38 protein-coding genes and 2 pseudogenes (1 of these 40 running past the window's edge) are annotated in these 40,390 nt (G+C 68.9%); 12 read left to right on the forward strand and 28 right to left on the reverse strand.

Features of this window, described 5'->3' with window-relative positions:
- From FEI13_RS13335 to FEI13_RS13375, 9 genes are all read right to left on the reverse strand, one after another.
- A protein-coding gene (locus FEI13_RS13335; RefSeq protein WP_138182008.1) for a TRAP transporter large permease crosses the window boundary here: on the reverse strand, positions 1–1,250 show its 5' portion. Its footprint begins 52 nt before the window's first position; 1,250 of the gene's 1,302 nt are visible here — the first part of the coding sequence; its start codon is at positions 1,248–1,250; the stop codon falls past the left edge of the window.
- Entirely contained in the window at positions 1,250–1,882 is a 633-nt protein-coding gene (locus FEI13_RS13340; protein WP_138182009.1) for a TRAP transporter small permease subunit, read from the reverse strand. Before FEI13_RS13340 ends, FEI13_RS13335 begins: the two co-directional genes overlap by 1 nt.
- Positions 1,883–1,985: 103 nt before the next feature.
- Complete coding sequence (locus tag FEI13_RS13345) at positions 1,986–3,020, reverse strand: TRAP transporter substrate-binding protein (RefSeq protein WP_138182010.1); 1,035 nt, start codon at positions 3,018–3,020, stop codon at positions 1,986–1,988.
- Positions 3,021–3,101: 81 nt separating this feature from the next.
- Positions 3,102–3,890, reverse strand: coding sequence for a FadR/GntR family transcriptional regulator (locus tag FEI13_RS13350; protein WP_138182011.1), 789 nt, complete (start codon positions 3,888–3,890; stop codon positions 3,102–3,104).
- 266 nt (positions 3,891–4,156) lie between these two features.
- A complete protein-coding gene (gene glyA, locus FEI13_RS13355; protein WP_138182012.1) occupies positions 4,157–5,425 on the reverse strand; it encodes a serine hydroxymethyltransferase in 1,269 nt (422 codons plus the stop codon).
- A 321-nt stretch (positions 5,426–5,746) separates the two neighbouring features.
- Positions 5,747–7,159: a hypothetical protein gene (locus tag FEI13_RS13360; RefSeq protein ID WP_138182013.1), complete on the reverse strand. Its 1,413-nt coding sequence runs from the start codon at positions 7,157–7,159 to the stop codon at positions 5,747–5,749.
- Positions 7,160–7,276: 117 nt separating this feature from the next.
- Positions 7,277–8,704: a polyphosphate:AMP phosphotransferase gene (locus FEI13_RS13365; protein ID WP_138182014.1), complete on the reverse strand. Its 1,428-nt coding sequence runs from the start codon at positions 8,702–8,704 to the stop codon at positions 7,277–7,279.
- Between the two features lie 9 nt (positions 8,705–8,713).
- Positions 8,714–11,329: an ABC transporter permease gene (locus FEI13_RS13370; protein ID WP_138182015.1), complete on the reverse strand. Its 2,616-nt coding sequence runs from the start codon at positions 11,327–11,329 to the stop codon at positions 8,714–8,716.
- Positions 11,326–12,042: an ABC transporter ATP-binding protein gene (locus FEI13_RS13375; RefSeq protein ID WP_138182016.1), complete on the reverse strand. Its 717-nt coding sequence runs from the start codon at positions 12,040–12,042 to the stop codon at positions 11,326–11,328. The genes FEI13_RS13370 and FEI13_RS13375 overlap by 4 nt, the downstream gene beginning before the upstream one ends.
- Here FEI13_RS13375 and FEI13_RS13380 point away from each other — a divergent pair.
- On the forward strand, positions 12,041–12,730 hold the full coding sequence (locus FEI13_RS13380) for an arylesterase (protein WP_240036526.1): 690 nt from the start codon (positions 12,041–12,043) through the stop codon (positions 12,728–12,730). The two genes, FEI13_RS13375 and FEI13_RS13380, sit on opposite strands and share 2 nt — an antisense overlap.
- Here the strand turns inward: FEI13_RS13380 and FEI13_RS13385 are convergent.
- On the reverse strand, positions 12,721–13,626 hold the full coding sequence (locus FEI13_RS13385) for a DMT family transporter (protein WP_240036527.1): 906 nt from the start codon (positions 13,624–13,626) through the stop codon (positions 12,721–12,723). The two genes, FEI13_RS13380 and FEI13_RS13385, sit on opposite strands and share 10 nt — an antisense overlap.
- Positions 13,623–13,892, reverse strand: coding sequence for an Rdx family protein (locus FEI13_RS13390; protein WP_138182017.1), 270 nt, complete (start codon positions 13,890–13,892; stop codon positions 13,623–13,625). Before FEI13_RS13390 ends, FEI13_RS13385 begins: the two co-directional genes overlap by 4 nt.
- 56 nt (positions 13,893–13,948) lie before the next feature.
- Between FEI13_RS13390 and FEI13_RS13395 the strand changes: the two are divergent.
- From FEI13_RS13395 to FEI13_RS13415, 5 genes and pseudogenes are all read left to right on the forward strand, one after another.
- Positions 13,949–14,356, forward strand: a pseudogene (locus FEI13_RS13395) (MFS transporter); the annotation flags it as partial.
- Between the two features lie 327 nt (positions 14,357–14,683).
- A complete protein-coding gene (locus FEI13_RS13400; RefSeq protein ID WP_138182018.1) occupies positions 14,684–15,118 on the forward strand; it encodes a PAS domain-containing protein in 435 nt (144 codons plus the stop codon).
- Positions 15,119–15,324: 206 nt separating this feature from the next.
- Positions 15,325–15,543: a PA3496 family putative envelope integrity protein gene (locus FEI13_RS13405; protein ID WP_138182019.1), complete on the forward strand. Its 219-nt coding sequence runs from the start codon at positions 15,325–15,327 to the stop codon at positions 15,541–15,543.
- Between the two features lie 90 nt (positions 15,544–15,633).
- On the forward strand, positions 15,634–17,295 hold the full coding sequence (gene ettA / locus FEI13_RS13410) for an energy-dependent translational throttle protein EttA (RefSeq protein ID WP_138182020.1): 1,662 nt from the start codon (positions 15,634–15,636) through the stop codon (positions 17,293–17,295).
- A gap of 179 nt (positions 17,296–17,474) precedes the next feature.
- Positions 17,475–18,812 (forward strand): DUF2254 domain-containing protein, encoded by a 1,338-nt coding sequence (locus FEI13_RS13415; protein WP_138182021.1) that lies wholly within the window; start codon positions 17,475–17,477, stop codon positions 18,810–18,812.
- Between the two features lie 44 nt (positions 18,813–18,856).
- Here the strand turns inward: FEI13_RS13415 and lpxL are convergent, their stop codons facing one another.
- The 12 genes from lpxL to FEI13_RS13475 all read right to left on the reverse strand — a co-directional run bounded on the left by lpxL (position 18,857) and on the right by FEI13_RS13475 (position 29,797).
- On the reverse strand, positions 18,857–19,759 hold the full coding sequence (gene lpxL / locus FEI13_RS13420) for an LpxL/LpxP family Kdo(2)-lipid IV(A) lauroyl/palmitoleoyl acyltransferase (protein ID WP_138182022.1): 903 nt from the start codon (positions 19,757–19,759) through the stop codon (positions 18,857–18,859).
- Positions 19,760–19,822: 63 nt separating this feature from the next.
- A complete protein-coding gene (gene alr / locus FEI13_RS13425; RefSeq protein WP_138182023.1) occupies positions 19,823–20,941 on the reverse strand; it encodes an alanine racemase in 1,119 nt (372 codons plus the stop codon).
- Between the two features lie 214 nt (positions 20,942–21,155).
- Complete coding sequence (rpoS, locus tag FEI13_RS13430; protein ID WP_138182024.1) at positions 21,156–22,166, reverse strand: RNA polymerase sigma factor RpoS; 1,011 nt, start codon at positions 22,164–22,166, stop codon at positions 21,156–21,158.
- A gap of 124 nt (positions 22,167–22,290) precedes the next feature.
- Positions 22,291–23,454, reverse strand: coding sequence for a peptidoglycan DD-metalloendopeptidase family protein (locus FEI13_RS13435; RefSeq protein ID WP_138182025.1), 1,164 nt, complete (start codon positions 23,452–23,454; stop codon positions 22,291–22,293).
- Positions 23,447–24,418, reverse strand: coding sequence for a DUF368 domain-containing protein (locus FEI13_RS13440; protein WP_193555743.1), 972 nt, complete (start codon positions 24,416–24,418; stop codon positions 23,447–23,449). The genes FEI13_RS13435 and FEI13_RS13440 overlap by 8 nt, the downstream gene beginning before the upstream one ends.
- Positions 24,419–24,488: 70 nt before the next feature.
- Positions 24,489–25,157 (reverse strand): protein-L-isoaspartate(D-aspartate) O-methyltransferase, encoded by a 669-nt coding sequence (locus tag FEI13_RS13445; protein ID WP_138182027.1) that lies wholly within the window; start codon positions 25,155–25,157, stop codon positions 24,489–24,491.
- The gene (gene surE / locus FEI13_RS13450) at positions 25,144–25,890 is read right to left on the reverse strand and encodes a 5'/3'-nucleotidase SurE (RefSeq protein WP_138182028.1); all 747 of its coding nucleotides are present in this window, start codon (positions 25,888–25,890) and stop codon (positions 25,144–25,146) included. The genes FEI13_RS13445 and surE overlap by 14 nt, the downstream gene beginning before the upstream one ends.
- Entirely contained in the window at positions 25,890–27,005 is a 1,116-nt protein-coding gene (truD, locus tag FEI13_RS13455; protein ID WP_138182029.1) for a tRNA pseudouridine(13) synthase TruD, read from the reverse strand. Before truD ends, surE begins: the two co-directional genes overlap by 1 nt.
- The gene (gene ispF, locus FEI13_RS13460) at positions 26,998–27,489 is read right to left on the reverse strand and encodes a 2-C-methyl-D-erythritol 2,4-cyclodiphosphate synthase (RefSeq protein ID WP_138182048.1); all 492 of its coding nucleotides are present in this window, start codon (positions 27,487–27,489) and stop codon (positions 26,998–27,000) included. Before ispF ends, truD begins: the two co-directional genes overlap by 8 nt.
- On the reverse strand, positions 27,489–28,241 hold the full coding sequence (ispD, locus tag FEI13_RS13465; protein WP_138182030.1) for a 2-C-methyl-D-erythritol 4-phosphate cytidylyltransferase: 753 nt from the start codon (positions 28,239–28,241) through the stop codon (positions 27,489–27,491). The genes ispF and ispD overlap by 1 nt, the downstream gene beginning before the upstream one ends.
- On the reverse strand, positions 28,238–28,588 hold the full coding sequence (locus tag FEI13_RS13470; RefSeq protein WP_138182031.1) for an FtsB family cell division protein: 351 nt from the start codon (positions 28,586–28,588) through the stop codon (positions 28,238–28,240). Before FEI13_RS13470 ends, ispD begins: the two co-directional genes overlap by 4 nt.
- Before the next feature lie 87 nt (positions 28,589–28,675).
- Positions 28,676–29,797 carry a GNAT family N-acetyltransferase gene (locus FEI13_RS13475; protein WP_420841599.1) on the reverse strand — a complete coding sequence of 374 codons (1,122 nt, stop codon included), beginning with the start codon at positions 29,795–29,797 and terminating at the stop codon, positions 28,676–28,678.
- A gap of 123 nt (positions 29,798–29,920) precedes the next feature.
- On the opposite strand from FEI13_RS13475, the gene FEI13_RS13480 reads away from it, so the two are divergent.
- The 5 genes from FEI13_RS13480 to FEI13_RS13500 all read left to right on the forward strand — a co-directional run bounded on the left by FEI13_RS13480 (position 29,921) and on the right by FEI13_RS13500 (position 36,275).
- Entirely contained in the window at positions 29,921–31,318 is a 1,398-nt protein-coding gene (locus tag FEI13_RS13480) for a coniferyl aldehyde dehydrogenase (protein WP_138182033.1), read from the forward strand.
- 101 nt (positions 31,319–31,419) lie between these two features.
- Positions 31,420–33,306 (forward strand): phosphogluconate dehydratase, encoded by a 1,887-nt coding sequence (gene edd, locus FEI13_RS13485; RefSeq protein WP_138182034.1) that lies wholly within the window; start codon positions 31,420–31,422, stop codon positions 33,304–33,306.
- Positions 33,307–33,415: 109 nt separating this feature from the next.
- A complete protein-coding gene (gene glk, locus FEI13_RS13490) occupies positions 33,416–34,384 on the forward strand; it encodes a glucokinase (protein WP_138182035.1) in 969 nt (322 codons plus the stop codon).
- A gap of 16 nt (positions 34,385–34,400) precedes the next feature.
- Positions 34,401–35,285 carry a D-hexose-6-phosphate mutarotase gene (locus FEI13_RS13495; protein WP_138182036.1) on the forward strand — a complete coding sequence of 295 codons (885 nt, stop codon included), beginning with the start codon at positions 34,401–34,403 and terminating at the stop codon, positions 35,283–35,285.
- Positions 35,286–35,318: 33 nt separating this feature from the next.
- Complete coding sequence (locus tag FEI13_RS13500) at positions 35,319–36,275, forward strand: carbohydrate kinase family protein (protein WP_138182037.1); 957 nt, start codon at positions 35,319–35,321, stop codon at positions 36,273–36,275.
- 98 nt (positions 36,276–36,373) lie between these two features.
- Here the strand turns inward: FEI13_RS13500 and FEI13_RS19095 are convergent, their stop codons facing one another.
- From FEI13_RS19095 to gap, 5 genes and pseudogenes are all read right to left on the reverse strand, one after another.
- Positions 36,374–36,541, reverse strand: a complete 168-nt coding sequence (locus FEI13_RS19095) for a hypothetical protein (protein ID WP_158294548.1) — start codon at positions 36,539–36,541, stop codon at positions 36,374–36,376.
- A gap of 47 nt (positions 36,542–36,588) precedes the next feature.
- Positions 36,589–37,548, reverse strand: a complete 960-nt coding sequence (tal, locus tag FEI13_RS13505; RefSeq protein ID WP_138182038.1) for a transaldolase — start codon at positions 37,546–37,548, stop codon at positions 36,589–36,591.
- Positions 37,549–37,577: 29 nt separating this feature from the next.
- A complete protein-coding gene (locus FEI13_RS13510; RefSeq protein ID WP_338035087.1) occupies positions 37,578–37,832 on the reverse strand; it encodes a hypothetical protein in 255 nt (84 codons plus the stop codon).
- A gap of 116 nt (positions 37,833–37,948) precedes the next feature.
- A pseudogene (locus tag FEI13_RS13515) lies at positions 37,949–38,822 on the reverse strand (mannitol dehydrogenase family protein); the annotation flags it as partial.
- A 44-nt stretch (positions 38,823–38,866) separates the two neighbouring features.
- Positions 38,867–39,889: a type I glyceraldehyde-3-phosphate dehydrogenase gene (gene gap / locus FEI13_RS13520; RefSeq protein ID WP_138182039.1), complete on the reverse strand. Its 1,023-nt coding sequence runs from the start codon at positions 39,887–39,889 to the stop codon at positions 38,867–38,869.
- A gap of 394 nt (positions 39,890–40,283) precedes the next feature.
- On the opposite strand from gap, the gene FEI13_RS19515 reads away from it, so the two are divergent.
- The coding region (locus FEI13_RS19515) for a pyruvate kinase (protein WP_240036529.1) at positions 40,284–40,390 on the forward strand (107 nt) is incomplete at its 3' end.

Raw genomic sequence — 40,390 nt, forward strand, 5'->3', positions numbered from 1 at the left:
CAGAGCTGAATGGCGATGAACGGCAGCAGCGAGACGAAGATATCCTTGAGACTGATGCCGGCGGGCGCCACGCTCTTGAGGTAGAAGGCCGCCGGGCCGAACGGGGGCGACAGGAAGGAGACCTGCATGTTGACCGCGAACAGGATGCCGAACCAGATCGGGCTGTAGCCCAGTTCGACGACGATCGGCACGAAGATCGGCAGGGCCAGCATCGCCACCCCGATCCAGTCGAGGAACATGCCCAGCACCAGCAGGATCGCCATCATCACCAGCAGGATCACGATCGGCTCGACCTCCATGCCGAGGATCAGCTGCGAGATGAAGCGGTTGCCCCCCATCAGGTTATAGACCCCGACCAGCGCCGCGGCACCGATCCCGATCCAGATGATCATGCCGCAGGTGGTCATGGTCTGGCCGAGACTGCCGTGCAGCGTCTTCAGGGAAAACTCACCGCGCAGCAGGATCGCCAGCAGTACCCCGAACACGCCCATCGCCGCGGCTTCGGTCACCGAGGCCACGCCCCCATAGATCGAGCCCAGCACCATGAAAGCGATCAGCCCCGGCACCATGATGGCCTTGAGCGCCTGCCAGCGGTTGGAGAAGCCCTCGTCGCGGTCGGCATCGGTCATCGGCGGACCCATGCTCGGGTTGCGCAGGCAGCGCACCAGCACATAGGCGATGTAGGAGCCCATCAGGATCACCGCCGGGGTGATGGCGGCGGTAAACAGGTCGGCAATCGACACGCTGGCGATCAGGCCGTAGATGATCAGCACGATCGAGGGCGGCATCATGGTGCCCAAGGCCCCGCCCGCGCAGACCACGCCGATCGACAGGTACTTGTCATAGCCCAGGCGCAGCATCTGTGGCAGCGCCAGGATACCCAGCAGTACGATCTCGCCGCCGATGATGCCCGACAGCGCCGCCAGGAAGAAGGCCACCACGATGGTCTGCACCGCGACCCCGCCCGGCAGGCGGCCGGCGAAGACCCGCATGGCGTTGAACAGATCCTTGGCGATGCCGGATCGATCCAGTAACGAGGCCATCAATACGAACATCGGCACCGCCACCAGCGAATACTCGGTGACGAAGCCGAACACCCGGCTGGTGACCAGCGGCAAGGCGTTGCCACCGAACCAGCCGAAGGTAAAGATCAGTGCCACCAGGCCGGTGATAAAGGCCAGCGGCAGCCCGGTGACCAGCAGGGCGAAGATCGCCCCGACCATCAATAGCGTTGCGTCGGCGATATCCATTATTCGGCCCCCTTGTCATGGGGCGCGACCGTGACGGATTTGCCGCGCAATGATTGAACGACATGGATAAAGGCCTGCACGCACATGATGAACAGTGCGATCATGATCACGCCCTTGACCATGGCCGGAAATGGCGGGTTCCAGGAGGTGCCCGAGCGCTCCAGCGACCACTCGCCGAACGGATTATGGGAGGCATCCCAGAACATCACGAAGGCGGCATAGCTCATCGTCAGGCAGAACCCAAGCGTCACTATGTCGTTGAAGCGATCCAGCCAGATCTTGAACTGAGGCCCGACCTGGTCGTAGAGCACCCGCACGCGAATGTGCTGGTTGCTGGCCAGGGCCGCGGGCCCCCCGAGAGCAAAGCTGACGGCCACCAGCATGACCACGCTTTCATGCACCCACGAGGTGGGCGAGTTGAAGCCATAGCGCATGATGACCTCGAAGACGCTGATGCCCATGGCGATGAACACCAGCCAGGCGGCGCCGCGAGCACATTGCATCACGGCACGATCGAAGACACCGCGGACCGGATCGCCATTGCTGGACTCTGGCTCACTCGCGGTGGCGGCGATGCGCTCGTCATCGTGCGTCACGCCGGCCGCCTCGTGGCGACGGGTGGGTCGAGACATGACGTTTCCTCTCACTTGAACAGGAACGGCAGTACCGCCACCGGGCGCTCGGTGGCGATGCTGCCGATGCAGGGCCGGGAACTCAGTCACGGCCCCGGGCGGGTTACATGAGATTGTGATCCTGCAGGTAGGTCACCACGGAGTCGTAGTACTTCTGGGTGATCTCGTTCTTCTCGGCCCAGACCGCCCACTCTTCCTTGGCGATATTGCGGAACTTGGCACGCTCGTCGGCCGGCATATCGATGATCTCGATGTCCGGATTCTCGCTCACTTTCTTCACCGCCGCCATGTCACGTGCCTTGAGCATGGCCACCATCTCGTAGGACATGCTGTCGACGGAGGTTTCGAGAATGGCCTTCAGGTCAGCCGGCAGCCCATCCCAGATATCCTTGTTGAGCGACACCGAGACCATCGGCAGTGAGTGGAAGCCCGGATAGTTCGGATAGGGCGCGAACTCGTAGAGCCCCTGGTCATAGTTGGTGGCGAAGACCGTATAGTCGGCGGCATCGATCACGCCCTTCTCGAGGGCGGTATAGACCTCGGAGCCCGGCAGGTTGACCGGGGTAGCGCCGGCCTTCTCGAAGATGTTGTAGACCATGCCCTGAGGCGCACGCAGCTTGAGGCCCTGAAGGTCCTCGACGGAGCGGATCGGGCGCTTGGAGGGCAGCGCCTCGAGGCCGGTGGCCGCCGCCCCGATCAGGTGCACGCCATAGGGCTCAGCCAGCTCGTTGTAGATCTCCTCGCCGCCGGCGTAATTCATGTAGTCGAGGAATTCCACCGGGTCTCCCCAGGCACCGACCAGGTTGCCCATCATGCCGAAGGCCGGGTTCTGACCGGAGAAATAGCTCGGATCGGTCAGGTGGCCCTGGAGGATGTTGGCGCTGACCGCCTGCAGGGTTTCGGTCGCCCCCACCACCGCATTGACCGGCAGGATCTCGATCTCGATGCGCCCCCCCGACATGGTGTTGACGTTCTCGGCCCAGGCCTTCTTGAGCTCGAACTGCGGCTCGCCGGAGGTCTCCGATGTCTGGAAGGTCCATTCGTATTCCGCCGCCTGGGCGCCGAAGGCCAGGGTGCCGAGCACGGCCGCGGTCAGGGCCTTGAGGGCGAAGGGTTTGAGAGGCGTGACATTTTGCATGGTGCGATTCCTCGTCATCGATGAAAAGTGAGGTTGTTATTTTCGGTACGCGAAGGCACCGCGGTCGGCCCGATCACGTCGTCATGACACGGGCGGCAATGCACCCGGCAGGCGCAAGTGGGAAAGCGGCGTGGTGAAGATGCTATCGATGCCCAGGTCCAGCCCGGTGCGCTCGAGCACACGCAGGGCGGCCTGTTCGGCCTCGTCGGGACGACGCAGGCGAATGGCCTCCATCAACCGGCGATGGCGCTCCATGCTGTCCTGCAGCTCGTCGGCACTGTGGTTCGAGGTCTCGACCAGCAGCGCGATCGCCGGCTTGAGCACATGGCTGATCTGCGCCCACAGCAAGTTGTGCGTGGCCGAGAAGATCGCCTCATGAAAGGCCACGTCATAGTCGTCGTGACTGATGCCCTGATGACAGTGATCGGGCGCCTCGAGCGCCTGGATCATGCCGAGGTAGGCGGCCTCGATATCATGCAGGTCGGCCCCGGTGGCATGCTCGGCCGCCTGACGGGCCACGAAGGGTTCCACCGCCACTCGAAAGGCGAAGATTTCGCGACGGATACGCGGATTAGGCTGGGCGAAACGCGCCATCCAGTCGCTGACCCTTGGGTCGAGCAGATGCCACTGCGCCAGCTCCTGGACACGACTGCCCTGCCCCGAGATCCGCTTGATCATGCCGGCCGCCACCAGCGACTGCAGGGCGCTGCGCACGGTGCTGCGACTCACGCCATAGGTCTCGCAGAGGTCGAGCTCCTTGGGCACGAAATCGCCCGGCGCGTAGACACCGCCGAAGATGGCCTCGGCCAGCTGTTCGGCGATATCCGGCCGTGAGGCACGACCGCTTGAGGTGGAAGGTGCTTGGCCCATGATGAAGCTGCCCGACGTGTATGTTTGTTGAAATGCTATGTCTGACATAGCATCAACCAACAACGGACATAGTGCCTTTAGACAATGGTCGCGTTCTTACCATTGCCGCCCGTCGGTGCGTCTTGGCGAGGCGGAATATCGGCCAGGGCGAACGACAGACCAAACAAGAGCCACCGAGCCAGGTCACCAGCACCCACAAAAAACGCCCCGGCCGGTGGCCGGGGCGCTTCATGTACTGCGTAGAGGTCGGGCAGGCGCCCTGAGGCTCAGTCGCGATAGACCGGCAGGCGTGCGCAGACCGCCTCGACCTTGGCCTTCACCTCGGCCTCGATGGCGGCGGTGTCATCCCCGGCGGCCATGACGTCGAGGATGTCGCAGATCCAGCCGGCCAGCTCGCGGCACTCGGTCTCACCGAAGCCGCGGGTGGTCACCGCCGGGGTGCCGATGCGCAGGCCCGAGGTGACGAAGGGGCTCTGCGGATCGCCCGGCACGGCGTTCTTGTTGACGGTGATGTGGGCGCGGCCCAGGGCGGCGTCCGCATCCTTGCCGGTCAGGCCCTGCTTGATCAGCGAGAGCAGGAAGAGGTGATCCTCGGTGCCGCCGGAGACGATGTCGAAGCCGCGCTCGATGAACACCCCGGCCATGACCTGGGCGTTGGTGACCACCTGCTGCTGGTAGGCCTTGAACTCGGGCGCCATGGCCTCCTTGAAGCAGATCGCCTTGGCGGCGATGACGTGCTCCAGCGGGCCGCCCTGGCCACCCGGGAAGACTGCGGACTGCAGTTTCTTCTCGATCGCCTCGTCACCCTCGGCGGAGAGGATCAGGCCGCCGCGCGGGCCGCGCAGGGTCTTGTGGGTGGTGGTGGTGACCACGTGGGCATGGGGCAGCGGCGTCGGGTAGACCCCGGCGGCCACCAGGCCGGCCACATGAGCCATGTCGACCAGCAGGTAGGCGCCCACCTCGTCGGCAATCTCGCGGAACCTGGCCCAGTCGATGATCTGGGAGTAGGCGGAGAAGCCGGCGATGATCATCTTCGGCTGGTGCTCGCGGGCCAGGCGCGCCACCTCCTCGTAATCGATCAGGCCGCTGTCGTCGAGACCGTACTGGATCGCCTCGTAGTGCTTGCCGGAGAAGTTGGGCCGGGCGCCGTGAGTCAGGTGACCGCCGGCGTCGAGGCTCATGCCGAGGATGGTGTCGCCCGGCTTGACCAGCGCCTGGAAGACGGCGCCGTTGGCCTGGGAGCCGGAGTGCGGCTGGACGTTGGCGTAGCTCGCCCCGAACAGCTCCTTGGCGTAATCGATGGCCAGCTGCTCGACGATGTCCACGTACTCGCAGCCGCCGTAGTAGCGCTTGCCGGGATAGCCTTCTGCGTACTTGTTGGTCAGCTGGCTGCCCTGGGCTTCCATCACCCGCGGGCTCGCGTAGTTCTCGGAGGCGATCAGTTCGATGTGCGCCTCCTGTCGAGCGACTTCCTTCTGCATCGCATCGAACAGGGCGTCATCGAAACCGGCAATCTGCATGTCACGGCTGAACATCGGCGGGAAACCTCGCATCACGGGAGAATCTGGGGGGACACATGATACCCCAGGCCCCGGCGGCTTTCACATGAAAGGCGATCATGGGCAGGGCTATCGCCGTTGGCAACATCGCTCAAGGCTTTCCCGGCGACAGGCCTTCGAGGGGGCGCTGTGAATACCTCCCTGTACGCTACCTCCGCCTTCCCTGGCCTCCGGCCCCCCTCTTCGACCTGTCCCCGGCGCCTTCCGCTTTCGAGGCCGAGCTAACGGCGATAGCCCTGCGATCATGGGCCACCGCCGGGTCGTTCAAGCGCCCGGCACCCGGGCAGTGGCTTCGGCTCAGCGGCTCTCCACGCGCATCTCCAGACGCTCCGGCAGCGCCAGAGGATCGGCGGAGAGCGCCTCGAGCTCGCTCTCAGCGGGCAGGGTCAGCGCGATGGCAAGCTCGCTGGCCTCGCCCGCCATCATCGCCACCAGGCCGGTGAAGAACGCCTCGATCTCCGGGCCAAGCATCATGCCAAAACCCTGGGCTTGGGTGCGCGCCTGCTCCAGGAAAGCCGCCTCGCTGAGGCCTTGGCTTGCCGCCATGATCGTCGGCAAGCGCCCGAAGAGTCCCAGATCGGTGAGCGTGGCGTCGATCCGACCGCCGAGCAGGGTCACCCCCTCCAGGCTCTCCATGCGGGCCAGGTAGTCGGCCGGCACCACGCCCTCGGGCAGGCGTACCGGCAGGTCGGCGTCCAGCGCCCAGCCGAAGGCCTCCTCGGCGGTGAGCGTCAGCTCGCCCAGCAGCCGGCTGGCGGCGTCGCCCGACTCCCAGCGCCCGGAGGAGTCGGCGTCGAGGCGCAGCCGTCCGCTGCCATCGGTCAGCACGTTGCTGAGCATGCGCAGCCGAGTGCGCTCCGCCTCCGGGGCCAGGGCGATCATTCGCGCCAGGTCGAGCTCCAGCGCCTCGAGCCGGAAGCCCCCCTCGCCGTCGGTCATGTCGCCATCGGCCTCGAGGGACGACAGGGACGCCACGAGCCGATCGAAATCGAGGCTCAGGTCGCGCACCTCGAGGCGATCCAGCTCACGCTCCTCTGCCGCGCCCTCGAGGCCGCGCAGTCCCTCCACCCGGGCGAAGGCCAGGGCGAAGGTGCCGCTGCCGAACTCGTCATCGCCCGCGGCCTTGCCCTTCACCCCACTGATCTCCAGGACGTCGAGGGCGTCGCGGCTCACCCCCGCGGCCTGCAGGCGCTCGACGGTGATCCGCCCGCGGTCTGTTCTGGCGCCCTGTTCCGACGCCTGAGCGTCGAACTCGGCGGAAAGCGCCTCGACGGTGAGCCCGTCAACGGTGACATCCGCCGGCCAGGTCTCCTCGTGCAGAGGCAGGACCGCTCGGGACGGGGTGTCGAGCAGTAGCGTCTCGGCGACGAGCCGCGACTGCTCGCGACCGGGCGTCTCTAGGCGAATCCCCTCGATGCGCACCTCGTCGGGGCGGTCGTAGTCGCCGCTGACCATATAGCGATCGAGCCACAGCTGCTGGCCATCGGGGCCGGCGAAATGCAGATCGTGGGCGGTGACTCGGTCGCGAATCAGCGCCTCCTCGACCTCGCCGATCTCGAGCGTGCCCTCATCGGCGAACAGCGCGCGCAGGTCGGCCTCCAGCCGCTCGGTCGGGCCGCGCTCGGTCGGTCCGCGCTCATCGGCCAGCGCCGGCAGGGAGATCGACAGTATCAGCGCGGCCAGCAGGGCCTGGCGGGACATCGAACGCATGGCAACACCTCTCGAACCTGGGGGAATGGAAGTTGGGGGAAGTAGGGAGTGTGGAACGCAGGGAGGGGAATGCAGTGAACTGGCAGTCTAGTCGCTTCGCGCGGGCCCGGGCCAGGCTCAGCACGGCGCGGCCAGGCGTGCTTCCAGCCGACGATTGATCTGCTCGAACAGGGCGAGGCGCGCGACGCGCTTGTCGTCGCAGGCGACCAGCGCCCACTCGGCGCCCGGCACCTGGGTGCGGGCGAACATCTCGTCGATGGCCACCCGATAGTCCTCCCAGCGCCGGCGGTTGCGCCAGTCCTCGTCGGTGAGCTTGTGGCGCTTGTGGGGCGTGGCGGCCCGCGCCTCGAAGCGGCGCAGCTGCTCCTCCTGGCTGATGGAGAGGAACAGCTTGCCGAGCACGGCGCCGTGGGCCAGCAGCTGGCGCTCGAACTCACGGATCTCGGTATAGGCCCGCCGCCACGCCGCCTCGGGGGCCAGCCCCTCGATCCGCTCCACCAGCACCCGGCCGTACCAGCTGCGATCGAAGATGGCGATGCGCCCATCGGCCGGCAGGCGACGCCAGAAGCGCCAGGCCCAGGGCAGTGCCCGCTCCTCGTCGCTGGGGGCAGCGATGCGATGAACCCGGTACTGGCGGGCGTCCAGCGCCGCGGTGACACGGTGGATGCCGCCGCCCTTCCCCGCCGCGTCGAGGCCCTCGAAGGCGAGCACCACCGGGATGCGCCGGCGGGCCACCTCTCGGGCGTTGCGGGCCAGCCGGCCCTGGGCCTCGGCCAGCGCGGCGGCGTAGCTCGCCTTCTTCATGGGCGCCGCCACCCGAGGCTCGGCGCGGCGGATCGAGGGGGGATCCGGGGCCTCGTCGAGCGTCGTCTCCGGCACGGTACGGGGCGGGGTCGATGGTGCGATCAGGGTCTCGTGGACCAGGCCCGCCAGCTGCTCGAGCTGCGCCGCCGGGTCGCGGAAGGCGAGCCGGCGCCAGGGCGCATGCTCACCGGCGGTGGCCTCGCGCATCTCGCGCCCCAGGGCGTCGATGACGCCATGCTGCTGATGGCGCTGCCAGTCGCTGACCCCGAGCTGCCAGGCGCGGACCGGATCGGCCTGCAGGGCCTGGAGCTGGCGGCGCTGGACGGGACGCTCGATATCCATCCACAACTTGAGCAGGACCACGCCCTCGGCGGCGAGCCCCGCCTCGAAGGCGCGGATCTCCGCCAGCCGATCCCGGAAGCCCCCCGGCGAGAGGCGCCGCTCCGCCCGGGCAAAGAGAGCATCGCCGTACCAGCCGTGGATGAAGATGCCGATCCGCCCGCGGTCGGGCAGGCGGCGCCAGTAGCGCCACCAGTAGGGGCGCTCCTGCTCCTCGCTGCTGGGCGCGAGGGCGTGCACCTCGGTGTGGCGGTTATCCAGCCAGTGATCGAGCTCGTTGACGAGCCACCCCTTGTGGGTGACGGCGTGGCCGGTCAGCAGCACAACCACCGCCCGTTCGCGGTGACGGGCGAGGTCGAGCTGCGCCTCGAGCAGGCGGGCGCGCAGGGTGTGGGTCGTCATGGACACGCCTCAGGCCTCGCCGAGCAGGCCGAGGCTCGCCGCCGGCGCCTGGCGACGCAGGCCCCGGGAGAGCAGGTGGCCGATGACGCCGATCAGCACGGCGCCCACCACCGGCAGGGTCAGCCACAGCCCCCAGTGGAAGCGCGGCGCCAGGTCGAACCAGGCGAGATAGATCCCGGCGGCGGCGAGCTCCGCCAGCAGGGCGCCCATCAGGCCGCTGGCGAAGCCGAGCACGGCGAACTCGGCCGCCTGCATCCGCGAGAGCAGCCGATTACCGGCGCCGAATACCCGCAGCAGGCCGCTCTCGTGGGCACGCACCGGCAGACTCGCGGTCAACGCTGCATAGAGCACGCTGATGCCGGCCAGCAGCACGAAGCCGAGCACCAGCTCCACCGCCCGGGTGACCTGGGTCAGCACCTCGCGCACCTGGCCAAGTATCGCCTCCACGTCGAGCAGGGTGACGCCCGGGAACTCGCGCACCAGCTCGCGCAGCAGGTCGCGATCGTCATCGCCGAGATGGAAGGCGGTGATGAAGCTGTGACCGAAACGCTCCAGCACCCCGGGCGGGAAGATCACGAAGAAATTGGGCCGGAAGCTCTCCCAGTCGAGGCTGCGCAGGCTCGTCACCTCGCCGACCACCTCGTCGCTGCCGATGGTGAAGGTCAGGCGATCCCCGAGGTCGAGGCCGAGACGCGCGGCCAGGCCGTCCTCCACGGAGATCGGCACCGCCGAGTCGCCGGCAATCGACGCGTGGGCCGCCGGGCGCGGCTCGGCGGCGACCTCGTCGAGCCAGCCGGCCGACGCGCGAGACGCATCGGCCTCGAACCACTCTCCGGCCACCACCCGGTTGCCCTCGGGCAGGGTCTCGCGCCAGGTCAGGTTGAGCTCGCGGCGCAGGGCGTTGTCGCCGCGCGACTCCGCCGGCACCGCCTCCTGGGGGACCTCGCCGTCGATGGCGCTGATGCGCCCGCGGACCATGGGGTAGAGCGCGCTGCGCGCATCCGCGGCGCCGGCCAGGGCCGCCTCGAAGGCATCCCGCTCCTGGGGCTGGATATTGATGGCGAAGTGGTTAGGCGTGTCCTCCGGCAGCTGGGCCTGCCAGGTGGTGAGCAGGTCACCGCGCACCAGGACGATCATGGCCACGGCGAAGAAGGTCACCGAGAAGGCCAGCAACTGGCCGAGACTCGCCCGACGACGCCGCGCCAGCTGCTGGCCGCCCAGGCGCACGGCCGTGATCAGCCCCTCCGCCTTGCCACTCTCCCGAGGCAGGCGCGCGGTGGCACGCAGCACCAAGGCCAGCAGCCCCCCGCCGAGCCCCCAGAGCACCACCAGCATCACCAGGCCGCCGAGCAGCAGGCCGGCCGCGAGCCCCAAGTCGCCGGAGTAGAGCCACAGCAGGCCGCCGAAGACCAGCGCCGCCACGCCCACCACCAGCCAGGCGGAGGGCGGCAACGGGTCGAGCTCGCGGCGCAGCACCTTGAGGGCGCTGACCCGCTTAAGGCGCAGCAGGGTGGGCCCGGCGAAGCCGGCCAGCACCGCCAGGGCGGTGAACACCCCGAGCCACAGTGGCAGCATCCCCGGGGCGGGCAGGCTGAACGGCAGGAAAGTCGACAGCAGCCGCACCAGCAGCGCCTGCCCGACCAGGCCCAGCAGGGCACCCAGCGCGGAGGCCGCCAGCGCCAGCCACGCCAGCTGCAGCACGAACAGCCGCAGCAGCTCCCGCTGGGTGGCGCCGAAGCAGCGCAGCAGCGCCGCGGTATCGAGGTGGCGATCGACGTAGCGGCGAGTCGACATGGCCACGGCCACCCCGGCCAGCAGCACGGCGGCGAGCCCCGCCAGGCCCAGATACTTCTCGGCCCGCGCCAGGGCGTTGCCGAGGGAGGGGCGGTCGCGACGCACGTCGCGCACCTCGACGCCCTCGCGACGCAACCGCTCCAGCAGCGGCTCGACCCGCGCCACCGCCTCGGCGCTGCCGGCGGCCAGCAGCTCGAACTCCACCCGGGAGCCCTCCTGGACGAGGCCGGTGGCGTCCAGGTCGTCGACATGCATCATCAGCCGCGGATTGAAGCTGCCGAAGCCGGCCGACTGGTCGGGCTCGCGCTCGATGATCCCACCGACCGCAAGCTCGGTCTGCCCCAGGCGGATCCGGTCGCCCACCTCGAGTTCCATCAGCAGCGCCAGGCGCGGCGCCACCCAGGCCTCGCCCGGCGCCGGGCCGCGGGGCAGCGCCTCGACGCCGTCGCCGCGATCGACCCGAGCCGTGCCGTAGTGGGGATAGACGCTATCGACGACCTTCAGGCTGGCCGGCTGGAAGGCGTCGCCGCGGCTGACCATGGAGACCATGTCGACCTGGTCGGAGAGCGTCAGGCCCGCGTCCTCGAGGGTCTGGCGGATCTCGTCATCGAAGGGCCGCCCCTGCTCCAGCACCACGTCACCGCCTGAGAGCTGGCCGGCCTGACGGGTCAGGCCGCGGTCGAGACGGTCGAGGAAGAAGCCGATCATGGTAGAGGCCGCCACGGCCAGCGCCAGGGCCAGCGCCAGGGCCCTCACGTCGCTGGCGCGCAGGTCGCGAATCAGGCCGCGGGCCGAGAGGCGCAGCAGGGTCGGCCAGGCGGTACGCCTCATGCCATCACCTCCTCGGGGGCCATCTCGGCCAGCCGGCCGCCCTCCAGGCGCAGGCAGCGATCGCAGCGCCGCGCCAGGGCGTGATCATGGGTCACCAGCACCAGGGTGGTGCCGGCCTCGCGGTTGAGGGAGAAGAGCGCCTCGATGATGCGCTCGCCGGTGACCGGATCCAGGTTGCCGGTGGGCTCGTCGGCGAACACCAGCTCGGCCCCGGTGACGAAGGCCCGGGCCAGGGCCACGCGCTGCTGCTCGCCCCCGGAGAGCTGCTTCGGCAGGTGATCCAGGCGCTCGCCGAGGCCGACACGGTCGAGCCAGCCCCGGGCCCGCGCCTCGGCGCCCGGGCTCGGCGAGAGCTCCAGCGGCAGCAGCACGTTCTCCAGCGCCGTCAGGGTGGGCAGCAGCTGGAAGTTCTGGAACACGAAGCCCACCCGCCCGGCACGCAGCGAGGCGCGGCCATCCTCGTCGAGGGCGCCAAGCGACTGGCCGAACAGTGACAGCTCTCCGCCGCTGGGCGTGTCCAGCCCCGCCAGCAGCCCCAGCAGGGTCGACTTGCCGGCGCCGCTCTGGCCGAGGATCGCCACGCTTTCGCCGGGGAACACCGAGAGGGAGAGACCACTCAGAATGGTCAGTCGCCGCTCGCCGCTCTCGACCTGCTTGGAGAGCGCGTCGGCGTGTAGAATCGGATCGATACCCGGGCGAGAGGAGATGGACATGGCGAAGGGCTTCCCTGTGAATGCGTTGGGCCGGCAGGCGGCGCTGACACTCTCCGCACTATGGCTGGCGCTACTGCTGATGCTGGCAGATGCCACGGCGCTGGCGGCGTCGCGCCCGGTGGTGCTGGTCATGGGCGACAGCCTCAGTGCGGCCTACGGCATCGAGCAGCGAGCCGGCTGGGTCAGTCTGCTGCAGGCCCGCCTGGACGGGAAGGCGCGCGTCGTCAACGCCAGCATCAGCGGCGAGACCTCGAGCGGCGCCGCCGCCCGGCTTCCCGACCTTCTCCGACAGCACCGCCCGGAGATCGTTGTCCTCGAGCTCGGCGGCAACGACGGCCTGCGCGGCCTGCCGCCGGGGCAGATGCGCGCCAACCTCGCGGCGATGATCGAGGCCAGCCAGGCGGCGGAGGCCGAGGTGCTGCTGCTCGGCATCGACATCCCGCCCAACTACGGGCAGGCCTACCGCGACGCCTTCACCGGCGTCTTCACGCGGCTCGCCCACGCGCATGACCTGTCGTTGGTGCCCTTCCTGCTCGAGGGCGTGGCCCTGGAGGCCGACCTGATGCAGGACGACGGCATTCACCCCACCGCCGCCGCCCAGCCGCGGATCCTGGAGAACATCTGGCCGGCGCTCGCGCCGCTGCTCGAGGAGAACGGCGTGGCGCCGACCGCGATCGCTCAGGATTGAGGCGCCGACACGGGGCTCTTCTGCCACTGCTGTAGCCCCAGACCACCCAGGATCAATACCAGGCCCACCAGGGTGGAGGGCAGGATCGGTTCGCCGACGATGAAGAACAGCATCAGCAACGAGACCGGCGGCGACAGGAAGATCAGGTTCGAGACCTTCGCCGTGCGCGACACCTTGTGCACGGCCAGCTGCCAGAGCACGAAGGCGATGCCCATCTCGAACAGCCCCACGTAGACCCCGGCGCCGAGCCCCGCCCAGCCGTGCCACTCGAGGCCGGGGCCGAGCAGCAGCAACAGCGTCAGCACCGGCACTCCGACGCTGAAGTTCTGCCACTGGCCGACCAGCGCCGGGCGGTGATCGCGTACATTGAGCAGCCAGTAGAGCGCCCAGAGCAGCGTCGAGGCGAGCGCCAGGCCGACGCCCAGGGGATCGGCGAAGGCCACGTCGAAGACCGCGCCGCGGGTGGCGATGACCCACACCCCCGCGTAAGCGATCAGCCCGGCGATCACGTCCATCCGGGTGAGGCGCTGGCCCAGCAGCGGCACGGCCAGGAAGGCCATCGCCAGCGCCCAGGTGTAGTTGAGCGCCATCGCCTCCTGGCCCGGCAGGCGATCATAGGCGGCGAAGAGCACCAGGTAGTAGGCCACCGGATTCATCAGCCCCGCCCAGGCCGCGGTGCGCCAACCGTGCTTGAGCGCCTGGCCCAGCAGGCCCTGTCGCGCCACCAGCACGCCCATCAGTGCCCAGGAGACCAGCGAGGCGAGCCACATCAGCTCCAGCGGCGACATGTAGGTGAGTGCGACCTTGAAGGCGGTGGCCACGGTGGACCAGAGCGCCACCGCGCCCAGGCCGAAGAGCATCGCCTGGCGATCCGAGTGCGCGATCGCCGACCTCATCGGTCGATGTGTCCGAGATCGCGGTCGGGGTCGAGGCGATCGCGTACCGCCTGCTTGAGCGCCTTGATGTCGGGGAAGCCGCCGTCGCGCTTGCGCTCCCAGAGAGAGACCTCGTCGAGGAAGATCTCGAAATAGCCGCCGTGCGAGGGCACCAACTCGACGCCGTCGAGGTCCTCTCCGAAGGTCGACAGCAGCTCCTGGGCGTACCAGGCGCTGCGCAAGAGCCACTGGCACTGAGTACAGTAGTGAATTCTGATGCGTGACATGGGACCTCGGGTGTCGCGACAATGAAGACGTCGATGATAACAGTCAGGGAGTCGTGATGGCCGCCCGCGAGATCAGCCAGACCCGCCTCTCTGAGTGGCTCACCGGCGATGATGATAGCCGGATGTGTCGGGACATCCCCGACGAGGCCTGCCGGGAGCAGCCGCGCAACTTCTTCCTGCACCTCGCCGCCGCGCTGGGCAACAAGCTGGCCGACGAGCTCTCCAGCGCCCGGCTGGTGCTGCCCTGGCTCCTGGGGATGATCGGCGCACCGCTGTGGATGGTCGGCCTGCTGGTACCGATCCGCGAGGCCGGCGCGCTGCTGCCTCAGGTGTTCATCGCGGGCTTCATCCGCCTGAAGCCCGAGCGCAAGTGGGTCTGGGTGCTCGGCGGCACCCTCCAGGCGATCGCCGCGGGCCTGCTCGCCCTGCTGGCCCTGTTCGGCCACGGCGGCCTCGGTGGGGCGCAAGACCTATGTCGTCGATATGGCCGGGGCCGACAACCGGGCCCTCTATGTGGCACTCTCCAATACGCTCACCGGCGTGCTGTTGCTGGCCGTGGGTGGCCTGGTGGGCCTGCTGGCCCAGTGGCTCGGCAGCGCCGGACTGCTGGCCGTGCTGGCCCTGATGGGCTGGCCGCCGCTGCCAGTGCGCAACGCCTGCCCGAGATGGAGTGATCGTCGCGCCGCGAGGCGCGTTGAAATCCCGCCGCCGGCTGGCCATGATACTGCTAATATCCCCGCCCCCGCCGACGCCTGGATGCGCGCCGGGGCACCGCGACAGGAAGCCCCTGCATGAAACGATCCCCGCTGATCAGCCCGGAACTGCTGGAACGCATCGTCGATGCCTCTGAGGACGGCATCGTGGTCGCCGAGCAGGAGGGCGACGAGAACATCCTGATCTACGTCAACCAGGGCTTCGAGCGCCTCACCGGCTACAGCGCCGACGAGATCCTCTACCAGGACTGCCGCTTCCTGCAGAACGAGGACCGCGACCAGCCCGGGCTCGATGCCATCCGCCGCGCCCTCAAGGAGGGATACCCCTGCCGCGAGGTGCTGCGCAACTACAAGAAGGACGGCACCCTGTTCTACAACGAGCTCTCCATCACGCCGGTGCACGACGAGGACGACAACCTCAACTACTACATCGGCGTGCAGAAGGACGTCACCGAGCGGGTCGAGGCACAGCTTGAGCTCGAGCGGATCAAGGCCGAACACGGCCTCTCCTGAGCCGCCCGTCGGTCCACTTCTGGGGACCACGGCGCGCCGGCGAAAAAATCCCGCCCGGGGCTTGTTCTCCTCCCGCCATGACGATATATAGCCAGCAGGCAACACGCATTGCCGCTGGCGCTTCAGGCTCCCTGCCGGGGACGCGAAGCGATCTATCGCTGTGCCGACGGCTCTGGCCCTCGGCCCGGGCCATGAGAGGACTTCGCATGAGCCATGAACCCCTTCTCGACACCCCCTTCGACGACGATCAGGACTACCTGAGCGCGGTCAACGACGAACCCGCCGATGCGCGCCCGGCGAGTCGCGCCAATACCCTGAGGGCGCGCCGCCGCGTGGAGGCGCTGATCGAGGAGCGCCGCCTGCGCCGCGCCATCACCGACGACTGGTCCCTCGACGACGCGTTCGAGGAAGAAGAGGAAGAGTAGCCCCTCTCCCGGGCCCGGCAGAGGCTGGCCTTTGCCGTCCCCTGGCTCTATCATCGTGGCCACCGAAACTCCCCAACCAAGTGGCTCTACATGGCGCAATACGTCTACACCATGAACCGGGTGGGCAAGGTCGTGCCCCCCAAGAAGCAGATCCTCAAGGATATCTCGCTGTCGTTCTTCCCGGGCGCCAAGATCGGCGTGCTGGGCCTCAACGGCGCCGGCAAGTCAACGCTGCTGCGCATCATGGCCGGCGTCGACACCGAGTTCGAGGGTGAGGCGCGCCCCATGCCGGGCATCAACGTCGGCTATCTGCCCCAGGAACCCCAGCTCGACGACGACAAGAACGTCCGCGAGACCGTGGAGGAGGCGCTGGGCGAGATCAAGGCCGCCCAGGAGCAGCTCGACGCCGTCTATGCCGCCTATGCCGAGCCGGACGCCGACTTCGACGCCCTGGCCGCCGAGCAGGCGCGCCTGGAGAACATCATCGAGGCCTCCGATGCCCACAACCTCGACCGCAAGCTAGAGGTCGCCGCCGAGGCCCTGCGCCTGCCCGCCTGGGACGCCCGCGTCGGCCACCTCTCCGGGGGCGAGCGCCGCCGCGTCGCGCTGTGCCGGCTGCTGCTCTCCGGCCCCGACATGCTGCTGCTCGACGAGCCCACCAACCACCTGGACGCCGAGTCCGTGGCCTGGCTGGAGCGCTTCCTGCACGACTACAGCGGCACCGTGGTGGCGATCACCCACGACCGCTACTTCCTCGACAACGTGGCGGGCTGGATCCTCGAGCTCGACCGCGGCCAGGGCATCCCCTTCGAGGGCAACTACTCCGGCTGGCTGGAGGCCAAGGAAAAGCGCCTCGAGCAGGAAGCCAAGCAGGAGGCCTCCAAGAACAAGGCCATCAAGCACGAGCTCGAGTGGGTACGCAGCAACGCCAAGGGCCGCCAGGCCAAGAGCAAGGCGCGCCTCAACCGCTTCGAGGAGATGCAGTCCGGCGACTTCCAGAAGCGCAACGAGACCAACGAGATCTACATTCCGCCCGGCCCGCGCCTGGGTGACAAGGTCATCGAGTTTCACGACGTGGCCAAGGCCTTCGACGGCAAGCTGCTCTACGAGGACCTCGCGTTCAGCATTCCCAAGGGGGGGATCGTCGGCATCGTCGGCGGCAACGGCGCCGGCAAGTCGACGCTGTTCAAGCTGATCACCGGCCAGGAGCAGCCCGATCGCGGCGAGGTGGTGATCGGCGACACCGTCGACATCGCCTACGTCGAGCAGCTGCGCGACGCTCTCGACGACAAGCAGACGGTGTGGGAGTCGGTCTCCGACGGCCAGGACATCCTCAACATCAACGGTTACGAGGTCTCCTCGCGGGCCTACGTGGGACGCTTCAACTTCAAGGGCAACGACCAGCAGAAGCGCCTGAACGAGCTCTCCGGCGGTGAGCGCGGTCGCCTGCAGCTGGCCCAGACCCTCAAGCAGGGCGCCAACGTGCTGCTGCTCGACGAGCCGTCCAACGACCTGGACATCGAGACCCTGCGCGCCCTCGAGGAGGCACTGCTGGCCTTCCCCGGCTGCGCCCTGGTGATCTCCCACGATCGCTGGTTCCTCGACCGCATCGCCACCCACATCCTCGCCTTCGAGGGCGACTCCCACGTGGAGTTCTTCGCCGGCAACTACACCGAGTACGAGGCGGACCACAAGAAGCGCGTCGGCAACGACACGCCGCACCGCATGAAGTACAAGCGCATCGACGCCTGACCGGCTTCGCCGGAGCCATAAGCTATAAGCTATAAGCTGAAAGCGAACCCCACAGCCTCAGGGTGTGTGGGGTTTTCTTATGGCTGATGGCTTGGCGCCTGCCGCTTCCGGAGATAGCGCGGGGTTGCCCTCGACGGCGAGTCACGCCATAAGGGGACTCGTCCCGCGAGGAGCCGCCCATGAAGCGCTTGCTGTCCTGGCCCATCCGCCTGCTCAAGGCCTTCCGGCAGAGCATCGCCTACCTGCCCACCCTGCTGGCCGGGGCCTACGCCCTCGCGAGCCTCGCCGCCATGCTGCTGCCGGTCTCCGACGACCGGCTGCCGGCCCTGCTCACGCTGCTCGGCCTCGAGGCGCCGGAGAACACCCAGCCGCTGCTCGCCGCCCTGCTCGGCGGCATGATCTCGCTGATGGTCTTCAGCTTCTCCATGGTGATGTCGGTGCTCTCCCAGGCCGGCGGGCAGTTTTCCCACAAGCTGGTGTTCGGGCTGATCTCGGAGCGCCCGCATCAGTGGGTGCTGGGCCACTATCTGGGCACCATCCTCTTCATCCTGATGTTGCTGATGGTCCCGGATGTCGCCGAGGGCGAGGCGACCTGGCGCTCGCTGGCGATCTACCTGGCCTGCGCCATGGTCATCCACTGCCTGGGGCTGTTCGTGTACTTCATCCACAACGCCTCGCAGTCGATCCAGATCGACGCCGTGGCCACCGACCTGCACCGCACCACCCTCGCCTCCATGCATGCCCTGCAGCGCCGCCAGCAGGGTCAGGAGTGGCGCCTCCTCGCCGTCGCCCCGTCCACCGGACATGATCGCCATCCCGTGGCCGCCCGCCGCGCCGGCTACCTGCAGAATGCCGATCTCCCCGCGCTGGCCGAGCTGGCGCGCCGCGCCGACGGCGTGCTGCACCTGCACTTCCGCTTCGGGGACTACGTGGTCGAAGGGCTGCCGATCCTCTCGCTGGAGGCCGCGACGGCCCCGCAGGCGGCCTGGTGCGACGAGGTCCGCGCCGCCCTGGTCTACATGGAGGGCGAGGCGATCACCGAGCACCATGTGTTCGGCATGACGCAGCTGATGGAGGTCGCCCTGAAGGCGCTCTCGCCGGGCATCAACGACCCCGGCACCGCCCGGCTGTGCCTGCACCGCCTGACCGACCTGCTGCACCGGCGCCTGGCATGGCAACCCTGCGATGCGCTCTTCGATCGCGACGGCCACTGCCGGGTGACCTGGCGAGTGGAGGACTTCGAGAGCCTGCTCTATCGGCTCTTCCAGCCCATCCTGCAGCACGGCAGGCAGGAGCTGAGCATCGGCCTGGGCGTGCTCAAGGCCTTGAAGGCCCTGTCGCTGTTCGCCGAGCCCGAGGATCTGGCGATCCTCCAGGCCCATGCCGATCGGGTGGTGGAAACCCTCTCCCAGGCGGCGCGCCATCCGCTGGACCGCCGCTTCGTCTCAGCGCGCCTGGACGACGGCCTGCATCGGCTCAGGCTTCCGGCCGCCCTGCCGGGCCGGCAGGGCGGCTGAGCCCCGCCCGTCTCCGTAGCATGTCGCCTCGGTAGAGGCCTGCCTCAATACAGCTTCGCCTCCCCGCGCGGGCGGGTCTTGAAGCGTCGATGCAGCCACAGGTACTGCTCGGGGTGGCGGCGGATCGCCGCCTCGATCACCGCGTTGACCCGGGCGGCATCGGCCACCTCATCGCCGCTGGGGAAGTCCTCGAGCGGGGGCAGGTACTCCAGGGTGTAGGTGCGATCGTCCGGATTGCGATGGAAGATCAGCGGCACCACCGGCGCCCCGGTCATGCGCGCGATGCGCGCGGTCATGCGCACCGTGGCCGCCTCGATGCCGAAGAAGGGGGCGAAGACGCTGGCATCGCGGCCGAAGTCCTGGTCCGGCGAATACCAGACCGCATGGCCGGCCTTGATCCGGCGCACCACGCCGCGCAGGTCGTGGCGATCGAGGATCGCATCGAAATAGGGGGCCCGGGCGCGTGCCATGAAGCGGTCGAAGAGCGGGTTGTCGTGGGGGCGCTGCACGGCATCGGCGCGAAAGTAGAGCGCATGCAGGGCGGCCCCCAGGTCGAGGGTCGAGAAGTGCACCCCCAGGATCAAGGCTCCCCGACCCTGTGCCTGCAGCCGCGCCATGTGCTCCTGCCCGCGGAAGACCACCCGGTGGCGCAGGTGCTCGTGATCCCGGCACCAGCCGGTGGCCGTCTCGACCAGGCCGATGCCGTTGGCGATGAAGCTCTCGCGGACGAGCGCGGCCTGCTGCTCGGCATCGCGCTCCGGAAAGCAGAGCCGGATATTGGTCTCGGTGATGTGCCGACGGCGACTGGCCAGGCGCCAGGCGGCCAGACCGATGGCCTTGCCCACCCACAGCTTCAGTCGCCAGGGCAGCCAGGCGACCGCGTACATGGCCCCGATACTGAGCCAGGTGGGCCAGTAGCGCGGATGGGCGAAGGAGGTCTGGCTCATTGGGGGACAGACCCCCATTGACGTTGAGGACTTCTCTCCATGACAAGGTTCCTGGTCGGGATATCAATGGGGGTCTGTCCCCGATGCCCCATGATAGCGCCTGGGCACCCTCGGCAGCACCCCGGTGAGCAGGGTGTAGCTGATGGTATCGCAGTGGCGGGCCACCTCGTCCACCGACAGCACCTCGCCGTTCGCCGCCCGCCCCCAGAGCACTACCTCGCTGCCGATATCGGCCTCGGGCATATCGGTGAGATCCACCGTCAACATATCCATGGAGACCTTGCCGGCGATCGCGGTGCGCCTGCCCGCCACCAGCACCGGGGTGCCGTCGAGCGCGTGGCGGTCGTAGCCGTCGCCATAGCCACAGGCCACCACGCCGATCCGCGAGGGGCGTGGCGCCCGCCAGCGCCCGCCGTAGCCCACCGGCTCTCCCTCGGCGAGCTCACGCACGGCGATGATCGCCGAGCGCAGCGTCATCACCGGGGCGAGTCTCCGACTCGCCGCGTTGGCGGCCTCCAACGGGTCGCTGCCATAGAGCATCACGCCGGGGCGATTCCAGGCGCCGTGGGAGGCGGGCCAGGCCAGGGTCGCGGGCGAATTCGCCAGGCAGGAGGGAGCGCCGAGCCGCTCCGCCAGGGCCTCCAACAGCCCGAGCTGCCGCTCGAAGTAGCCGGACCCCCGGGCATCGGCGGTGGCGAAATGGCTCATCAGGTGCAGGTCGCAGGCGTACGCCGGGGCCGCGGCGAGCCGTTCCCAGACCGCCTCGGCCCGCTCCGGCGGAAAGCCCAGGCGATGCATGCCCGAGTCGACCTTGACCCACACCGGAATGGGCCGGGCGGGCCGGTAGGCGAGCAGCGCCTCGAGCTGCCAGTCGGCGTGCACCGCCATCCACAGCCCAAGCGCCTCGACCCGCTCGAGCTCGGCGGCCTCGAAGATGCCCTCGAGCAGCACGATGGGCGCGGTGATGCCTCCCTCGCGCAGCGTCTCGGCCTCCTCGAGGCAGGCCACGGCGAAGGCCGGCGCCAGATCCTCGAGGGCGCGGGCACAGCGGAGCGCGCCGTGACCGTAGGCATCGGCCTTGATCACGGCCACGGAACGACTGTGGGGGGCCTGGTCACGCGCCAGGCGGTAGTTATGACGTAGGGCGTCGAGGTCGATATCGGCAGTCAGCGGCCGGGCCATGATCGGAATCCTGTCGCGTCGAGGGGGAAGCGATGATTATCCCTCAATCGCCCGGGGAGTTCATGGCAGAAGACGCCGCATCAGGCCGAAGAGCCAGATATTCATCACGCCATATGGCTAAATAGCAGTCGAATCGACTACCCGAGAGCGACTCATCCGGCGTAAAGGCCGCCCCAGGCGCAAGGCGACCCGCATCGCGCGGGCCGCCTGGGGATCACTCGAAGATGACATCCAGCGAGAGCCCCTGCTTGTCGAGCATGCGGCGCAGCTTCTTGAGGGCCTCCACCTGGATCTGGCGCACCCGCTCGCGGGTCAGGCCGATCTCCTCGCCGACCTGCTCGAGGGTCGCGGCCTCGTGGCCACGCAGGCCGAAGCGGCGCACCACCACTTCCATCTGCTTCTCGGTGAGTTCGGCCAGCCACTCGTCGACATGCTGGCGAACATCGCCGTCGACCAGGGTCGACTCGGGGCCCTGGTCGTTGTCGTCGGCCAGGGTCTCGATCAGTGGCTTGTCGCTCTCGCTGCCCATCGGGTAGTCGACGGAGGAGACGCGCTCGTTGAGACCCATCATCTTCTTGACGGTCTCCACCGGCTTGTCGAGGTAGTCGGCGACCTCCTCGGCGGTGGCCTCGTGGTCGAGCTTCTGGGTCAGCTCGCGGGCCGCCCGCAGGTAGATGTTGAGCTCCTTGACCACGTGAATCGGCAACCGGATGGTGCGGGTCTGGTTCATCAGCGCCCGCTCGATGGTCTGGCGGATCCACCAGGTCGCGTAGGTCGAGAAGCGAAAGCCGCGCTCGGGGTCGAACTTCTCGACGGCGCGGATCAGGCCGAGGTTACCCTCCTCGATGAGATCGAGCAGGGTGAGGCCGCGGTTGAGGTAGCGGCGGGCGATCTTCACCACCAGGCGCAGGTTGGATTCGATCATCCGCGAGCGACCCAGCGGATCGCCCTTGCGGGCCAATCGCCCGAAGAAGACCTCCTCCTCGGGCGTCAGCAGCGGCGAGAAGCCGATCTCGTTGAGATAGATCTGGGTGGCATCGAGACTGTGCCGGTGGTGACGATCCTCGCGACTCAGGGCCTTCTCGAAGGCATCCTCATCGCCACTCAGTGTCTCCTCTTCCTCGCCGACCTCCTCGCGTTCATCCTCTGCCTCGACCGTACCGTCGTCCGCCTCTTCGGCGGACGCCAGATTCACATCCTGAAGGTCCCGTTCAAGCATGCTCATCGATTCCTACCCCATGGTTGCGACCGAGCGTCGTAGGTCCATGGCCGGACAATCGACGCACGAGATTATTATTGTTGAGTGCCCCGGAGCTACTGCCTCGGGTGGCCGCCGCCGACCATCGAGATCAGCGCGTCGGCAGATACTCCAGAGGATCCTGAGGCTGGCCGTCCTTGCGCACCTCGAAGTGCAGCCTGACATCCTCGGCATCGCTGTCACCCATGGTGGCGATGACGTCGCCGGCCTCGACCACATCGTTCTCCTCGACGTTGAGCGATTGATTGTGGGCGTAGGCGCTGAGGAACTGGTCGTTGTGCTTGAGCAGGATCAGGTTGCCATAGCCCCTGACGCCGCTGCCCGCGTAGACCACGATCCCCGGCCCGGCTGCCTTGACAGACTGCCCCTTTTGACCAGCGATATCAATGCCGGCGGTGATGCTGCTGCCCTCGCCGAAACGACCGACCACTTCGCCGGGCGCGGGCCACTGCCAGGGCACCTCCTCCACCGGTGTGTAGCGACGTTCGTCGCTCACCTGAGCGTCGGGCTCACCGGCGACCGAGGCCCCCTCGTCGGCGGCCGTCGGGGCCTCACCGCCCTGGTCGGATGACGCCTGGGCGGTCTGCTCGTCGACCGGCTGAGCGGTCTCGGACGACTCGGCTTCTGAGGCGGAGGTCCCCTCCTGCGCGGCGGCGTCTCGCTCACGCCGTTCGGCCAGGTCGCGCTCGCTCAGCTCACCATCCGCCCCGGGGCTGTCGTAGCTGTAGACCGGGCCCGGGCCCTGATCGGCACCCGATACGGCATCGGCGCTCTCCATGGCCGCCTGGCTGGGCCCCTGGGACGAATCGTCCTGTTGTTGGCGTTCGGCCGAGAGGCGACGATTGCGCTCGATGGCGCTCTCGTCGGGCATCAGCCAATCGAGGTCCTCGCCGCTGCCCGATGCCTCGTCGAGGCCGGTCGCCACCACGCCACCGCCGTCAGCGGTGCCCTGCACGGCTGCCTGGTCGGACGCCGCCGCGCCCGCTCCGTCGCCGCCGAGCGCCAGCGTCTGGCCGGGCTCGATGCGGTAGGGCGGGCCGATGCGATTGAGCCGCGCCAGGTCGCGATAGTCCATGTCGTGTCGCCAGGCGATGCCGTAGAGCGTGTCCCCCGCCTCGACGGTGTACTGCGCGGGGCGCGAGTCCGCCCGGGCCGCGGAGAGGTCGCGGACCTGGACCGGCCCGCTCTCGCCCTGCTGGGCGGCACAGCCGGCCAGCGCCAGCGCCAGTCCGGAAATCAGAAATACCTTATGCATCGGAGCCTTCCTCCTTGTCAGCACCTTGTCGGGGTCCGGCGGCCGCCGCACGGCGGTCTGCCGGGCGCGCACCCTCGGCGCCGGCGGAGCGGTTGGCCCAGCCGAGCAGCAGCACCAGGGCAGCACCGGCCAGCATCAGCGCGGCCACCGCCAGCAGTCGGGCGGGGTCGCCGGTCAGCTCGGCAAAGTCGGCCGGGGTCAGATAGCGATAGTCGAGGGGAATCATCTGGCCCTCGGCGCCCAGCTGGTAGCGTACCAGTTCACGCCATGGCCAGAGTACCGGCAGCGAGCCGATGATGAAGCCGACCAGCAGCTGCAGGGTGGCGGTATGGTGATGGCGCAGCAGCCAGGAGAGCAGCCGCGAGAAACCGAACAGGCCGACCAGGCAGCCCACGCCGAACAGCGCCATCAGCCCCACATCGAAGCTGCGGATGCCCTCCATCACCGTGCCGTAGAGCCCCATGGTCAACAGCAGGAAGCTGCCCGATACGCCGGGCAGCAGCAGCGCACTGATGGCGATGGCGCCGCCCACCACCAGCACCAGGTCGGGGTGGCCGAGCTGGGTGACCAGCGGCATCAGCGACGGCAGGCCGTGGGCCAGCAGCAGGCCGACGGCCAGCGGTACCAGGTGCCACCAGCGCCAGTCATCCAGATGGCGGCTGACCACCACGGCGGAAGCGGCCACCAGGCCGAAGAAGAAGCCGTTGAGCAGCAGGGGATAGTCGTCGATCAGCCAGACGACCAGGTGCGCGACGCTGAACAGGCTCAGGAAGATGCCGGCCAGCAGCGGCAGCATGAAGGCCAGGTTGAGGTGCAGCGCCAGACGCCCAAGCCCACCCTGCCGCCACGCCACGAAGGCCCCGGGCCCGAACTGCTTGATGCTGTGGATCAGCTCCTCGTAGATGCCGGTGACGAAGGCGATGGTGCCGCCGGAGACGCCGGGCACGGCATCGGCGGCCCCCATACCGGCGCCCCTGAAAAAAATACCGAGATGACGCTTCACAGCCGACTCCTTTCAACGAATGACGCCTTGTTCACCGGATGACACCTTCCAGCAGCGGCACGAAGCGTACCGGCTCCAGCCGCTCGCTGGCGAAGCCATCGCCGCGCCGGCGCACGCGAGTCAGCCATTGCCGGCCGTCCGGCTGGGCCAGCGGCGTGATCAGCACCCCCTCCTCGCCGAGCTGGTCGAGCAGCGGTCCGGGCAGCTCGCTGGCGCAGGCGGTCAGCAGGATGACATCAAAGGGCGCCTCCTCCGACCAGCCGTGCCCGCCATCGGCCAGGCGCAGCCGGACGTTGGCCACCCTGAGCCCGCGCAGCCGCTCGGCGGCACGTCGGTGCAGAGCATTGATCCGTTCCACCGACCAGAGTTCCTCGACCAGCCGTGATAGCACCAGGGTCTGATAGCCGGAGCCGGTGCCGACCTCCAGCACCCGGGAGGGCGCCTCCTGGATCACGAGCTCCGTCATCCGTGCCACCATCCAGGGCTGGGAGAGGGTCTGGCCGTGGCCGATGGGCAGCGAGGTGTCTTCGTAGGCGCGATGCGACAGGGCCTCGTCAAGGAAGAGATGGCGTGGCTCGCGGGCCATGACCTCCAGCACCCGGCGGTCGCGTACGCCCTGCTCGGCCAGGCGGCGCACCATGCGATCCCGGGTTCGCTGCGATGTCATGCCGACACCGCGCAGCAGTTCAGATGAGGGCATCCAGCCAGTCCTGCACGTCGTCGCGCGCTGCATGCCGGGTCAGATCGGTCTGCAGCGGCGTGATGGAAACATAGCCCGCCTCGACGGCGGCGAAGTCGGTGTCCGGGCCGTCATCGGCGTTCTCGCCCGCGGCGGCGATCCAGTAGCGCAGCCGGCCGCGCGGATCCCGCACCTCCAGGGGGCGGGCCGCCGGGCCGCGATAGCCCATGCGGGTGACCCGAAAGCCGCGCAGCTCGTCCCAGGGCAGGTCCGGCACATTGACGTTGAGCAGGCTGCGCGGCGGCAGCGAGAGCCGATCCGCCGCGCCCACCAGGCTCGCTGCCACCCGCCCGGCGGTCTCGAAATAGCGCCTGCCGACCAGCGACATGGCGATGGCCGCCATGCCCAGGTTGCGCCCCTCCATGGCGGCCGCCACGGTGCCGGAGTAGAGCACGTCATCACCCAGGTTGCCACCGTGATTGATACCCGAGATCACGAGGTCCGGCCGCTCGTCCCAGACGCCGTTGACGCCCAGATAGACACAGTCCGCCGGGGTGCCGTCGACGCTGTAGAAGCCGTTGTCGAGAGACGACAGCGCCAGCGGCCGGCTCAGAGTGAGCGAGTTGCTCGCCCCGCTCTTGTCGCGGTCGGGGGCCACCACCCGCAACTTGGCGTGGGCCAACAGGGCGTCGTAGAGGGCCCGCAGCCCCGGCGCGTGGACGCCGTCATCATTGGAAAGCAGTAGTCGGCGCATCAGGGGCTCCTGTCGAGGGACGCGGGGTCGAGGGTGGGATGGGCGATCAGCTCGCGCAGCACGGCCGTGGCGAAGGCGCCGCGGGGCAGGCTGAACGAGAGCCACAGGGCGTCGTCATCGCGGGTCAGCATCGGCTCGCCGAGGCGCAGCCGCAGCGCGCGGCGGGCCAGGCGAACGCCGGCCTGCGCGAGCCCGTCGCAGAGGCCCGGGTAGCGCGCCACCACGGCGGCCTCGCGCGCCCCCGCCTCGCCGGCGGCGCGCGAGTCGCCGACGCCCCACAGCGCGCCAGCCGGGTGCAGATCGAGGCGCGCGGCCCGCTCACGCAGCTCGGTGAGCACCGGGGGATCGTCCGGCGCGACGCCGAACTGGCTAGCGCTGCCGTCGAGCATCACCACCTCGCCGGGCAGCGGCGTCGCCCAGCTGCCGTCGCGGATGCGTGCGGCGAGCAGCTCGTTGAACAGGAAACTCCGGGCCGCCGAGAGCAGCATGCCGTCACGGTCGTCGCGCTTGCGCCAGCCGCGCGCCAGCACGGCGCGGGCGCGCTGCAGGTTCCGCCCGTGCGGGCCGAAGCGCTGGGGACCGAAGTAGTTGGCGACCCCCTCGCGGCACAGCCGCTGCCAGCGCGAGGCGAACCCGGCATCCGTCACCACCGCGCCGGTGAGGCGCAGCGCAAAGCGGTTGGCGCGATGCACGCCGCGCTTGAGCTTGCGGGGATGGCGGGCCTGGTCGAGCACGCGGATGCCACGCTCGGCGAGCCGCGCGATGAGCCCCTCGGGGGCCTCGCGGCCCGGCAGCTGCACCGAGAGCCACTGGCGGGTCACGGCCACGCGATCCTTCATTCCGGCATACCCGACCACCCTTGGTGCGACCTCGCAGAGCCTCGCCAGCTCGCGCACCGCCATGGCGGTGGTCAGGTCGCGCTTCTCGATGAAGAGCCACAGGTGCTCGCCCTGCCCCTCGGGGGCGAAGTCGAGAAGCTCCTCGACCCGGAAGTCCTCGGGCGCGGCACGGTAGTCGCCGGCCGGCGGGGGGCCGAAGGCGTCGTCCAGCACCCGCGGCCAGGCCGGCGGCCAGTCGATGACATCCTGGGCGTTCGTCGCGGCGGCCTCACGCATCCTGCGCCGCCCCCTCGCGCATCAGAAGCACCACCGCTTCGGCGGCGATCCCCTCGCCGCGGCCGGTGAAGCCGAGCCGCTCGGTGGTGGTGGCCTTGACGTTGATCGTCTCCACGGCGACGCCCAGGTCCTCGGCGATACGCCCGGCCATGGTGGCGACGTGGGGCGCGAGCTTAGGTGCCTGGGCGAGCACCGTGGCATCCAGGTTGCCGACCCGGTAGCCGGCCTTGCGGGCGAGGTCCGCGACATGGCGCAGCAGCGCCCGGCTGTCGGCACCGGCCCAGGCCGGGTCGGTGTCGGGGAAGTGGCGGCCGATGTCGCCGAGCCCGCAGGCCCCCAGCAGGGCGTCGCACACCGCGTGCAGCAGCACGTCGCCATCGGAGTGGGCCACGAAACCGTGGTCGAAGGGCACGGCGACGCCGCCGATCATCAGGTGATCGCCCTCGCCGAAGCGATGGACGTCGAAGCCATGGCCAATTCGCATCATGCGCTGTTCGCCCCCGCCGGGGGCGCCTCGGGTGTCGATGAGGCAGCCTGGGCGGCCTGTCGCTGGGCTGACAGCACCAACTCGGCCAGGGCCAGGTCCTCGGGATGAGTGATCTTGAGATTGTCGCGCCGCCCGACGATCAGCCGCGGCGCCTGCCCGGCGGCTTCCACCGCCGAGGCCTCGTCCGTCACGCTCACGCCTCGCGAGAGGGCCTCGCGAAGGGCCCGGCGCAGCAGGCCGAAACGAAAGCCCTGGGGGGTGAGGGCGTGCCAGAGCCCCTCGCGGGACTCGGTGGCGGCCACCCGCCCGGCGCCGTCGTCGCGCTTCATGGTATCGGCGACCGGTGCGGCCAAGAGCCCGCCCACGGGCTCATCGGCCAGGGTCGCTACCAGCCGCGCCAGGTCGTCCACGGTGACGCAGGGCCGGGCCACATCGTGAACCAGCACCAGGTCGTCGTCCGCCGCGTCCGGGGCGATGGCCGTCAGGGCCGCGATCACCGAATCGACCCGCTCGGCGCCGCCGAGGGCTCGCCGCCAATCGGCGAAGGGCACCCAGGCGGGATCGAAGTGGGCGTCGTCCGGATCCAGGCAGAGGCAGAGCCGCGCCTCGGGCAGCGCCGCGTAGAGCCGTTCCAGGGTACAGGCCAGCACGGTGCGCCCGGCCAGCGGCAGATACTGCTTGGGGCGATCGGCGCCCATGCGGCGCCCCTGCCCTGCCGCGGGTACCACCAGCCAGAGCCGATCGCTCACGGGCGCGCCTCCACGGCAGGGGCCGGCATGCCGACGAGACCGGCGTTGACCGACAGGCCACTGGCATCCGCCGCCACGCCGGGCACCCAGAAGAACTGTTCGTCGCTTCTCACCATGCCGATATCGCTGCGCGCCCGCTCCTCGATGGCATCCAGCCCAGTCTTGAGGTCAACGACCTCGGCGGCGAGGCGAGCATTGCGGTCGCGCAGCGGCTTGTTCTCGGCCTCCAGGACCTCGGCGCGCTGGCGCACCTCGGCGAGCTCGCGGAGGCCGCCCTCGCCGAGCCACAGACGAAACTGCAACAGGGCGATGAGTAGGGTGAGCACGATGGCCAGCCACTTCAACATGCAGGAGAGTCCGTCACGAGGCATTCGATGGCGGCATTATGCCAGTTTCGCACTCGATCGGCAGGGCCCGGGAGACGATGTCCGGGATCAGTTGCGTCGAAACGGCAGCGCCGCCTCGGCCGCGGCGACGTAGGCCTCGACGTGGCGGCGCTCCTCGGCGCAGAAGCGCGCCACGCCGTCGCGCAGCCGTGCGTCGGCGATATGGTGCAGCGAGGTGAGCCGCTGCGGGGCGAAGCCCCGGGCGAGCTTGTGCTCCCCCTGGGTGCCGGGATCGAAGCGGGTCAGGCCCCGCGCCAGGCAGTGCTCGATGCCCTGGTAGTAGCAGGCCTCGAAGTGCAGGCAGTCGGCGGCCACCTCGCTGCCCCAGTAGCGCCCGTAGAGGGTATTCGAGCCCTGCAGGCAGAGCGCGGCGGCCACCGGCCGGCCTTCGAGGCGTGCCTGGATCAGCAGCAGCGACTCGGGCAGGGTGCGGCGCAGGCGCTCGAAGAAGTCGAGGCCGAGATAGCCGTGGCGGCCGCGTTCCAGGTAGGTGATCTCGTAGCAGCGGAAGAAGTGCGCCATGGCCGCCGCGTCGATGGCCGCCCCCTCCAGGCGGTGTAGGGTCAGCCCCTGCTCGGCCACCAGGCGCCGCTCGCGCCGGATCGCCTTGCGCCGCTTGGCGGTCAGGGCAGCGAGAAAACCCGCGAAATCACCATAGCCGCGATCCTGCCACTGGAACTGCACGCCCTGGCGCGCCAGCAGGTTGGGCCGCGCCTCGCGCCAGGCCGCCACCTCGTCCACCTCGGCGAACAGCAGGTGCCAGCTCGACAGCTCGCCCGCCTCCCAGGCCCGCGCCAACCGCCGACGCGCGGCCAGCGGATCGACATGCGGCGCCAGGGCCAGGCGCGGCCCCGGCGCCGGGGTGAAGGGAATCGCCGAGAGCCCCTTGGGGTAATAGTCGCCGCCGGCACGCTCCCAGGCGTCGGCCCAGCCCCAGTCGAAGACGTACTCCCCGTAGGAATGGTGCTTGTGATAGTGGGGCAGGATCCCGACCAGCGCCTCGCCCTGCCAGAGGGTCAGGTGGCACGGCACCCAGCCGGTGGCGGGGCTCGCCGCCCCGCTCGCCTCCAGCGCATGCAGGAACTCGTGGCGCAGGAAGGGGTGGTCGTCGCCGACCAGGGCATTCCAGGCCGCTGCCGGTACCGCCTCGATGGCGGACACTTCGCTCATGACCAGTTCCGACATGGGGACTCCGGGGGGAATAGAGGGGCAGCGGCTGACAAGCCACCGGCATTGCGCCTACATTGTGCGCAGACCCTTCCGCCGATGCCACCACTGACCAGGGAGACGCGCATGGCCGACGCCCGCGCACTACTGCAGGCGCGTCTGGAGCAGCAGCGCCACGCCTTCACCGCCGAGCCCTACCCCTCGGCGGCGCTTCGACGTGACCGCCTCGCGCGGCTTTCGACCATGACCCGCCACCATCGTGACGAGATCGTTCGCGCGATCCGCCAAGACTTCGGTCACCGCGCCGAGGCCGAGACACGCCTGACGGAGATCGCCACGCTGCTGCAGGCCGTGGGCCATGCCCGGCGCCGCCTCAAGCGCTGGATGAAGCCGCGCAGGACGGCCGTGCCCTGGCGGCTGGTGCCCGCCCGGGCGCGCGTGCATCACCAGCCGCTGGGCGTGGTGGGCATCATCGCGCCGGCCAACTACCCCTGGCAACTGGCGCTGCTGCCGGCGGTGGACGCCCTGGCCGCCGGCAACCGGGTGATGCTCAAGCCCAGCGAGCATGCCCCCACCACCGCCGCGCTGATGGCGCGACTGGCGGGGCGCTACTTCGACCCCGCTGAGCTCGACGTGGTCGAGGGCGACGCCGAGGTCGGTCGCGCCTTCGCCGCCCTGCCCTTCGACCACCTGCTCTTCACCGGCCCCGCGTCGATCGGGCGTCAGGTGGCCGGCGTCGCCGCCGAGCGGCTGACGCCGGTCACCCTGGAGCTCGGTGGCAAGACCCCCGCCATCGTCGCCGATGACGCCGACCTGACCCATGCCGCCCGGCGCATCGCCTTCGGCAAGTGGCTCAACGCCGGCCAGACCTGCATCGCCCCGGATCACGTGCTGATCGATGCCGCGCGACTGCCTGCCTTCGTCGAGGCGCTGCGCGAGGCGGTCGCGGCGTTCTACCCTCACGGCACGGCGAGCGATGACTATTCGGCAGTTCCCGGCGAGGCGGGGCGCGCCCGGCTCGAGGCGATGCTCACCGAGGCCCGCGATCACGGCTGCCGGGTGATCGAGCTCGGCGAGCGCATCGAACTCAACCGGGGCGCCAAGCTGCCGCCGACCCTGGTGATCGACCCCACCGTGCGCCTGGCGATCATGCAGGAGGAAATCTTCGGTCCCTGGCTGCCGGTGATCGGCCTGCGCGACTTCGACGCCGCCCTGGAGCGAGTCGCCGAGGGCCCGTGTCCGCTGGCGCTCTACGCCTTCACTGACGACCCGGCGCGGCGCCGACGGCTGCTGGAGGAGACCCGCTCCGGCGGCGTGGTCTTCAACGACACCCTGTGGCACAGCGCCGTGCCCGGCCTGCCCTTCGGCGGCGTGGGCGAGAGCGGCATGGGCGCCTACCACGGGGAGGCCGGCTTCCTGCGCTTCAGCCACCAGCGCAGCGTCTTCGTCCAGTCTCGACGCAGCCCCGTCGGGCTGCTGAACCCGCCCTACCGGAAATGGCTGCTCAAGCTGCTTGGACTTTAAGGTAAGAAAACTACAAATCGAGCCAAAATACGGCTAGCATGGGCGGAATTCCGGAAACTATATTGGTAAACTTACCAAACTAAACAGAGCCGAGGTGCTTTATGGCCAGCAAGATCCCCGCCCTCAACGACACCGTCGCCGACGTCACCCGCCGCATCCGCGAGCGCAGCGCCGAGCGCCGCGCCCTCTATGAGAGCCGCATGGCCGACCAGCATCGCCGCGGCGTGCATCGCGGCGAGCTCTCCTGCGGCAACCTGGCCCACGGCTTCGCGGCCTGCGGCGCGACGGACAAAGACGCGCTGAAGCTGATGAACTCGGCCAACCTGGGGATCATCTCGGCCTACAACGACATGCTCTCGGCCCACCAGCCGCTGGAGACCTTCCCCGAAACCATCAAGGCCGCAGCGCGGGCCATGGGCTCCACCGCCCAGTTCGCCGGCGGCGTGCCCGCCATGTGCGACGGCGTCACCCAGGGCCAGCCGGGCATGGAGCTATCGCTGTTCTCCCGCGACGTGATCGCCATGGCCACCGCCGTGGGGCTCTCCCACAACATGTTCGACGCCGCGCTGTATCTCGGTGTGTGCGACAAGATCGTCCCGGGGCTGTTCATCGCCGCGGCACGCTTCGGCCACCTGCCGGCCATGTTCGTGCCGGCGGGCCCCATGCCCAGCGGCCTGCCCAACAAGGAGAAGGCGCGTATCCGCCAGCTGTTCGCCGAGGGCAAGGCGAGCCGCGAGGACCTGCTCGAGGCCGAATCGCAGTCCTACCACAGCCCCGGCACCTGCACCTTCTACGGCACCGCCAACTCCAACCAGCTGATGATGGAGATGATGGGCCTGCATCTGCCCGGCACCTCCTTCGTCAATCCCGGCACCGAGATGCGCGAAGCGCTGACCCGCTACGCCACCGAGCAGGCGATCCGCAACACGGCGCAGAGCGGCGATTACCGCCCCTTCTACAAGCAGATCGACGAGCGCGCCATCGTCAACGCCATCGTCGGCCTGCTGGCCTCCGGCGGCTCCACCAACCACACCCTGCACCTGGTGGCCATGGCCGCCGCCGCCGGCCTCACCATCACCTGGGACGACTTCACCGACCTCTCCGCGGTGACGCCGAGCCTGATGCAGGTCTATCCCAACGGCCAGGCCGACATCAACCATTTCCAGGCCGCCGGCGGTATGAGCCTGCTGTTCCGCGAACTGCTCGGCGCCGGGCTGATCCACGGCGACATCCCCACGGTGTTCGGCACCGACCTGACCGCCTACACCCAGGAGCCCTTCCTCGAGGACGGCACCCTGGTATGGCACGAGGGGCCGGAGAAGAGCCTCGACGAGGAGGTGCTGCGCCCGGCCGCCACGCCCTTCGCCCCCACCGGCGGGCTCACCGTGCTCGACGGCAACTTGGGCCGCGGGGTGATCAAGGTCTCGGCGGTCCAGGCCGAGCATCGCGTGGTCGAGGCGCCGGTCCAGATCTTCGAGGACCAGAACGACCTCAAGGCGGCCTTCGAGGCCGGCGATCTGGATCGGGACGTCATCGCCGTGGTGCGCTTCCAGGGCCCCAAGGCCAACGGCATGCCCGAGCTGCACAAGCTGACCCCCTACCTAGGCGTGCTGCAGGATCGTGGCTACCAGGTGGCGCTGGTCACCGACGGGCGCATGTCCGGGGCCTCCGGCAAGGTGCCGGCGGCCATCCACATGACCCCCGAGGCGTTGGACGGCGGGCCCCTGGCGAAGCTCCGTGATGGCGATGTCGTGCGGCTGGATGCCGACACCGGCAGCCTCGAGGTCAAGGTCGACGCCCACGAGTGGGCCGAGCGAACGATGCGGGTCGGCGACCTGGACCACTACCACGTGGGCCTCGGCCGCGAGCTGTTCGGTGGCTTCCGCCACCTGGCCATGCGCGGCGAGGAAGGTGCCGGAGTCTTCGGCGGTTTCGAGGCCGACGACCTGGCGCGCCAGGAGGGCCAGATCCACGACGAGGACGCCTGAGCCACTGCCAGAGCAGGGATACCGCAGTGGCACAGCGAGAAGCGCCGGGAACAGCTTCGAGCGATTACTCTCTGCAACAGCCCTGACGGCCAGAAGGGATGAATTGACGATGACACGACCCGCACTGATCGGTGATATCGGCGGTACCAACGCGCGCTTCGCCCTGGTGACGCCGGACACCTTCGCGCCCCATGACATCCAGAGCCTGCCCTGCGAGGATTATCCCGGCCTGGTGGAGGCGGTACGCGACTACCTGGCACGGGTCGGCCTGACCGGGGACGACGCCCCGCGGGAGGCCTGCCTGGCCTTCGCCTGCCCGATCCGCGGCGACCGGGTGACCATGACCAACAATCACTGGGCGTTCTCGCGCCAGGCGGTCCAGGAGTCGCTGGGGCTCAGCCTCTTCAAGGCGATCAACGACTTCACCGCCCAGGCGCTGGGCGTTCCCCACGTGGCGGCCGACGACCTAGTGGACGTACAGCGCGGCGAGCCGATCCCCCATGCGGCCCGGCTGGTGATCGGTCCCGGCACCGGGCTGGGCGTGGCCGGGCTCTTCCCCGGCCGCCAGGCCTGGATTCCGCTGCCCACCGAGGGCGGCCACGTGACCTTCGCACCCACCGACGAGCGGGAGCAGAACCTGCTGCGGCACTTCCGCAACCGCTATGGTCGCGTCTCGGTGGAGCGCATCCTGAGCGGCCAGGGCCTGCTCGACCTCTATCTGGCCCACTGCTCCCTCAAGGGCGCCCCGCCCCGGCTGAAGAGCCCGGCCGAGGTCACCGAGGCGGCCGCGGGCGGCGACCCGGTGGCCCGTGATACCCTGCTGCGGTTCCTGAAGATCCTCGGCGATGTCTGCGGCGATGCCGCCCTGACCATGGGAGCCCGTGGCGGCGTCGCCTTGTGCGGCGGCATCCTGCCCCGGCTGCTCCAGTGGCTTCCCGAGAGCCGCTTCCTCGAGGCCTTCACCGCCAAGGGGCGCATGGGCGCCTACACCGGGGCCATCCCGGTGCAGGTCGTCACCGCGCCCTGGACGGGCCTGCTGGGCGCCGCCGAGGCCCTGCACAATCCAGAGGTCGAATGACCCCCGAGGAGATCGAATGATTCCCGAATCGCTTACCGCGCTGGTCGAGGAGACCCGCGGCCAACGCCACGCCCGATGGGCCGGCCGTGAGGTCTGGCTGGCCAACGAGGCCTGGGGACAGCTCGCGGTGTCGCTGCAGGGCGCACAAGTCCTTCATTACCGCCCAGCCGGTGATGATAGTCAGGGCTGGCTGTGGGTCACCCCCACGCCCCAGGCCCTGCCCGGCGCGATCCGCGGCGGCATCCCGCTCTGCTGGCCCTGGTTCGCCGACGAGAACACCGCCGACGAGTCACCGGATCGCTCCGGCCCGATGCACGGCCCGGCGCGCAAGGCCGACTGGCGGCTGGATGCCGTGGACGAGCACGAGGAAGGGGTAGAGCTGCACCTCTCGCCCGAGGAGCGTCTGCACGGCCAGCTAACCCCCCGCGCGGTGATCCAGGCCAACGCCCGGCGCCTGCACGTGGAGCTGATCACCGAGCACGTCGGCGAGACGCCGGTGAAGATCAGCGGCGCCCTGCACAGCTACCTGGCGGTACACGACGCCCAGGCCTGCCGCCTCGAGGGGCTGGCCGGCGCCCGCTATCTGGACAAGCTCGCCGACTTCACCGAGCGCGAGCAGCTGGGCGAGCTGGGAGTGCGCGGCGGCCTGGACCGCATCTATCACAGCAACGCCGAGCTGACGCTGGACGATGGCACGCGCCGGCTGCGCATCGCCCGCCAGGGCAGCGACTCGGCGGTGGTCTGGCACCCCGGCGAGGCGCTACCGGCGGATACGCCCGCCGCGGCAGGCCGCCGCTTCCTGTGCGTGGAGGCCGCCAATACCCGGCTCGACCCGGTGTGGCTGGTGCCCGGCGCCCAGCACCTGCTCGGCACCACCCTGTCCCGGGCGGACGACGCCTGAGCGCCGCCCCACCCATCATGAGGACCCTCGACCATGCTGCCTGTCATCGCCTTCGGTGAAGCCCTCGTCGACATGCTCTCCAGCCGCCTGGGGAACGCCGCCGACGACGCCCCAGAGACTTTTACGCCTTATGCCGGCGGAGCCCCGGCCAACGTCGCCGTGGCCTGCGCGCGGCTCGGGGTGCCCAGCCGCTTTCTCGGCATGCTCGGCGACGACCACTTCGGCGACTTCCTGGCCGCCGAACTCGCCGCCCAGGGCGTCGAGCTTTCCGGGGTGTGCCGCACCCGCGAGGCGCGTACGGCGCTGGCCTTCGTCTCCCGGGATGCGAGCGGCGAGCGTACCTTCGACTTCTACCGGCCGCCCGCCGCCGACCTGCTCTATCGCCTGGAACACCTGCCGCCCGGCGTCTTCGCCGATCCGGCCATCCTGCACCTGTGCAGCAACAGCCTGACCGACCCCGAGATCGCCGAGACCACCCTGGCCATGGCCGAGATGGCCGCCCGGGCCGGCCGCCTGGTCAGCGTCGACGCCAACCTGCGCCACAACCTCTGGCCCAACGGCCGCGCCGACGGCACCCTGGTCACCCGGCTGCTCGACACCGCCGATCTGCTCAAGCTCTCCCGAGAGGAGGTCGACGACCTGCGCGGCGACCACCCGGAGGACGCCTGGCTGGCCGAGCGCCTGGCCGCCGGGGTCAAGCTGATCGTCATCACCGACGGCGGCGACGACGTGCGCGCCCTGGGTGCCGGGCTGTCGCTCTCGGTTACCCCGCCCGCGGTCAAACCGGTGGATACCACGGCCGGTGGCGATGCCTTCATCGGTGGACTGCTGGCCCGCCTGGCCGAGGACGGCGCCGAGGAGGGCTGGCACCACGACACCGCCCGCCTCGAGGAGGCGCTGGCCTTCGCCTGTCGTTGCGGTGCCCACGCCGTCACCCGCCCCGGCAGCTACGTTGCCCTACCGACCCAGGCCGACCTCTCGCCCGCCTGAGCGGCGCCCCGGCACGACGCACGCGTCCAGAACAGAGAGCGAACATGACAAAGGGCACGACGAGTGCCGTGCCCTTACCTTTGTCATGACGGCGCGAATCAGGCCTCGGCGTCGTCCAGCAGCTGCTCGGCCTCGGCCACCAGGTTCTCCACGGTGAAGCCGAAGTGCTTGAACAGGTCGCCGGCCGGGGCGGATTCGCCGTAGGTGGCCATGCCCATAGGCGCGCCGGGATGGCCGGAATCGGCCAGTTCAAAACGTGACGGCATGGGGACTCCCATTCGTTGGATGATGGTTGGCTCAGGCGGAGACGAGGTCAGAGAGTCGCCAAACGGTTGGCGATCCGCTCCTCGAGACGTTCCTGATCCTCGGCGAAGCGGCGGATGCCTTCGGCCAGCTTGTCGTTGGCCATGGCGTCCTGGTTGTGACCCCAACGGAAGGCGGGCTCGGTGAGCGGGACCGGCCGGGGACCGCCACTGCGCTCCATAAGCACCTTGGGTATAACATCGCCCTGTGTGTTGGCCAGTTCCTCGAGCAGCGCCGGCGAGATGGTCAGCCGCGGGCAGCCGGCCAGCGCCAGCACCTGGCCGGTGGTGCGGAAGCTGGCGCCCATCACCACGGTGTCGTAGCCGCCCTGGTTGACCCGCTGACAGACGCCACGCACGAACTGCACGCCGGGGTCGGTATCGGGGGTGAAGTCCTGACCGGTGGCCTGCTTGTACCAGTCGGTCACCCGCCCGACGAAGGGCGAGACCAGGAACACCCCGGCATCGAAGCAGGCCTGGGCCTGAGCATCGCTGAACAGCAGGGTCAGATTGCAGTGGATGCCTTCCTGCTCCAGTCGCTCGGCGGCGCGGATGCCCTCCCAGGTCGCGGCCAGCTTGATCAGCACCCGATCCTTGCTCACGCCGCGCTGCTCGTAGAGTGCGATCAGCTCGTGGGCCTTGCGGATGCTGACCTGGGTATCGAAGGAGAGCTTAGCGGCGACCTCGGTGGAGATCCGCCCGGGGATGACCTTGGCGATCTCACTGCCCTTGGCCACGGCGAGACGGTCCACGGCGTGCTCGACCTGGGCCTGACGATCGCCGGTTTCGGCCTTGACCGCGGCCAGCTCCTCGTCGATCAGCGCCTGGTAGCCCGGCATGTCGAAGGCCTTGAGCAGCAGCGAGGGGTTGGTGGTGGCGTCCTGTGGCCGGTAGCGCTGGATGGCCTCCAGGTCGCCGGTGTCGGCGACCACCAGAGAGAGCTGCTTGAGGGCGTCGAGTTGGGTCGTCATGGGCAGTTCCTCTCTTGTTGTGCGATGCATTATACGATGGGGTCAGGTAATGAAATAACGCTCGGCCAGGCGACGGCAATAGCGGGCATAGACCTCCCGATAGGCGTCGATGCTCTCGGGTCAGGCACGGCCCGCGACGAGTTATCGAGATGCACCAGACGCTCGCAGAGGCTGGCCAGCTCGGCGCCCTGATGACACCAGGCGGCCTGCAGGGCGGCGCCCAGGGCCACAGTATCGGTGATTTCGGGACAGATCACTGGGGTGCCGGTGATGTCGGCGACCATCTGCTGCCACACCGGGCTGCGCGAGCCACCCCCGATCAGCCGGATCTCACTCAGCCCCTCGGCCAGCCCCAGCTTGCGGACCAGCTCGGGGGCACCGTGCCGGCCGGCTCGTGGGACTCGATGAGGGTGCGGCGATAGGCGTCCAGGTCGACACCTGGCAGCGCCGCCAGGGTAGGGATCGCCTCGTGGGTCATGTAGCCGAGCAGGAATTCGACGATCAGCGGGTCGGCGCTGGCCTCATGCGCATAGCGATAGCCAGCCAGGTAGCCGAAGTAGGCCAGCGCCTGATGGCCGGCGTTGAGCAGGCGGAGCTTCATCAGCTCATAAGGCTCGACGTCCTCGACCAGCTGCACACCGAGATTGTCGAAGGCCGGACGCCCGGCGACGAAATGATCTTCCAGCACCTACTGGGTGAAGGGCTCGCAGACCACCGGCCAGGCATCCTCGACGCCGAAGCGACTGCCGAGCTCGTTGATGTCCGCGGGCGTGGTCACCGGCGTGATGCGATCGACCATCGAATTGAGGAACGGCACCTCGGCCTCGACCCAGGCGCCGAGCTCGGCATCCCGGGCATGGGCGAAGGCGGTGAACATCTTGCGTGCGACATCGCCTTTGCCCTGGATGTTGGGCGCGACACCCCGCTCGCGACGGCGCCGGAGAGCCTCGATGACCAGACCGAAGGAGGTCTTCGGGGTGGCCGACGGCGTCAGGTCATGCTGGACGTCGAGATTGTCGAGGTCGAACTCGCCGCTGACCGGGTGGAAGTTGTAGCCGCCCTCGATGACGATCAGGGCGACGAGGCGGATCGCCGGACCGGCCATCTTCTCGATCACCGCGGCCGGGTCTTCCGGGGCGAACAGGTAATCGATCATGCCCCCCACGACACGGGCCTCGCGGCGGCCGCCGGGGTGCTTCACCACCAGGGTGTGTAGAGGTGTCCTAGACGGTCAGAACCTCCTGCACCAGGCGATTGCCCGGCATCACGCCGACGCAATGCCCCCTGCCGGTCGATCCAGCGGGCCGTTTCGTCCGGCTCAGGCGGCCTGGCGCCGGCCGTTGCTCACGGCCTGCATGGCCAGGGCGGTATCCAGCATGCGATTGGAGAAGCCCCACTCGTTGTCGTACCAGGCCATTACCTTCACCAGCCGACCGTTCACCCGCGTATGGTTGGCATCGAAGGTGGAAGAGTTGGCGTCATGATTGAAGTCGATGGAGACTAGCGGCTGAGCGTTCACCGAGAGCACCGGTGAACCCTCGGCCGCCCGAGCCACGATGGCGTTGATCTCTTCCCGGGTGGTGTCGCGGCTCGCGGTGAAGGTCAGGTCCACCAACGAGACGTTGATCAGCGGCACGCGCACCGCCAGGCCATCGAAGCGGCCGGCGAGTTCCGGCAGTACCAGCCCTACCGCGGCGGCGGCGCCGGTCTTGGTAGGGATCATCGAATGGGTGGCACTACGGGCCCGGTAGGGGTCCTTGTGGTAGACGTCGGAGAGGTTCTGGTCGTTGGTGTAGGCATGCACCGTGGTCATCAGGCCGTTCTCGATACCGACGGTCGCGTGCAGCGCCTGTGCCAACGGCGCCAGGCAGTTGGTGGTGCAGGAGGCATTGGAGACCACCCGGTGCTCGTCCTTGAGCACGTCCTCGTTGACGCCATAGACCACGGTGGCATCGGCATCGGGGCTCGGCGCGGAGACCAGCACCCGGCCGGCGCCGGCCTCGAGGTGCTTGGCGGCGTCCGCCCGCTTGGTGAACAACCCGGTGCACTCCATGACCAGATCCACCTCCAGGGCCTCCCAGGGCAGCCGCGCGGGGTCGCGCTCGGAGAGGATCTCGATGCGGTCACCGTCGACGGTGAGGCTGTGCTCGTCGTGGTCCACCTTGAAGGGGAAGTGGCCGTGGACGGTGTCGTGGCGCAGCAGATGGGCATTGAGCGCCGGATCACCGAGGTCGTTGATGGCGACGACCTGGATGCGGTCGCGGTAGCCACCTTCGTAGAGAGCACGAAATACGTTGCGACCGATGCGACCGAAACCGTTGATGGCGATCTTGAGCGTCATGATGTCTTCCTCTCGATCCAGACTTTGCCGTCTTGTGGGATGGGCTGAGCCGTGGAGCGATGAGGGCATCGCAGCGTTCCGATCTGCCTGCCGGGCAGATCGACGGCTCATCTGCCCACAATGTGACGCACGACGGCTCAGGAGACAAGGAGTTTTTCGTAACTTTACAACATTAACGCCAATATTGTGGCTTGCCAGATATCCCTATCCACCTATCAATAAACGATTTTACCCAGCACGCATCCCCTTTTTGCGGTGATATTAGACCTTCGTCTTATCCCGAGAGTTTAGTAATATCACCACCGATGCAGTATCTTGTCAGGCAGTCTCGCGACCGGCCCATCTTCTTATTAGGCCGCCCGCGCGAGCCCGCACCCCTAAAGGAGAGCCCGGTATGACGCACCGCCCCATCCCCGTCCGTCGCACCAAGATCGTCGCCACCCTGGGTCCCGCCAGCGACCGGGAGGGCGTGCTGGAAGAGATGCTGTCCGCCGGCGTCGA

The sequence above is a fragment of the Halomonas urmiana genome (assembly GCF_005780185.1).
In the GTDB taxonomy this organism is placed as follows: domain Bacteria; phylum Pseudomonadota; class Gammaproteobacteria; order Pseudomonadales; family Halomonadaceae; genus Halomonas; species Halomonas urmiana.

What these genes read in the sequence shown, in the direction of transcription:
- lpxL (WP_138182022.1), bottom strand. Translation starts at nt 19,759, where the DNA reads ATGAGCCAGACCTCCTTCGCCCATCCGCGCTACTGGCCCACCTGGCTC.
- tal (WP_138182038.1), bottom strand. Translation starts at nt 37,548, where the DNA reads ATGACGACCCAACTCGACGCCCTCAAGCAGCTCTCTCTGGTGGTCGCC.
- edd (WP_138182034.1), top strand. Translation starts at nt 31,420, where the DNA reads ATGGCCAGCAAGATCCCCGCCCTCAACGACACCGTCGCCGACGTCACC.
- FEI13_RS13370 (WP_138182015.1), bottom strand. Translation starts at nt 11,329, where the DNA reads ATGAGGCGTACCGCCTGGCCGACCCTGCTGCGCCTCTCGGCCCGCGGC.
- glyA (WP_138182012.1), bottom strand. Translation starts at nt 5,425, where the DNA reads ATGTTCAGCCGTGACATGCAGATTGCCGGTTTCGATGACGCCCTGTTC.
- FEI13_RS13340 (WP_138182009.1), bottom strand. Translation starts at nt 1,882, where the DNA reads ATGTCTCGACCCACCCGTCGCCACGAGGCGGCCGGCGTGACGCACGAT.
- FEI13_RS13445 (WP_138182027.1), bottom strand. Translation starts at nt 25,157, where the DNA reads ATGCCCTCATCTGAACTGCTGCGCGGTGTCGGCATGACATCGCAGCGA.
- FEI13_RS13470 (WP_138182031.1), bottom strand. Translation starts at nt 28,588, where the DNA reads ATGTTGAAGTGGCTGGCCATCGTGCTCACCCTACTCATCGCCCTGTTG.
- FEI13_RS13400 (WP_138182018.1), top strand. Translation starts at nt 14,684, where the DNA reads ATGAAACGATCCCCGCTGATCAGCCCGGAACTGCTGGAACGCATCGTC.
- gap (WP_138182039.1), bottom strand. Translation starts at nt 39,889, where the DNA reads ATGACGCTCAAGATCGCCATCAACGGTTTCGGTCGCATCGGTCGCAAC.
- FEI13_RS13350 (WP_138182011.1), bottom strand. Translation starts at nt 3,890, where the DNA reads ATGGGCCAAGCACCTTCCACCTCAAGCGGTCGTGCCTCACGGCCGGAT.
- FEI13_RS13495 (WP_138182036.1), top strand. Translation starts at nt 34,401, where the DNA reads ATGATTCCCGAATCGCTTACCGCGCTGGTCGAGGAGACCCGCGGCCAA.
- glk (WP_138182035.1), top strand. Translation starts at nt 33,416, where the DNA reads ATGACACGACCCGCACTGATCGGTGATATCGGCGGTACCAACGCGCGC.
- FEI13_RS13345 (WP_138182010.1), bottom strand. Translation starts at nt 3,020, where the DNA reads ATGCAAAATGTCACGCCTCTCAAACCCTTCGCCCTCAAGGCCCTGACC.
- FEI13_RS13390 (WP_138182017.1), bottom strand. Translation starts at nt 13,892, where the DNA reads ATGTCACGCATCAGAATTCACTACTGTACTCAGTGCCAGTGGCTCTTG.
- FEI13_RS13365 (WP_138182014.1), bottom strand. Translation starts at nt 8,704, where the DNA reads ATGACGACCCACACCCTGCGCGCCCGCCTGCTCGAGGCGCAGCTCGAC.
- FEI13_RS13440 (WP_193555743.1), bottom strand. Translation starts at nt 24,418, where the DNA reads ATGGGGGCCGCCGATGCCGTGCCCGGCGTCTCCGGCGGCACCATCGCC.
- FEI13_RS13385 (WP_240036527.1), bottom strand. Translation starts at nt 13,626, where the DNA reads ATGAGGTCGGCGATCGCGCACTCGGATCGCCAGGCGATGCTCTTCGGC.
- FEI13_RS13435 (WP_138182025.1), bottom strand. Translation starts at nt 23,454, where the DNA reads ATGCATAAGGTATTTCTGATTTCCGGACTGGCGCTGGCGCTGGCCGGC.
- truD (WP_138182029.1), bottom strand. Translation starts at nt 27,005, where the DNA reads ATGCGTGAGGCCGCCGCGACGAACGCCCAGGATGTCATCGACTGGCCG.
- ispF (WP_138182048.1), bottom strand. Translation starts at nt 27,489, where the DNA reads ATGCGAATTGGCCATGGCTTCGACGTCCATCGCTTCGGCGAGGGCGAT.
- surE (WP_138182028.1), bottom strand. Translation starts at nt 25,890, where the DNA reads ATGCGCCGACTACTGCTTTCCAATGATGACGGCGTCCACGCGCCGGGG.
- FEI13_RS13380 (WP_240036526.1), top strand. Translation starts at nt 12,041, where the DNA reads ATGGCGAAGGGCTTCCCTGTGAATGCGTTGGGCCGGCAGGCGGCGCTG.
- alr (WP_138182023.1), bottom strand. Translation starts at nt 20,941, where the DNA reads ATGGCCCGGCCGCTGACTGCCGATATCGACCTCGACGCCCTACGTCAT.
- rpoS (WP_138182024.1), bottom strand. Translation starts at nt 22,166, where the DNA reads ATGAGCATGCTTGAACGGGACCTTCAGGATGTGAATCTGGCGTCCGCC.
- FEI13_RS13500 (WP_138182037.1), top strand. Translation starts at nt 35,319, where the DNA reads ATGCTGCCTGTCATCGCCTTCGGTGAAGCCCTCGTCGACATGCTCTCC.
- FEI13_RS13405 (WP_138182019.1), top strand. Translation starts at nt 15,325, where the DNA reads ATGAGCCATGAACCCCTTCTCGACACCCCCTTCGACGACGATCAGGAC.
- FEI13_RS13415 (WP_138182021.1), top strand. Translation starts at nt 17,475, where the DNA reads ATGAAGCGCTTGCTGTCCTGGCCCATCCGCCTGCTCAAGGCCTTCCGG.
- FEI13_RS13510 (WP_338035087.1), bottom strand. Translation starts at nt 37,832, where the DNA reads ATGGTCGCCGACATCACCGGCACCCCAGTGATCTGTCCCGAAATCACC.
- FEI13_RS13480 (WP_138182033.1), top strand. Translation starts at nt 29,921, where the DNA reads ATGGCCGACGCCCGCGCACTACTGCAGGCGCGTCTGGAGCAGCAGCGC.
- FEI13_RS13475 (WP_420841599.1), bottom strand. Translation starts at nt 29,797, where the DNA reads ATGAGCGAAGTGTCCGCCATCGAGGCGGTACCGGCAGCGGCCTGGAAT.
- FEI13_RS13360 (WP_138182013.1), bottom strand. Translation starts at nt 7,159, where the DNA reads ATGCGTTCGATGTCCCGCCAGGCCCTGCTGGCCGCGCTGATACTGTCG.
- FEI13_RS19095 (WP_158294548.1), bottom strand. Translation starts at nt 36,541, where the DNA reads ATGCCGTCACGTTTTGAACTGGCCGATTCCGGCCATCCCGGCGCGCCT.
- FEI13_RS13375 (WP_138182016.1), bottom strand. Translation starts at nt 12,042, where the DNA reads ATGTCCATCTCCTCTCGCCCGGGTATCGATCCGATTCTACACGCCGAC.
- ettA (WP_138182020.1), top strand. Translation starts at nt 15,634, where the DNA reads ATGGCGCAATACGTCTACACCATGAACCGGGTGGGCAAGGTCGTGCCC.